Annotated in this window: 48 protein-coding genes (2 of these 48 only partly in view); 32 read left to right on the top strand and 16 right to left on the bottom strand. The window is 62.1% G+C overall.

Going from position 1 to position 57,671, the window contains the following annotated elements:
• The 3 genes from ssuD to VLA07_RS09130 all read left to right on the top strand — a co-directional run.
• Positions 1 to 71: the 3' end of an FMNH2-dependent alkanesulfonate monooxygenase gene (ssuD, locus tag VLA07_RS09140; RefSeq protein WP_333989065.1), read on the top strand. The gene continues 1,198 nt to the left of window position 1, outside the view; only the last 71 of its 1,269 coding nucleotides appear in the window; its start codon lies beyond the left edge, outside the window; the stop codon is at positions 69 to 71.
• Positions 72 to 201: 130 nt separating this feature from the next.
• Positions 202 to 1,389, top strand: a complete 1,188-nt coding sequence (locus VLA07_RS09135) for an acyl-CoA dehydrogenase family protein (RefSeq protein ID WP_333989064.1) — start codon at positions 202 to 204, stop codon at positions 1,387 to 1,389.
• 25 nt (positions 1,390 to 1,414) lie between these two features.
• Positions 1,415 to 2,518 carry a sigma-54 interaction domain-containing protein gene (locus VLA07_RS09130; protein WP_333989063.1) on the top strand — a complete coding sequence of 368 codons (1,104 nt, stop codon included), beginning with the start codon at positions 1,415 to 1,417 and terminating at the stop codon, positions 2,516 to 2,518.
• Here VLA07_RS09130 and VLA07_RS09125 read toward each other — a convergent pair.
• The gene (locus tag VLA07_RS09125) at positions 2,515 to 2,880 is read right to left on the bottom strand and encodes an antibiotic biosynthesis monooxygenase (protein WP_247840626.1); all 366 of its coding nucleotides are present in this window, start codon (positions 2,878 to 2,880) and stop codon (positions 2,515 to 2,517) included. The two genes, VLA07_RS09130 and VLA07_RS09125, sit on opposite strands and share 4 nt — an antisense overlap.
• Before the next feature lie 95 nt (positions 2,881 to 2,975).
• Here VLA07_RS09125 and soxR point away from each other — a divergent pair, with 95 nt between their 5' ends.
• The 4 genes from soxR (at position 2,976) to VLA07_RS09105 (ending at position 6,046) form a co-directional block, all read left to right on the top strand.
• Positions 2,976 to 3,425, top strand: a complete 450-nt coding sequence (gene soxR / locus VLA07_RS09120; protein WP_333989062.1) for a redox-sensitive transcriptional activator SoxR — start codon at positions 2,976 to 2,978, stop codon at positions 3,423 to 3,425.
• A gap of 103 nt (positions 3,426 to 3,528) precedes the next feature.
• Positions 3,529 to 3,987, top strand: a complete 459-nt coding sequence (locus VLA07_RS09115) for a VOC family protein (protein ID WP_225135776.1) — start codon at positions 3,529 to 3,531, stop codon at positions 3,985 to 3,987.
• 208 nt (positions 3,988 to 4,195) lie between these two features.
• Positions 4,196 to 5,071, top strand: a complete 876-nt coding sequence (locus tag VLA07_RS09110) for an alpha/beta fold hydrolase (RefSeq protein ID WP_333989061.1) — start codon at positions 4,196 to 4,198, stop codon at positions 5,069 to 5,071.
• Positions 5,072 to 5,095: 24 nt separating this feature from the next.
• Entirely contained in the window at positions 5,096 to 6,046 is a 951-nt protein-coding gene (locus tag VLA07_RS09105; RefSeq protein WP_333989060.1) for a LysR substrate-binding domain-containing protein, read from the top strand.
• A gap of 126 nt (positions 6,047 to 6,172) precedes the next feature.
• Here the strand turns inward: VLA07_RS09105 and leuD are convergent, their stop codons facing one another.
• Positions 6,173 to 6,787, bottom strand: a complete 615-nt coding sequence (gene leuD, locus VLA07_RS09100) for a 3-isopropylmalate dehydratase small subunit (protein ID WP_247268247.1) — start codon at positions 6,785 to 6,787, stop codon at positions 6,173 to 6,175.
• Positions 6,784 to 8,202 carry a 3-isopropylmalate dehydratase large subunit gene (gene leuC, locus VLA07_RS09095; RefSeq protein WP_333989059.1) on the bottom strand — a complete coding sequence of 473 codons (1,419 nt, stop codon included), beginning with the start codon at positions 8,200 to 8,202 and terminating at the stop codon, positions 6,784 to 6,786. The genes leuD and leuC overlap by 4 nt, the downstream gene beginning before the upstream one ends.
• A 391-nt stretch (positions 8,203 to 8,593) precedes the next feature.
• Here leuC and VLA07_RS09085 point away from each other — a divergent pair, with 391 nt between their 5' ends.
• Genes VLA07_RS09085 through VLA07_RS09050 form a run of 8 tightly spaced genes read left to right on the top strand, consistent with a single transcriptional unit; the run spans position 8,594 to position 14,848 of the window.
• The gene (locus VLA07_RS09085; protein WP_027613387.1) at positions 8,594 to 9,784 is read left to right on the top strand and encodes a PepSY-associated TM helix domain-containing protein; all 1,191 of its coding nucleotides are present in this window, start codon (positions 8,594 to 8,596) and stop codon (positions 9,782 to 9,784) included.
• Positions 9,781 to 10,323: a thiamine pyrophosphate-binding protein gene (locus VLA07_RS09080; RefSeq protein ID WP_095137357.1), complete on the top strand. Its 543-nt coding sequence runs from the start codon at positions 9,781 to 9,783 to the stop codon at positions 10,321 to 10,323. The genes VLA07_RS09085 and VLA07_RS09080 overlap by 4 nt, the downstream gene beginning before the upstream one ends.
• Positions 10,320 to 10,661, top strand: coding sequence for a hypothetical protein (locus VLA07_RS09075; protein WP_007965473.1), 342 nt, complete (start codon positions 10,320 to 10,322; stop codon positions 10,659 to 10,661). Before VLA07_RS09080 ends, VLA07_RS09075 begins: the two co-directional genes overlap by 4 nt.
• On the top strand, positions 10,658 to 11,233 hold the full coding sequence (locus VLA07_RS09070) for a DUF6162 family protein (protein ID WP_285373372.1): 576 nt from the start codon (positions 10,658 to 10,660) through the stop codon (positions 11,231 to 11,233). The genes VLA07_RS09075 and VLA07_RS09070 overlap by 4 nt, the downstream gene beginning before the upstream one ends.
• A 35-nt stretch (positions 11,234 to 11,268) precedes the next feature.
• Positions 11,269 to 12,198, top strand: a complete 930-nt coding sequence (locus VLA07_RS09065; protein ID WP_247268242.1) for a metal ABC transporter substrate-binding protein — start codon at positions 11,269 to 11,271, stop codon at positions 12,196 to 12,198.
• Positions 12,195 to 13,043, top strand: a complete 849-nt coding sequence (locus tag VLA07_RS09060) for a metal ABC transporter ATP-binding protein (RefSeq protein ID WP_098964851.1) — start codon at positions 12,195 to 12,197, stop codon at positions 13,041 to 13,043. Before VLA07_RS09065 ends, VLA07_RS09060 begins: the two co-directional genes overlap by 4 nt.
• Positions 13,043 to 13,942, top strand: a complete 900-nt coding sequence (locus tag VLA07_RS09055) for a metal ABC transporter permease (RefSeq protein WP_003226663.1) — start codon at positions 13,043 to 13,045, stop codon at positions 13,940 to 13,942. The genes VLA07_RS09060 and VLA07_RS09055 overlap by 1 nt, the downstream gene beginning before the upstream one ends.
• The gene (locus VLA07_RS09050; RefSeq protein ID WP_247268239.1) at positions 13,943 to 14,848 is read left to right on the top strand and encodes a metal ABC transporter substrate-binding protein; all 906 of its coding nucleotides are present in this window, start codon (positions 13,943 to 13,945) and stop codon (positions 14,846 to 14,848) included.
• Positions 14,849 to 15,033: 185 nt separating this feature from the next.
• On the opposite strand, the gene VLA07_RS09045 is transcribed toward VLA07_RS09050, so the two are convergent.
• The 5 genes from VLA07_RS09045 to VLA07_RS09025 form a co-directional block, all read right to left on the bottom strand.
• Positions 15,034 to 15,258, bottom strand: coding sequence for an MbtH family protein (locus VLA07_RS09045; protein WP_003226665.1), 225 nt, complete (start codon positions 15,256 to 15,258; stop codon positions 15,034 to 15,036).
• Between the two features lie 83 nt (positions 15,259 to 15,341).
• Positions 15,342 to 16,754 (bottom strand): aspartate aminotransferase family protein, encoded by a 1,413-nt coding sequence (locus VLA07_RS09040; protein ID WP_333989058.1) that lies wholly within the window; start codon positions 16,752 to 16,754, stop codon positions 15,342 to 15,344.
• A gap of 143 nt (positions 16,755 to 16,897) precedes the next feature.
• On the bottom strand, positions 16,898 to 17,383 hold the full coding sequence (locus VLA07_RS09035) for a GNAT family N-acetyltransferase (RefSeq protein WP_333989057.1): 486 nt from the start codon (positions 17,381 to 17,383) through the stop codon (positions 16,898 to 16,900).
• A gap of 217 nt (positions 17,384 to 17,600) precedes the next feature.
• Positions 17,601 to 18,923: an ATP-binding protein gene (locus tag VLA07_RS09030; protein ID WP_333989056.1), complete on the bottom strand. Its 1,323-nt coding sequence runs from the start codon at positions 18,921 to 18,923 to the stop codon at positions 17,601 to 17,603.
• The gene (locus tag VLA07_RS09025; RefSeq protein ID WP_096794987.1) at positions 18,923 to 19,603 is read right to left on the bottom strand and encodes a response regulator; all 681 of its coding nucleotides are present in this window, start codon (positions 19,601 to 19,603) and stop codon (positions 18,923 to 18,925) included. The genes VLA07_RS09030 and VLA07_RS09025 overlap by 1 nt, the downstream gene beginning before the upstream one ends.
• A 293-nt stretch (positions 19,604 to 19,896) precedes the next feature.
• Between VLA07_RS09025 and VLA07_RS09020 the strand changes: the two genes are divergently transcribed.
• From VLA07_RS09020 to dsbG, 4 genes are all read left to right on the top strand, one after another.
• On the top strand, positions 19,897 to 20,580 hold the full coding sequence (locus VLA07_RS09020; protein WP_333989055.1) for a hypothetical protein: 684 nt from the start codon (positions 19,897 to 19,899) through the stop codon (positions 20,578 to 20,580).
• A gap of 124 nt (positions 20,581 to 20,704) precedes the next feature.
• Complete coding sequence (dsbD, locus tag VLA07_RS09015) at positions 20,705 to 22,447, top strand: protein-disulfide reductase DsbD (RefSeq protein ID WP_333989054.1); 1,743 nt, start codon at positions 20,705 to 20,707, stop codon at positions 22,445 to 22,447.
• A complete protein-coding gene (locus VLA07_RS09010) occupies positions 22,448 to 23,317 on the top strand; it encodes a TlpA disulfide reductase family protein (protein ID WP_027613398.1) in 870 nt (289 codons plus the stop codon).
• Complete coding sequence (dsbG, locus tag VLA07_RS09005; RefSeq protein ID WP_253150010.1) at positions 23,293 to 24,063, top strand: thiol:disulfide interchange protein DsbG; 771 nt, start codon at positions 23,293 to 23,295, stop codon at positions 24,061 to 24,063. Before VLA07_RS09010 ends, dsbG begins: the two co-directional genes overlap by 25 nt.
• A 113-nt stretch (positions 24,064 to 24,176) precedes the next feature.
• Here dsbG and VLA07_RS09000 read toward each other — a convergent pair whose 3' ends face one another.
• Both VLA07_RS09000 and VLA07_RS08995 read right to left on the bottom strand, forming a co-directional pair.
• Entirely contained in the window at positions 24,177 to 24,992 is an 816-nt protein-coding gene (locus VLA07_RS09000) for an alpha/beta fold hydrolase (protein ID WP_333989053.1), read from the bottom strand.
• A 211-nt stretch (positions 24,993 to 25,203) separates the two neighbouring features.
• The gene (locus VLA07_RS08995; protein ID WP_333989052.1) at positions 25,204 to 38,202 is read right to left on the bottom strand and encodes a non-ribosomal peptide synthetase; all 12,999 of its coding nucleotides are present in this window, start codon (positions 38,200 to 38,202) and stop codon (positions 25,204 to 25,206) included.
• Between the two features lie 370 nt (positions 38,203 to 38,572).
• Here VLA07_RS08995 and VLA07_RS08990 point away from each other — a divergent pair, with 370 nt between their 5' ends.
• Positions 38,573 to 39,127, top strand: a complete 555-nt coding sequence (locus VLA07_RS08990; RefSeq protein ID WP_027613402.1) for an RNA polymerase factor sigma-70 — start codon at positions 38,573 to 38,575, stop codon at positions 39,125 to 39,127.
• 134 nt (positions 39,128 to 39,261) lie between these two features.
• Here the strand turns inward: VLA07_RS08990 and VLA07_RS08985 are convergent, their stop codons facing one another.
• The 3 genes from VLA07_RS08985 to VLA07_RS08975 form a co-directional block, all read right to left on the bottom strand.
• Positions 39,262 to 40,275, bottom strand: coding sequence for a GNAT family N-acetyltransferase (locus VLA07_RS08985; RefSeq protein ID WP_333989051.1), 1,014 nt, complete (start codon positions 40,273 to 40,275; stop codon positions 39,262 to 39,264).
• Between the two features lie 79 nt (positions 40,276 to 40,354).
• On the bottom strand, positions 40,355 to 41,152 hold the full coding sequence (locus VLA07_RS08980; RefSeq protein ID WP_027613404.1) for a substrate-binding periplasmic protein: 798 nt from the start codon (positions 41,150 to 41,152) through the stop codon (positions 40,355 to 40,357).
• A 92-nt stretch (positions 41,153 to 41,244) separates the two neighbouring features.
• The gene (locus VLA07_RS08975; RefSeq protein WP_027613405.1) at positions 41,245 to 41,868 is read right to left on the bottom strand and encodes a TetR/AcrR family transcriptional regulator; all 624 of its coding nucleotides are present in this window, start codon (positions 41,866 to 41,868) and stop codon (positions 41,245 to 41,247) included.
• 183 nt (positions 41,869 to 42,051) lie between these two features.
• Here VLA07_RS08975 and VLA07_RS08970 point away from each other — a divergent pair, with 183 nt between their 5' ends.
• The 8 genes from VLA07_RS08970 (at position 42,052) to ppnP (ending at position 51,409) form a co-directional block, all read left to right on the top strand.
• Positions 42,052 to 43,842 (top strand): acyclic terpene utilization AtuA family protein, encoded by a 1,791-nt coding sequence (locus tag VLA07_RS08970; RefSeq protein ID WP_333989050.1) that lies wholly within the window; start codon positions 42,052 to 42,054, stop codon positions 43,840 to 43,842.
• A 12-nt stretch (positions 43,843 to 43,854) separates the two neighbouring features.
• A complete protein-coding gene (locus tag VLA07_RS08965) occupies positions 43,855 to 44,724 on the top strand; it encodes an SDR family oxidoreductase (RefSeq protein WP_247268229.1) in 870 nt (289 codons plus the stop codon).
• A 3-nt stretch (positions 44,725 to 44,727) separates the two neighbouring features.
• Entirely contained in the window at positions 44,728 to 46,344 is a 1,617-nt protein-coding gene (gene atuC, locus VLA07_RS08960; protein ID WP_247268228.1) for an acyl-CoA carboxylase subunit beta, read from the top strand.
• A 30-nt stretch (positions 46,345 to 46,374) separates the two neighbouring features.
• Entirely contained in the window at positions 46,375 to 47,532 is a 1,158-nt protein-coding gene (atuD, locus tag VLA07_RS08955) for a citronellyl-CoA dehydrogenase (RefSeq protein ID WP_115983977.1), read from the top strand.
• A complete protein-coding gene (locus tag VLA07_RS08950) occupies positions 47,529 to 48,326 on the top strand; it encodes an enoyl-CoA hydratase/isomerase family protein (protein ID WP_333989049.1) in 798 nt (265 codons plus the stop codon). The genes atuD and VLA07_RS08950 overlap by 4 nt, the downstream gene beginning before the upstream one ends.
• A 109-nt stretch (positions 48,327 to 48,435) precedes the next feature.
• Complete coding sequence (locus VLA07_RS08945; protein ID WP_333989048.1) at positions 48,436 to 50,397, top strand: acetyl/propionyl/methylcrotonyl-CoA carboxylase subunit alpha; 1,962 nt, start codon at positions 48,436 to 48,438, stop codon at positions 50,395 to 50,397.
• Positions 50,398 to 50,467: 70 nt separating this feature from the next.
• The gene (locus tag VLA07_RS08940) at positions 50,468 to 51,010 is read left to right on the top strand and encodes an exonuclease domain-containing protein (protein WP_134786998.1); all 543 of its coding nucleotides are present in this window, start codon (positions 50,468 to 50,470) and stop codon (positions 51,008 to 51,010) included.
• 114 nt (positions 51,011 to 51,124) lie between these two features.
• On the top strand, positions 51,125 to 51,409 hold the full coding sequence (ppnP, locus tag VLA07_RS08935; protein ID WP_097088279.1) for a pyrimidine/purine nucleoside phosphorylase: 285 nt from the start codon (positions 51,125 to 51,127) through the stop codon (positions 51,407 to 51,409).
• Between the two features lie 70 nt (positions 51,410 to 51,479).
• On the opposite strand, the gene VLA07_RS08930 is transcribed toward ppnP, so the two are convergent.
• Together VLA07_RS08930 and VLA07_RS08925 are read right to left on the bottom strand one after the other, a co-directional pair.
• Positions 51,480 to 52,286 (bottom strand): MOSC domain-containing protein, encoded by an 807-nt coding sequence (locus VLA07_RS08930; protein WP_333989047.1) that lies wholly within the window; start codon positions 52,284 to 52,286, stop codon positions 51,480 to 51,482.
• Positions 52,287 to 52,475: 189 nt separating this feature from the next.
• On the bottom strand, positions 52,476 to 53,411 hold the full coding sequence (locus VLA07_RS08925) for a chemotaxis protein CheV (protein ID WP_003226705.1): 936 nt from the start codon (positions 53,409 to 53,411) through the stop codon (positions 52,476 to 52,478).
• A gap of 456 nt (positions 53,412 to 53,867) precedes the next feature.
• On the opposite strand from VLA07_RS08925, the gene VLA07_RS08920 reads away from it, so the two are divergent.
• The 3 genes from VLA07_RS08920 to VLA07_RS08910 all read left to right on the top strand — a co-directional run bounded on the left by VLA07_RS08920 (position 53,868) and on the right by VLA07_RS08910 (position 56,379).
• On the top strand, positions 53,868 to 54,338 hold the full coding sequence (locus VLA07_RS08920; RefSeq protein WP_330206473.1) for a hypothetical protein: 471 nt from the start codon (positions 53,868 to 53,870) through the stop codon (positions 54,336 to 54,338).
• Between the two features lie 491 nt (positions 54,339 to 54,829).
• Positions 54,830 to 55,723: a sensor histidine kinase gene (locus VLA07_RS08915; protein WP_333989079.1), complete on the top strand. Its 894-nt coding sequence runs from the start codon at positions 54,830 to 54,832 to the stop codon at positions 55,721 to 55,723.
• A complete protein-coding gene (locus VLA07_RS08910; RefSeq protein ID WP_007969079.1) occupies positions 55,720 to 56,379 on the top strand; it encodes a response regulator in 660 nt (219 codons plus the stop codon). The genes VLA07_RS08915 and VLA07_RS08910 overlap by 4 nt, the downstream gene beginning before the upstream one ends.
• Here the strand turns inward: VLA07_RS08910 and yegS are convergent.
• On the bottom strand, positions 56,363 to 57,280 hold the full coding sequence (gene yegS / locus VLA07_RS08905; RefSeq protein WP_097088281.1) for a lipid kinase YegS: 918 nt from the start codon (positions 57,278 to 57,280) through the stop codon (positions 56,363 to 56,365). The two genes, VLA07_RS08910 and yegS, sit on opposite strands and share 17 nt — an antisense overlap.
• 318 nt (positions 57,281 to 57,598) lie before the next feature.
• Between yegS and VLA07_RS08900 the strand changes: the two genes are divergently transcribed.
• Positions 57,599 to 57,671: the start of a hypothetical protein gene (locus tag VLA07_RS08900; RefSeq protein ID WP_171061883.1), read on the top strand. 236 nt of this gene lie beyond the right edge of the window; 73 of the gene's 309 nt are visible here — the first part of the coding sequence; the start codon lies at positions 57,599 to 57,601; its stop codon lies beyond the right edge, outside the window.

The raw sequence follows: 57,671 nt of genomic DNA, 5'->3' as shown, positions 1-57,671 counted from the left end.
TGACTAACCTGACCGGGCCGTTTGGCGAAATGATTGCCAACGATGTGTTGCCCACCCAAGCCAAGGCCTAAAACGCCCCCTGTAGGAGTGAGCCTGCTCGCGAAAGCGGTGTGTCTGCGACGGTGATGTCGACTGTGCTGACCACATCGCGAGCAGGCTCACTCCTACAGAGAATCGCGTCGATTTGATGAGGAACACCGCGTGACCGCCAAACCACAAAGCACCCTGCTCTCCCCGCTGCAGACCGCGCGCCAACTGGCCGCCGAATTCGCCGTCACCGCCGTCGAGCGTGACGAGCGCGGCGGTACGCCGAAGGCCGAACGCGATGCCCTGCGCGACAGCGGCCTCCTGGCCCTGAGCATTCCCACCCGCTACGGCGGCCTCGGCGCGACATGGAGCGAAACCCTGCAAGTCGTGCGCGAGTTCGCCAAGGTCGACAGTTCCATCGCCCACGTTTTCGGTTTTCATCACCTGATGCTCGCCACCGTGCGCCTGTTCTCGCGTCCCGAACAATGGGAGCCGTGGTTCGAACAGACCGCGCGGCAGAACTGGTTCTGGGGCAACGCACTCAACCCGCTCGACACCCGCACCGTGGTCAAGGACCTCGGCGGTTGGCGCGAGTTTTCCGGGAAGAAAAGCTTCTGCTCCGGCGCCAGCGATTCGCAGATGCTGATCGCCTCGGCCGTCGACGAAAGTGCCGGCGGCAAGTTGCTGATCGCGGCGATCCCCAGCGGTCGCAGCGGCATCACCCTGCACGACGACTGGGACAACATCGGCCAGCGCCAGACCGACAGTGGCAGCGCCACGTTCGAACGGGTGCGGGTCGAAGAATCCGAGCTACTGCTCGATCCCGGTCCGTTGAGCACACCGTTCGCCTGCCTGCGTCCGCTGATCGCGCAACTGACCTTCACCCACATGTTTCTCGGCATCGCCGAAGGTGCCTTTGAGGAAGCGCGGCAATACACCCTGAGCGAAACCCGGCTCTGGCACAAATCCGCCGCCCGCAATGTGCGTGAAGACCCGTACGTACTCGCGCATTACGGCGAGTTCTGGGTGGCGCTGGAAGGCATCCGCCTGCTGGTCGAACGGGCCGCCGCGCTGCTCGACGAGGCCTGGGCCCAAGGCCCGAACCTGACGGCAGAAGAGCGTGGACATCTGGCCACGGCGATTGCCACCGCCAAGGTCGCCGCCAGTCGTCAGGGGCTGGATATTTGCAGCCGTTTGTTCGAAGTCACTGGCGCGCGCTCGACCCACGCTTCGCTGCGTCTCGATCGACACTGGCGCAACCTGCGCACGCAGACCCTGCACGACCCCCTCGATTACAAACTCCACGAGCTGGGCGACTGGGCGCTGAACCAGGCGCTGCCGGTGCCGACGTTCTATTCCTGATCTTGCCTTTAATGGAGCGAGCCCCATGCAACTGCTGACCCTTCCGCCCTCACCCGCGCTGGCGACATCGATCCGCGCCACCGCGCAGGTCTTCGAAGACCCGACATCCCAGGCCCTGCTGGCGCATCTGCAACAGGTCGCGCCGAGCGAAGCCAGCGTACTGATCACCGGCGAGACCGGCACCGGCAAGGAGCTGGTGGCGCGGCACATCCACAACCTGAGCAATCGCCGGCATCGGCCGTTTGTCGCGGTCAACTGCGGCGCGTTTTCCGAATCGCTGGTGGAGGCCGAGCTGTTCGGCCATGAAAAAGGCGCCTTCACTGGCGCCCTCAGCGCCAAGGCCGGGTGGTTCGAAGAGGCGGATGGCGGCACCTTGTTCCTCGACGAAATCGGCGATTTGCCGATGGCGATTCAGGTCAAGTTGCTGCGGGTGTTGCAGGAGCGCGAAGTGGTGCGCCTCGGCTCGCGCAAGAGCATTCCGATCGATGTGCGCGTGCTGGCCGCGACCAACGTGCAACTGGAGAAAGCGATCAATGCCGGAAACTTCCGCGAAGACCTGTTCTACCGGTTGAACGTGGTCAATCTTGAGCTCAGCCCGCTGCGCGAACGACCCGGCGATATCCTGCCGCTGACCCGACATTTCATCGAGGCCTACAGCCAGCGCCTGGGTTACGGACGGGTCAGCATCAGCTCCGGTGCCGAACAGAAACTGCGCAGCTACAGTTGGCCGGGGAACATCCGCGAACTGGAAAACGTCATCCATCACACCCTGTTGATCTGCCGCAACGGCGTGATCGAACGCGACGATTTGCGCCTGTCTAACCTGCGCATCGAGCGCCCGGACGATCAGCAGTCGAACGCCGACGACTCACCGGAAGCGCTGCTGGAGCGAGCCTTTCAGAAGCTCTTCGAACAACAGGCCGGCGCCCTCCACGAAAAGGTCGAAGACGCCCTGCTGCGCGCCGCCTATCGCTTCTGCCATTACAACCAGGTGCACACCGCCGCGCTGCTCGGTCTGAGCCGCAATGTCACCCGCACGCGGCTGATCAAGATCGGCGAACTGGCGGTGAACAAGCGGCGACTCACGGAGAACCTGCACGGTGAACGCCTGATCCAGTTGTCGATCTAGCCGACCAGATTGCAGTGCAGCGCATCGTCATGACTGCGGGCGATGCTGCTCAACACCTGAAATGAATTGAAGGTCACGGTCTTCGCCTGATGGGCGCGGATCAGCTGCCAGAAATCCTGCTCGCCGCTTTCATAGCGACAGAACGCCGCCTCCCCGGCCTCGCGGCTCTGCCACTGCAGCAAGCTCAGCACCCGACGACCGTCGTCGCTGACCTGGACGCTGGCGCTGACAAAGCCTGCGTAGCGCTGCGCCAGATGTTCGCTCTGCTGCGCCAGCGCACTGACCAATGCCGGTTGCTGGCGCGGTTCGATCTCGAATTCGATCAATTGGGTAAAACTGCGATTTTTCGCTGAGGTTTGCATGAGAAGTCCCCACTCATCGTAAGCCGAGTCTTGCGACTCGAAGGCCTGCAGGGTAAAACCTCTAGTTAAGTCAAGGTCAAGAGTCCTTTTGCAAAATGATCACCCAGGAAAACCTGCATAAACAGCTCACCGTCGGCGAAGTCGCCGCGCGCAGCGGTGTGGCGGTGACTGCCCTGCACTTTTATGAAGCCAAAGGCCTGATCAGCAGCCAGCGCAATGCCGGCAATCAGCGCCGTTATCCACGGGCAGTCTTGCGCCGGGTGGCGTTGATCAAGGTCGCGCAGCGTCTGGGCATTCCGCTGGCGGAGATTGGCGAGGCGCTGAAGAGACTCCCCGACGACCGCGCACCAACCGCAGCGGACTGGAAAATCCTGTCCGAGCAGTGGCGCCGCGAACTGGACGAGCGGATCAATCAGCTGACCTTGTTGCGCGACCGACTCACCGGTTGCATCGGTTGCGGGTGTCTGTCGATGGAGGCCTGCCCGTTGCGCAATCAGGGCGATGTGCTCGGTGATCAGGGGCCGGGGGCGCATTTCCTCGGCTGACTGCTCGTCGGGGAAAAAATCTGGCCGCGCAGACAGTTCTATAGTGAATCTTCCACAAATCCAGTGGAGCCATACCTCGCAAAACAAAAACAGGGAGAACGTCATGAGCGTCAAACCCATTCCCGAGGGGTATCACAGCATTACCCCGTACCTCGGCATCCTCAAGGCTGCCGAAGCCATCGAGTTCTACAAGAAAGCCTTTGGCGCGACCCAGGTCATGCGCCTGGACATGCCCGACGGGCGCGTAGGCCACGCCGAACTGCGCATTGGCGACAGCGCGATCATGCTCGGTACACCGTGCGATCAAGGACCGTTGAGCGATCCGGACAATGCCGTGTCGGTCGGTTTGCATCTGTATGTCACCGATGTCGACAAGTCCTTTCAACGGGCGCTGGATGCCGGGGCGAAAGCGGTGTCGGAGGTCAAGGATCAGTTTTATGGTGATCGCAGCGGGACACTGAAGGATCCCTATGGTCACCTGTGGTTTCTGGCGACGCGCAAGGAGGATCTGACGGAAGAGCAGATCAAGCAGCGGGCGATGGAGATGTTCAGTCAGGGTTGAGATTTTCAGGGTTTTGGCTGGCCCTATCGCGAGCAGGCTCACTCCTACAATTGGAACGCATTTCAACTGTAGGAGTGAGCCTGCTCGCGATGAGGCCAATGCGGATAGATCACATTTCATGAACCACCACACCACGCTTCAACCCTTGCCCCGAATGCCGAACACTTTCAGGATGCATCCCACCCGCACCTGAACAAGGATCAGCCCGATGTTTGCCGGATTCGTCAAAGACCAGCGCCACGTCAACGGCGTCGACATCGCCTATCGCCTCGGTGGCAGCGGCCCGGGGCTGTTGCTGTTGCACGGACACCCGCAGACCCACGTGATCTGGCACAAGATTGCCGAGCAGTTGGCGGAGCATTTCACCGTGGTCGCCGCCGACCTGCGCGGCTACGGCGACAGCGCCCGACCGGTTGCCGATGAACAACACCGCCATTACTCAAAACGCGAAATGGCCAGGGACAACCTCGAGTTGATGCAGGCGCTGGGCTTCGAACAGTTTTCGATTCTGGCCCACGACCGTGGCGCGCGGGTCGGCCATCGCCTGGCCCTCGACCACCGCGCTGCGGTGCAACGGATGATGCTGCTGGACATCGCCCCGACCCTGGCCATGTACACGCAGACCAACGAAGCGTTCGCCCGCGCCTATTGGCACTGGTTCTTCCTGATCCGCCCGGCGCCGTTGCCGGAAACCCTGATCGAGGCCGATCCCGCAGCCTATCTGCGCAGCGTGATGGGCAGCCGCAGCGCCGGACTCGCGCCGTTCACCGAGCCAGCGTTCAGCGAATACCTGCGTTGCCTGCAACGTCCCGGCAGCGCCCGAGGCATTTGCGAGGACTACCGCGCCAGCGCCAGCATCGACCTGGAACATGACCGGGCCGACATCGCTGCCGGGCATCATCTTGACCTGCCGCTGCGGGTGCTGTGGGGTGCGCAAGGCACAGTCGGGCGCTGCTTTGACCCGCTCAAGGAATGGCAGCATGTGGCGAGCAACGTCAGTGGCAAGGCGCTGCCGGCCGGGCATTATCTGGCCGAAGAAGTACCGGAACTGTTGCTCGCCGAAGCGCTGGATTTCCTGCGCTGAATCGAGCCCTGTACCGCCGATGCTATGCTGGCGGCTTGTGCCGCCAATGCTCGTTCCCACATGTCCCAGAACCAAAACCCCGTGCCCCTGCCCGAAGACCTGCGCGTGCTGCTGACCGTTATCCGCAAGAACGGTTTTGCCGCCGCTGCGGATGAACTGGGCCTGTCCCCGGCCTACGTCAGCAAACGCATCCAGATTCTCGAATCGACCCTCGGCACTCGCCTGCTGCACCGCACCAGTCGCCGCGTGTCGCTGACCGAGGACGGCGAGCGGGTGCAGCGCTGGGCCTTGCGCATCCTCGATGATTTTCAACAACTGCATGACGATCTCACCGACGCCCACGACAGCCCACGCGGGCGTTTGCACATCTGCAGCAGCTTCGGTTTCGGCCGCAACCATGTGGCGCCTGCGGTTTCGCGGCTGGCCGAGCTTCACCCGCAGTTGCAGATTCGCCTGGACCTGTTCGACCGCGCGGTGGACATCGTCAACGAGGGTTTCGATCTGGAAATACGCGTCGGCGACGACCTGCCCGGCCAGCACATCGGCCGGCAACTGGTGAGCAACCGCCGTGTGCTGTGCGCCGCACCCGAATACCTTGAACGCCGCGGCACACCGCAGACTCTGGACGATCTGCAACAACATGACTGCCTGGTGATCAAGGAGCGCGACAACGCTTTCGGCGTCTGGCATCTGGATCGCGACGGCACGCAGGAAAGCGTGCGGGTCAGTGGGCCGCTGTCTTCCAACAACGGCGAGATCGTCCTGCAATGGGCGCTCGACGGACGCGGCGTGTTGCTGCGTTCATTGTGGGATGTGAAACCGTTGCTGGAACAGGGCCGACTGCTGCCGGTGCTGGCCGATTACAGCCAGAGCGCCAATGTCTGGGCGGTGTACCCGACGCGGCTGGCCAATTCCGGCAAGCTGCGGGCGTGTGTGGAGTTTTTGCAGGGGCATTTCAAGGATTTGTCGCTATAGCGGGTGCAACACCAAACCTTTGTAGGAGTGAGCCTGCTCGCGATGGCGGTCATTCAGCCAATGATTATTTCGACTGACACGACGCCATCGCGAGCAGGCTCACTCCTACAGAGGGCTAGTTGGGTGTCAGGTCAGCCATGGGTTGGCGGCCAGATGTTCGCGCTCGAACGCCTCGATCTGCTCACGCCGCTGCAAGGTACTGCCTATCGCATCCAGCCCCAGCAACAGTGCGGTCTTGCGCAAGCCATCAATCTGGAAATCGATGACTTCACCGTCCGCCAGACGTATCTGCTGCGCCTCAAGATCCACATGGATCAGTGCCGTTTCAGGCTGACTCACCAACCGGCCAATGCGCTGCACCTGTGCCTCGTCCAGGGTAATCAGCAACACCCCGTTGCGCTGGCAGTTGTCGTAGAAGATCCCGGCAAAACGGCTGCCGATCAGCGCGCGAATGCCCATTTGCTGCAACCCCCACACCGCGTGTTCGCGGCTGGAACCGCAGCCGAAATTCGGCCCGACCACCAGAAAACTCGCGCCCTGCCAGGCTGGCTGGTTCAACACGAATTCCGGGTTGGGCGTGCCGTCGGCGAGAAAGCGCAGATCGAAAAACAGCCCACGATCCAGCCCCTGACGGTCGATGCCCTTGAGAAACTGCTTGGGCATGATCACATCGGTGTCGACGTTGGCCGCAAGCAGCGGCGCGGCCTGGCCGCTGACTTGCGTGAAGGGTTGCAGGCTCATGGGCGTTCTCCAAAGTGGCGGATGTCGGTGAGGTGGCCGCTGATCGCGGCGGCGGCGACCATCGCCGGGCTCATCAGGTGGGTGCGCGCCCCGGCGCCCTGCCGGCCTTCGAAATTGCGGTTGGTGCTGGAGGCGCAACGGTCGCCGGGCGCGAGCACGTCATCGTTCATCGCCAGGCACATCGAGCAGCCGGACTGACGCCATTCAAACCCGGCGTCGATGAAGATCTGCGCCAGCCCTTCGGCTTCAGCCTGAGCGCGAACCTCACTGGAGCCGGGCACGATCATCGCCCGCACATGCCCGGCCACCCGCCGACCGCGCACCACGCTGGCGGCGTCACGCAGATCCTCGATCCGCGCGTTGGTGCAGGAGCCGATAAAAGCGTGGCTGATGACGATATCGCGCAGCGCCATCCCCGCCTCCAGGCCCATGTATTGAAGGGCGCGGCGCATGTCCTGTCGCAGAATCGGATCGTCGATAGCCTGCGGGTCAGGCACCTGCGCGCCAATCGCAGCCGCCTGATCGGGGCTGGTGCCCCAGGTGACCATCGGCTCCAGCAGACTGGCGTCGAGATGGATTTCGCGGTCGAACACGGCGCCGGGATCGCTGCGCAGTTCACGCCATTTTTCCACGCCGCGCGCCCACAGTACGCCTTGCGGCGCTCGGGGTTTCCCCTTGAGATAAGCAAAAACTTTTTCGTCCGGTGCCATGAAGGCGCCGCGTGCACCGGCTTCTACCGCCATGTTGCAAATGGTCATCCGCGCCTCGACGCTCAGCGCATCAATGGTCGAACCGCAGAACTCGATCGCATAGCCAGTGGCGCCCGATGCACCGATGCGGCCGATCAGCGCCATGATCACGTCCTTCGACGTCAGCCCCGGCGCCAACTCGCCATCCACCGTCACGCGCAGGCTTTTCAGGCGTTTGTAGACCAGCGTCTGCGAGGCCAGCAAGTGCTCGATTTCCGAGGTGCCAATGCCAAATCCGAACGCCCCCAGCGCACCGTACGTGGTGGTGTGGCTGTCACCGGCAGCGATGACCATGCCCGGCAGAATGAAGCCCTGCTCCGGGGCGATCACATGCTCGATGCCCTGACGTTTATCGAGAATGTCCAGCAGTTCGATGCCGAAGTCCCGGCAGTTCTCCGCCAGATACGACACCTGCCGCGCACCGCCGGCATCAGGCATTGCCGCCACCCGTTGCGGCGTGGTCGGGTTGACGTGATCGACCACCGCCAGCGCCGTGCCCGGCCGCCAGACCTTGCGCCCGGCAGCACGCAGACCGCTGAACGCCTGCGGGCTGGTGTATTCGTTGATCACCTGGCGATCGATATACAACAGCACATGGCCCTGATCGTCGAGGCGGCACACGGTGTGCGAATCGATGTGTTTGTCGTAGAGGGTTCTGGGGTTCATCAAGGGGCTCACTAGGGGAATCCAGTGATTTCCATCATAGGGAGCGCCTTGACCGCATCAATTGCCAGGCAGTGAGAGCGGCATTCATGAATCGTGTTTGATCGGCTGATCAGCGAACACCCCTGTGGGAGCGGGCTTGCTCGCGAAGGCGTCGTGTCAGTCGACCTCAATGTTGAATGATCTACCGCTTTCGCGAGCAAGCCCGCTCCCACAGGGGGGGAATTGCGAAACATTTGCTTTCATATCACCTTTCGGGATTTGTCCGGCTCATCCGTCCTATAGAGATGCAGGCCGTTCGCACAGGCAACAGCCACGACCGCGCCTTTTGCGGACACCCGCGCTGCGAAGCCCGTAGCCGCGTGCCCTTTCATCGAAATCAAGACGCGCAATCATGTCGAAGAAATCCCGTTCCAAACTGTGGTTCCTGGTGCATAGCTGGCTCGCGCTGCCGATCTGGTTTTTTGTCCTGATCGTCTGTGTCACCGGCACGCTGGCGGTGGTCAGCCAGGAAATCGTCTGGCTGGCCAACCCGCAGATGCGCGCCAGCCAGCCATCGGATGACGCACCACGGCTCAGTTACGATCAGGTGCTGGCCGCGATCAAACAAGCCGAACCGCAGACGCTGGTGGAAAGCATCAGCCGTCCCGACGAGTCGCACTTCGCCCTCGACGTCGAGGTCAGCTACCCCGACGGCCGCTCGCAGACGGTCTACGTCAACCCGTACACCGGGGTGATCCAGGGCCCGGCGCCGGACTTCAACTTCAAGGCGTTCACCCGCGCCCTGCACGGCTGGTGGCTGGTGCCGTTCACCAATGGTTTCAGCTGGGGCTGGTACCTGGTGTCGTTCCTCGGCCTGCCGATGCTCGCTTCGCTGGTCACCGGGCTGGTGGTGTACAAGCGTTTCTGGAAAGGTTTCTTCAAACCCACCCTGCGTTTTCGCCACGGTGCGCGGATCTTCTGGGGCGACTTCCACCGACTGAGCGGCATCTGGTCGATCTGGTTCATCGCGGTGATCTCGATCACCGGCACCTGGTTTTTGATCCAGGCCATTCTGGCCGACAACCAGGTGTCCATCAGCAGCGAGCCGATCATTCCCGCCATGTCCCGGGAAAGCGTACCGATGTCGAGCGACGCCAGTCCTCCCCCACGGATCAGCCTTGATCGCGCGGTGCAGATCGCCGAACAGCACATCCCCGGGCTGGAAGTCAGCTTCGTCAGCCTGCCGGGCAATGCCTACAGCCACCTGAGCCTTGGCGGTCGCGGCTGGTATCCGCTGATGTTCCAGACCGCCACGCTCAACCCGTACAACGGTGAGATGGCCGCCACGCGACTGCTGACCGACCGTTCCTCGCTGGAGTTCGTCACCGAGTCGATGCGCCCGCTGCACACCGGTGATTTCGGCGGTCTGTGGATCAAACTGATCTGGTTCTTCTTCGGCCTGCTGCTGAGCATGATGGTGCTCAGCGGCCTGTTGATCTGGACCAAGCGCACCGCGCTGGCCACCGCCAACGCCCTCAAGCGCGAGAATAAAAAGGCCCGCAGCCCCCGCGTCAGCCGGGAACCGGCGGAGGTCAGCCTGTGAGCCAGTCCAATCGCACTGCCCAACCGTCCGCCCTGCGCCGCTTCTGGCACAAATGGCGCTTTCATCTGAACGCCCTGTTGCTGCTGATTCCGTTGGGCTTCATGCCCAAGTACTTCGCCGACGCCGCGCTGTTTCGCGGTGACGTCGGCCTCGGTGAGCATGAGGTCGGCGAAATCCAGGTCGGCCCGTGGAGCCTGCGCCTGGCCGAACTGCGTAACGAAGCACCGCGCCTGAGCGGCCCCGCCGGCTACATGAAGGACTTCAATGCCGCCCTCTGCGATGCCTGTGTCGAACAGGTCAAGGCCACCTACCTGCGCATCGGCAAACCGCGCAGCCTGCGCGCCGCCGGGGTGATTTTCTTTGGCACGCCGTATCGCATGGGCGCGCAATTGCCGGTGGCGGAAAAAACCAAAGCCGATGCCGAACTGTGGATCACCATGGAAGGCTGGGACGGCAGCATGCATCAGGCCTCGATTCCCCTGAGCCAGGCCTCCCCCGCCACCCTCGCCTGGCTGAACCAACAAGGAGCCAAACCATGAACCGCGTTCAACGCCCTTCCCGCCTGCGGTTGCGTGCCGCGTTGCTGATGCTGTGCGCAGGTTTCAGCGCCGGCGCCCTGGCCCATAACCCGATGTGCGAATGCAAAGCCGTCGATGCCGAGCAGATCAAATGCACCGGCGGCTTCTCCGACGGCAGCGGCGCGCCGGGGGTGACCCTCGATGTGATCGGTTACGACGAAACCATTCTGCTGCCGGGCAAGCTCGGCGCCGACTCGACCGTGACGTTCAAGAAACCGGCGGCCGAGTTTTATGTGCTGTTCGACGCCGGCCCCGGCCACGTTGTGGAAATCGACCAAGCCGACATCGAGGCCCCATGAGCACGCCCACCACCCAAGTCGTCCGCCCGGCCGGCGCCGGGCATGAAACCCTCAATGTTCTGCTGTTGTGTTTACTGATCCTTGCCGTCGCCGGATCAGTGGTGGCATGGCGCGGGGTGTCCCATGAACCGGAACCGGTCGCCAGCCATCAGTTCGATGCGCGGCGCGATCTCAGCGCTGCCGAGCAAGGCATCTATGCCGATCTGCGGGTGACCCTCGATGAAATTCGCCTGCTGCGTGAAGAGCAGCAAAGCCTGCCGACGCCACAGACTCTGGCTGAAGAAGGCTTCGCCCCGTTCGCCCAGGACGCCAGTTCGGTCAGCCGTGGCGGGCATGCCTGGCAATTGCTGGCGGACACGGCCTATTTCGGCCACAGCCAGGCGCCCGCCGTCGCCGGTTCATTCGTGATGCTACTGAGCGCCGACGCCACTGCCGCGCCGGACATCTGGCTCAACCGCGCCGCCGAGCTGCAGACGCCCACCGAACTGACCGACGCAGCGCTTTCGGCCGCAGGCTGGAAACAGATCGTCGCGCAGTTCGATGCCGGCGTGACCCGCGAGCATCGCCACTGAACCTTCGCCTTCACCCGAGAGAAGACCGCTTGCCCATGCTTATTTCACTGACTCGCCGTCCCCTCCTGCGCACCTTGCTGTTTGGCCTGTGCGCGTGCCTGCTGAGCCCGCTGGCCAGCGCCGATCCGGGCAAACGCCTGCGCATCGGCATCACCCTGCACCCGTATTACAGCTATGTGGCGAATATCGTCGGCGACAAGGCCGAGGTGGTGCCGCTGATTCCCGCCGGCTTCAACCCGCACGCCTACGAGCCACGCGCCGAAGACATCAAGCGCATCAGCGGGCTGGATGTGATCGTGCTCAACGGGGTCGGTCATGACGACTTCGCCGACCGCATGATCGCCGCCAGCGAAACGCCGAACATCAAGACCATCGAAGCCAACGAAAACGTGCCGCTGCTGGCGGCCACCGGTACCGCTGCGCGCGGCGCCGGCAAAGTGGTCAACCCGCACACCTTCCTGTCGATCAGCGCTTCGATTGCCCAGGTCAACAACATCGCCCGCGAGCTGGGCAAACTCGACCCGGACAACGCCAAGACCTACACCCAGAACGCCCGCGCCTACGGCAAACGCCTGCGGCAGATGCGCGCCAACGCGCTGGCCAAACTGACCCAGGCACCGAACGCCGAACTGCGTGTGGCCACGGTGCATGCGGCCTACGACTATCTGCTGCGCGAATTCGGCCTGGAAGTGACGGCCGTGGTCGAACCGGCCCACGGCATCGAACCGAGCCCGAGCCAGTTGAAAAAGACCATCGACCAACTGCGCGAACTCGACGTGAAGGTGATCTTCTCGGAGATGGATTTTCCCTCGACCTACGTCGAGACCATCCAGCGTGAGTCCGGGGTGAAGCTGTACCCGCTGTCGCACATTTCCTATGGCGAATACAGCGCCGACAAGTACGAAAAGGAAATGACCGGCAACCTCGACACCGTGGTGCGGGCGATTCAGGAGTCCGGAGCATGACAGCAAAAGAAACCCTCTCTGACACCCCGCCATCCCCTGTGGGAGCGGGCTTGCTCGCGAAGGCGTCCGGTCAGTCAGCATCATTATTGAATGAACCACCGCATTCGCGAGCAAGCCCGCTCCCACAAGGGGTAAGTGGGCCGACTCTGGATTTTGCGGGAGTCTCTCTGACCCTCGGGCGCACTACGATCCTCGACAACGTCACCTTCCAGGTTCAGCCCGGTCACGTCCACGCCCTGGTCGGCCCCAACGGCGGTGGCAAGAGTTCGCTGATCAAGACCTTGCTCGGGCAAATGCCGCATCAGGGTCAACTGAGCCTGCACTGGCCCGGCCAACCCGGCACCATCGGCTACGTGCCGCAGGCGCTGGAGTTCGATCGTGGCCTGCCGATGACCGTCGACGATTTCATGGCAGCCATGTGCCAGCGCCGCCCGGCGTTTCTCGGCCTGAGCAAGCACTACGCCAAGGCCATCGGCGAGGCGCTGGAACGGGTCGGCATGCAGGACAAACGCAAGCGGCGCATGGGCGCGTTGTCCGGTGGCGAACGGCAGCGCGTGTTGCTCGCTCAAGGCTTGATCCCGGCTCCGCAATTGCTGGTGCTGGATGAGCCGATGTCGGCCCTCGACGAAGCCGGGATCCAGGTGTTCGAACGCCTGCTCGGCGACTGGCGCGCCGCTGGCATCACCGTGCTGTGGATCGAGCACGATCTGGAAGCGGTCAAGCGTCTGGCCGACCGGGTCACCGGTCTCAACCGCCGAGTGCTGTTCGACGCCACGCCGCAACAGGCACTGACCCCGGAACGGCTGCTGAGTCTGTTTTCCACCCATCCACGGAGCGCGGTCTGATGAGTTACGAAGCCTTTCGTTTGATGGTTCAGGGCTGGGCGTCGTCCGGGTACCTGCCGGAAGCGCTGGCCTACGGCTTTGTGGTCAACGCATTGCTCGCCGGCCTGTTGATCGGTCCGGTGCTCGGTGGCCTCGGCACGCTGGTGGTGGTCAAGCGCTTTGCGTTTTTCTCCGAAGCGGTCGGGCACGCGGCGCTGACCGGCGTGGCCATCGGCATTCTGCTCGGCGAACCCTACACCGGGCCGTACGGCAGCCTGTTCGGTTACTGCCTGTTGTTCGGCATCCTGCTCAACTACCTGCGCAACCGCACCGGCCTGGCGCCCGACACCCTGATCGGCGTGTTTCTCTCGGTGTCGCTGGCGCTTGGCGCGAGCCTGCTGTTGATTCTGGCGGGCAAGATCAACGTGCACATTCTGGAGAACGTGCTGTTCGGTTCGGTGCTCACCGTCAATGGCAACGACCTGCTGGTGCTGGCCATCGTCGGTTCGCTGGTCATGGCCCTGGCACTGCCTTTGTACAACCGGATCATGCTCGCCAGTTTCAACCCGCAACTGGCGGCGGTGCGCGGCGTCGCGGTGAAGACTCTGGATTACCTGTTCGTGATTCTGGTGACGCTGATCACCGTCGCGGCGGTGAAGGTCATCGGCGCGATTCTGGTCGGCGCGTTGCTGGTGATTCCGGCGGCGGCCGCGCGTTTGCTCAGCCAGTCGCTCAAGGGCTTCTTCTGGTGCTCGGTGCTGATTGCTACCGTCAGCACGCTGTGCGGGATTCTCGCGCCGATCGTCTTCGATCTGCCAATCCCGTCCGGCGCCGCGATCATCCTGGTCGCCGGCATCGCCTTCGCCCTCGCCGCCATTGCGCGCGGGGTTGTCCCGAGTCTGAAAGGGAACCTTGGATAAATGATCTTCTCACTGCGAAAACTGACCCTGGCCATGGCCCTGTGCGGCGTGGTCGGCAGCCCGTTGCTGGCGGCTGAAAACCCTCAACCGCTGCGCGTACTGGCCTCGTTGCCCATCACCTACGGCCTCGGCGAAGTGCTGCTCAAAGGCACCGACGTCAGCCTGGAACGCGCGGCCCCGGCGAATCTGCCGGGCAGCCGTCAGACCGCATACTTCACCGGTCGCGGCGCTCCGGCGCTGGGCAAACTGGCGAGCAATGCCGACGCGGTGATCGGCGTGCGCTCGCTGTGGGCCGATGATCCGCTGTACCCGATCGCGCGACGCAGCAACATTCGCATTGTCGAAGTCGACGCGGCGCGCCCGGTGGATGGCGCCCTGCCGGGGATCGCCGTGCAACCGGGGCTGAAGGTCGATGGCTTGAACAGTCAGCCATGGCTGGCGAGCAACAACATGGGACGGATGGCTGATGTGATCGCGGCAGACCTGGTGCGTCTGGCGCCGTCGGCCAAACCGAAGATCGAGGCCAATCTGGCGGCGCTGAAACAGCGCCTGCTCAAGCTCAGCGCCGACAGCGAAGCGCGCCTGGCCGAGGCCGACAACCTCAGTGTGCTGAGCCTCAGCGATCACTTCGGTTACCTGATCGGCAGCCTGAATCTGGAGCTGATCGGCCAGGACGCGCGAGCAGATGCCGAGTGGACAGCCGAAGATCTGAAGAAGCTCACGGCGACCCTGAAGGACAACGACGTGGCGCTGGTGCTGCATCATCGTCAGCCGTCGGAGGCAGTGAAAGCAGCAATTGCCGCCTCGGGGAGTCATCTGCTGGTGTTGAGTACCGATGCAGCGGACCCGGTGGCGGAGCTGGAGGGGAATGTGGATTTGTTGCTCAAGGGGTTGAGCGGGGCGTAGCTTCAGTTACACCGCGTTAGCGTTCTTCGCGGGCAAGCCCGCTCCCACAGGGGGGATGTGTGCAGCGCAGATCCAATGTGGGAGCGGGCTTACTCGCGAAGAGGCCCGCCAGAACAACACCATTGCGAGCAATGAAAAAACCCGCTGACTGTCACCAGTCCAGCGGGTTTGTTTTATCTGTCAGATTACTGAGCAGCCGCCTGCCCTTCCATCTTCTGCCGCAGGCTCAACGGACGCATGTCGGTCCAGACTTCTTCGATATAGGCCAGGCATTCCTTCTTCAGGCCGCTCTTGCCCACGGTGCGCCAGCCCTCCGGCACGGCTTTGTAATCCGGCCAGATCGAGTATTGCTCTTCGTGGTTGACCACGACCTGAAAGAGGATGTCCTCGCGGTCGAATACTGACGTCATGCTGGTTCTCCATCGTTGTAAGGGTGGGCTGCACCGGGGGTGCAGCCGGGTATGTAGTAAGAACGTTCGGCGCTGCGAAAAATTTACTCGGCGGCGGTGGCGGCGGCCAGGGCCCGGCCGAAGATCTCGGCGACGCGGTCGATTTCGGCGGCGGTGATCACCAGCGGCGGCAGGAAGCGCACCACCGCGCCATGCCGGCCGCCCAGCTCAAGAATCAGCCCACGCTTGAGGCATTCACGCTGCACCAGCGGTGCCAGACGCGCGAACGCGGGTGGGTGACCGAGCGCATCCGGCGCGCCGTTCGGGTCAACCAGTTCGACGCCGAGCATCAAGCCACGACCACGAATGTCGCCCAGTTGCGGGAAGTCGCGTTGCAGGATGTGCAGGTGTTCGCTCAGGCGTTCGCCCATGGCGGCGGCGTGTTCGCAGACCTTGTGCTCAAGCAGATAACGCATCACCGCGGAACCGGCGGCCATCGCCATCTGATTGCCACGGAACGTGCCGGCATGGGCGCCCGGTTGCCAGGTGTCGAGCCAGTCACGATAGACCACCACCGCCAGCGGCAGGCTGCCGCCGATGGCTTTGGACAACACCACCACGTCGGGGACGATGTCGGCGTGTTCGAAGGCAAACATCTTGCCGGTACGCGCGAAACCGCTCTGGATCTCGTCGACGATCAGCGCCACCCCGGCCTTCTCGGTGATCCGACGCAAGCCGCGCAGCCACTCGATGTCGGCCGGGATCACCCCGCCCTCGCCCTGCACCGCTTCGACGATCACCGCTGCCGGCAACTGCACGCCGGCCTCAGGATCATTAAGCAGGTTTTCCAGGTAACTCAGGTTGGCTTTGACCCCGGCCGCGCCGCCGAGACCGAACGGGCAACGATAGTCATAAGGGAACGGCATGAATTGCACACCGTTGCTGAGCAAGGCGCCCAGCGGCTTTTTTGGCCCCAGACTGCCCATCAGGCTCAATGCGCCCTGGCTCATGCCGTGATAACCGCCGGAGAACGACAACACCGTGCTGCGCCCGGTGGCGGTACGCACCAGTTTCAACGCGGCTTCCACCGCATCGGTACCGGTCGGGCCGCAGAACTGGATTTTCGCTTCGGGCGCCAGTGCTGGCGGCAGCAAACCGAACAGGTCCTGGACGAACTGATCCTTCACTGGCGTGGTCAGGTCGAGGGTGTGCAGCGGCAGCTCATCGGCCAGCACTTGCTGGATCGCCTCGATTACCACCGGGTGGTTGTGCCCCAAGGCCAGAGTCCCGGCACCGGCCAGGCAATCGATGAAGGTCCGGCCTTCGACATCTTCGACGTACAGGCCCTTGGCGCGCTTGAGTGCCAGCGGAATGCGTCGCGGATAGCTGCGGGCGTTGGATTCCTGCTGGCTCTGCCGGGCCAGCAGTGGTGATTCGTTGAACTGATACAGGGTTTCCGCCGTCGCGGAGCTGATCCGGGCCGACGACTCTTCGATAAGGCTGGTGGCGACTGACATCTCTCGACCCCTCAATACGCTATGGATAGTGACCAAAACAGCACACCGCACAGGTGCGCGTTCCGGTCGCGGGGCGCACATGCAGGTTTTCCTGTTCTGGAAACGCTTAAGCGGGGCGAGGATTTAGACCCTTGATCGAGATGTCAGCCAGGCAATGGCAGCAGCTTGTGCAGCGTAACGCGGTGCAAGCCCTGATCGCTGGCGCGTGGCACTGCATCGCAGTAGCCCAGATGCCGATAAAAAGCCGCGCCGCTACGTGTGCTGGCGATGCGCGCCTGCGGCACACCCCGAATCCGCAGCCAGCCTTCAAGGTCGGTCATCAGGGCGCGCCCTGCGCCACGGCGAAACCATTCCGGCTGCACATGGCAAAAGCCGATGTCGCCGCTACTGGTCACCATGCCAACACCCACCGGTTTGTCCTGCAACAAGGCGATATTCAGGTAGCAATGCGCGTCGGCAAGGTGCGCGCTGATGACGTCGGCAGATTGTCGGCCGATCCAGCGGCTGACCAGTTGCGGATCGTTGCGGTGTTCGAGCGCACAACCGACGCGAATCGATCGCTCGATGATGCGACTGATGATGCCGGCGTCGGCAGGTTTCGCCGGGCAGATGCAGATCGATGCTTCCATGGCGCGTTCCCTCAATCCATTGAGTCAGAGCAGCCCCGACCTTAACGCCGAGGCTGGCGAATCACCAACGCAGAGACGTTACATTTGATGTGCCACACCACGGATCCCCTAATGTGGGAGCGGGCTTGCTCGCGAAGGCGGCGTGCCAGTCAGTAACCTGTCGACTGACCGGTCGCCTTCGCGAGCAAGCCCGCTCCCACAGGGGATTTTTGCTGATTCAGACAGGTTGCAGCGGCATGGTCAGCTCGACGCGCAGCCCATCCGCGCGGCTGTCGAAATGCAGGGTGCAGGCGCAGCGCTGGACGATGGCCTGGACAATGGCCAGACCGAGACCGCAGCCGGTGCTCTGACCGTTGCGCCAGAAGCGTTGGGTCAGGTGCTGCAGATCTTCAGCCGCAATTCCGGGACCGTGGTCGCGCACCACAAAACGGGCGCGCTGGCCGACCGTTTCCAGGCTCAGCTCCACCTCAGCATCCGCCGGGGTATGGCGCAGGGCGTTGTCGAGCAGATTGCGCAACGCGGCAATCGACAGCACCGCCGGCATTTGCACCGGCGCACTGGAGAGCTGCCTGGGCAATTGCAGCTTGATGCGCTGACGCTCGCCACCAGCCGCATCCTGCATCGCCAGTTTCGCCACCTGTTCGGCGCTGCACTGCACGCCGTCATCGAACGACAGACTGCCCTCGACCCGCGCCAGCAACAGCAGTTGCTCAAGGGTGCGGTGCATGCGGTCGGCGCCCTCTTCGGCCCTTGCCAGCGACTGATCACGGGCACTGCCTTCGGTCATGCGTGCCACTTGCAGGTGGGTCTTGATCGCCGTCAGCGGGCTGCGCAGTTCGTGGGCGGCGTCACCGGTCAGGCGACGCTCGCGCTCGATAGTCTTGCCGATGCGCTGGAACAGCTGATTCTGGGTATCGAGCAACGGTTTCAGTTCGCTGGGAAACGACTGCAATTGCAAAGGTTCCAGCGAGTCGGCGTTACGCCGCATCAAGGCCTCGCGCAGTCGATTGAGCGGCGCCAGGCCCTGACCGATGCCCAGCCACAACAGGCACAGGCAACCGAGCAACGCCACGCCCACCGGCACCGAGGCCGCCAGCAGGATCGACATGTTCAGCGCTTCGCGTTCGATCTGCCGATCGGCCGTGGTGATCCGCACATCCCCCCGCGCGAGAGTGAAACTGCGCCACGGCGCGCCATCGATCATCTGATCGTGGAAGCCCATTTTTTCCGCTTCCAGGGTTTGCTCGGGACTGCTGTGGCTGCGGGCCAGAATTTCCCCGCGCAACGAACTGACCTGACAGGCCATGCCGCCGGGAATGTTCAATTGTTCGGCACTGAAATGGGTGCCCTCGCCCTTGCTCGGCAGCGCCGGCAGTTGCTCCAGCAGCCCGGCGACCATGCGCGCCGAGGCCACCAGCCGCTGGTCGAGGGAAAACATCATTTGATTGCGCAAGTCGCTGAGCATCCAGGCCGCAGCCAGCGCCCAGATCAGGGCGAACGCGGCGCCGAGGGTCAGACTCAGGCGCAGACGCAGACTCATCACTTCTGTTGTTCTCCACCATCGGCCGGCCCGAGGCGATAGCCCAGACCGCGCACGGTTTCGACGATACCCTTGCCGAGTTTGCTGCGCAGGTGATGGATGTGCACGTTGAGGGCGTTGCTCTCCAACTCGTCATTGAAACCGTACACGCTGTCCTTCAACTGCTCGGTGGACAGCACTCGGCCACGGTTGTGCAGCAGCGCCTGCAACAGCGATTGCTCGCGGCGCGACAAGTCCACCGGTTGCCCGGCCAACATGGTTTCGCGGCTGCTTGGATCGTAGGTCAGTGCGCCGTGTTCGATCAGGTTGACGCTGCGCCCGGCGACCCGGCGCAACAAGGTTTGCAGACGCGCGAACAATTCACGCAGATCGAAGGGTTTGAGCAGGTAATCGTCAGCCCCGGCCTGCAAGCCATCCACGCGGTCGGTGACCGAGTCGCGTGCGGTCAGGATCAGCACCGGAATTTCCAGGCCTTGCTGACGCAGCTGTTGCAGCAACTTGAGGCCATCTTCGTCGGGCAGGCCGAGATCGAGCACCATCACGTCGAATTCGGCGACCTTGAGCATCGCCCGCGCTTTCGAGGCGGTGTTGACGTGCTCGACCGTCAAGCCTTGGGCTGTCAGGCCGGCGACGATGCCACTGGCGATCAACTCATCGTCTTCGCAAACCAGTACGTGCATGGTGGTTCCCTGAGAAAAAAGGCAAGTCAAACAGAACAGGATTAAGCCGTAATTATGGCAGGGCGACAACCAACACCGCAGAGGCTCGCTCGTTCGTTCGGTCGGAACTCAAAACTGCCAATAGACAGCCTGCGCAAGAACAAGGCTTATTCAACACAAAAGATAGTAATCGACATGAATTTCTACACCTTCAAACTATACAAGAACAAAACAAAAAAACTAATCTCACTCTTGCAACTTACACGCAACCAATCAAGCCTTAAAACATAAAACAACCTGTTAAAGGATCATGAATGAGCATTACAAAAAACTTCATTGCAGTTGACTGGCGCACCGGACCCGATCGCATTTATTTCTTTTTTCCAGAGAAAAACAGCTATTCCCGTTTCGACTTCGAGGATAACAAAGTACTTTCCGGCTTCCCCAAGCCGGTGGATGGCAAATGGGAAGGCTTTGACAAGACGGCTGCAGACTTGCGCTTTGGCTTTACCACAACGAGCGCCAGCTGGAACGGTGGCGTAGACACGCTCTGGCTGTTCTACGACGAAGGAGCAACGCCATTTGTCTGTGAGTTCAGTCAACAAGTCGACAGGGCACTCTCCAACACTCCCATCGCAAAATCCAAGTGGGAGAAATTATTGCCTTACTACTACAAAATAGTTGGCGTAATGTGGAGTGAAAGCACTGCACAAGAAGAGAACTACTGGTTCTTGCTGAATGACGGAAACTATCTGATCTACGAAATACACTCAAAAAAACTTGAAGTGCTACCTCTAAAAGGTTCGTCTTGGGCGCCACTGGAAGAATATAAAAGCCAAATGATGACAGCCGCCACCAACGACTATCCGACACTTGACACTTACTTTTATGTGTTCCTGAACGACAACCGTTACCTGCGTTATGAACAGGGCGCGAAAAAAGTATTTGGCCCGTATACAATCTCTGACTCAACCTGGCCCGGGCTGCTGAAGGACTGAGCCACTCGCAGGCACTAGTGAATCGGCGTCGGGTCGCCCATCCGACAACGTGCGGGGCGGTTAATCATCGGTTAATCGCCACCCGCCACTGTGCACCACAATTGCACAGGGACAAGGCTCCTCCATGCGTCATTTTTTTCTTTTGTTTGCACTGCTGATCTCCGGCCTGGCCCAGGCGGGAAACAACCCATTCGAGACCAAACCGGAGTTTCTGCCGGTCGACAAAGCCTTCGTGCTCACCTCCGAACGCCTTGAGTCCGGGGAAACCCAGCTGTTCTGGCAAATCACCGACGGCTATTACCTGTACCAGAAACGCCTGAAATTCGACGGTTTGACGGCCGAGCAGCAGCCTGCGCTGCCCGAGGGCGAGTCGCACAGTGACGAGTTCTTCGGTGAACAACCGGTGTATCGCCAAGGGCTGGAGGTAAAAATTCCGGCCGCGGCCAGCGGTCAGATCAAGGTCAGTTACCAAGGCTGCGCCGATGCCGGCCTGTGTTACCCGCCGCAGACCCGGGTCATTGATCTGGGCGGCAAAGCCACGCCAACGACCAGCGCTGAAGCACCGGATCAGGCCCTGGCCAGCAGCCTGCAACAACGGGCGCTGGGCTGGAGCCTGCTGGTGTTTTTCGGCCTCGGCCTGTTGTTGGCGTTTACCCCGTGTTCGTTGCCGATGCTGCCGATTCTGGCGGGCATGATTGTCGGCAGCGGTGCCACCCCGCGCCGTGGGTTCGCCCTGGCCAGCAGCTACGTGATCTGCATGGCGCTGGTGTATGCAGCGATGGGGGTGATCGCTGCGCTGCTCGGCGCCAACCTGCAGGCGTGGCTGCAAAATCCATGGCTGCTCGGTGCATTTGCAGCAGTGTTCGTGGTGCTGGCGCTGCCGATGTTCGGCTTCTTTGAATTGCAATTGCCGGTGGCCCTGCGTGACCGCCTCGAACACGCTTCGCGCAGTCGCAGCGGCGGCAGCCTGATTGGCGCCGGGGTGCTCGGCGCGTTGTCCGGTCTGCTGGTCGGTCCGTGCATGACCGCACCACTGGCCGGGGCTTTGCTGTACATCGCGCAGAGCGGCAATGCGCTGCACGGTGGCTTGATTCTGTTCGCGTTGGGCATCGGTATCGGGGTGCCGCTGTTGCTGTTGGTGACCGTCGGCAATCGCTTCCTGCCAAAGCCTGGCGCGTGGATGAACCTGCTCAAGGGCATCTTCGGTTTCCTGTTCCTCGCGACCGCGCTGCTGATGTTGCGCCCGGTGCTGGACTCGTCGCTGTGGCTGGGCCTGTGCGGCGCGCTGCTGCTGATCGCCGCGTTCTGCGCCTGGAAGCAATCGGACGGCTTCGGCCGGGTCGCCCAAGTGTTCGGCGCCAGCTCGCTGTTGCTCGGTCTGTGGGGCAGCCTGCTGCTGATCGGTGCCGCCGGTGGCAGTGACGACCCGTATCAACCGCTGCAGGTGTACAGCGCCGGCCGAGTCGCCAGCACCACGCCGAGCGGGCATGACGCGTTCACCACGATCAAGGATCCGGCCGCCCTGCAGCGCGAACTGGATAGCGCCAAGGCTCAGGGCCAGTGGGTGCTGCTCGATTACTACGCCGACTGGTGCGTGTCGTGCAAAGTCATGGAAAAACAGGTGTTCGGCAAGGACAAGGTCATGCAGGCACTCAGCGATGTGCGCCTGCTGCGCCTGCTGCGCCTCGACGTCACTGCCGATAATGCCGCCAGCCGCGAGCTGCTCGGCCGCTACAAAGTCCCGGGGCCACCGAGTTTTGTCTGGATCGGCACCGACGGCGAAGAACGACGCAGCCAGCGCATCACCGGTGAGGTGGATGCCGAGACGTTCCTGCAACGCTGGACCACCACCCGAGACGCCAATTAAATGCTGACGTTCACCCTCGGCACCTTTGCCATCGCGCTTAACCATCTGCTGCTGATCAGTGCCCTGGCGCTGGCGACCTTTGTCGGCTGGCGGGTGGCCAAGCGTGGCGGCGATAACCCCGAGTCGGCGCTGTTCAGCCTGTTTCTGCTGGGCATGCTCGCGGCACGCGTGGCGTTTGTCGCCCTGTACTGGGGCCACTATCGCAACGATCCGTGGCAGATCATCGACCTGCGCGATGGTGGATTCCTCGCCTGGCCGGGGGTGATCGTGCTGCTGCTCACCGCTCTCTATCGCGGCTGGCGCCGCCCGGGCCTGCGTCGGCCATTGGGTTTTGGCGTGGCCAGCGGCGTGCTGTTCTGGTTGTTGGCGACCCTGTCACTGAACATCTACGAACAAGGCACGCGCTTGCCGGAAATCACCCTGCGCAACGCCGCAGGCGAGACCATCCAGCTCAGCGACTATCAGGGCGGACCATTGGTGATCAACCTGTGGGCAACCTGGTGCCCACCGTGCCGGCGCGAGATGCCGGTGCTGGAAAACGCTCAACAACAACGCCCGGACCTGACCTTTCTGTTCGTCAATCAGGCCGAAAGCATGCAAAGCGTTGCCACCTTCCTGGAAACCCAGGGCCTGAGCCTGAACAACGTGCTGTTCGACCGCAGCGGTCGACTGGGTCAGGCCGTGGGCTCCATGGCGTTGCCGACTACGCTGTTCTATAGCCCTGACGGTCGCTTGCTGAGCAGTCATCTGGGCGAACTGTCGAACGCCAGCCTGGCCCGCGCCCTGGAAAATTTCGACATCCCGAATCCAACCGCCGCACCGGCCACCTCTGCAAGGAAACTGCCATGCCCCGCCTCCGCCACCTGCTGACGCTGACTCTGGGCACTGCCCTGCTGCACCTGCCGTCGGTGCAGGCCGCCGAAGAATTGCCCGCCGCGATCAAGCAGATCGAAGCCAAGGGCGCAAAAATCGTCGGCCAGTTCGACGCCCCGGACGGCTTGCGTGGTTATGCGGCGCAGTACCAGAACCGTGGCATGGCGTTGTACCTGACGCCAGACGGGAAACACGTGTTGCTCGGCAATCTGTACGACGCCGACGGCAAGGATCTGAGCAGCGAGCCGTTGCAGAAACTGGTCTATGCGCCGATGGCCAAGGAAATCTGGGGCAAGTTCGAAGCCAGCAACTGGATTCAGGACGGCAACAAGGACGCGCCGCGCACCGTGTACCTGTTCAGCGATCCCAACTGTCCGTACTGCAACATGTTCTGGGAACAGGCGCGACCATGGGTCAAGGCCGGCAAGGTGCAGCTGCGGCACATCATGGTCGGGATCATCCGCGAAGACAGCCCGGCGAAATCCGCCGCGCTACTGGCGGCAAAAGATCCGGCCAAGGCCCTGGAAGATCACGAGAAGGCCGGCAAGGCCAGCACCCTCAAGCCATTAAAAGACATTCCAAAAGCGGTGCAGACCAAACTGGCCGCCAACATGCAGTTGATGGAAGACCTGGAACTGCAGGCGACGCCGGCGATTTTCTACATGGATGACAAGGGTGAGCTGCAACAGCAGCAAGGGGCGCCTTCGCCGGAGAAACTGACGAAGATTCTCGGGCCGAAGTAAGCCCGGATTCGTTGTTGCCTGATCTGGCCTCTTCGCGGGCAAGCCCGCTCCCACAGAGATCACCGCGGTCACTGTGGGAGCGGGCTTGCTCGCGAAAAGAACGATGACTCGGTTTAACGATTGCGCTCGTTCAGGAAGGTAAACAGTACCTCGTTTACAAACTGGGGATTCTCCAGACTGGAGATATGCCCCGCCTCCGGCACCAGCACCCACGGACACCCGATCAACTCAGCCATTTCCTGTGCCTCCGACGGCGGTCGCGGTTTGTCCTGATCGCCGCACAGCACCAGGGTGGTCGCGGCATTCAGTTCGCCCAGGCGCGGCAACAGATCATCACGGCTGAAGGTGATACGCCCCATCGGCACGATGCTTTCGCGCAGGCGATCCGCGGTGTAGGCCGCCAGTTTGGCGCGGAAGTCCTGATACAGCGCCGACTGCGGATCGATGCCCGGGCGGAAGAAGATCGGCACCACGATGTCGAGCAACTGAGGCGCAATCTCGCCGCTTTCCTCGATTTGCTTGAACAGCGAAAAATAGTACTGACGGGTCGGCTCAGGCTCGACGCCGACATAGGTGTCGAGCAACACCAGACCGTTGATCCGCTGCGGTGCCGACAACGCCAGACGCACGCCCCACATGCCGCCGACCGACAGCCCCGCCAGCGTTATCTGCTCGATCTGCAGGTGATCGAGCAAGGCCTCGACCTGCCGCGCGATGTCATCCAGCGAGGTCGTGCCTTGCGGCAAACGCCCGGATTCGCCATGGCCCCACAGGTCCAGCGCAATCACCCGATAGTGCGGCGACAGCGCAGCGATCTGCGGCGCCCACATGGCCGTGTCCCACAGATAACTGCCCGCCAGCAACACGGCCGGGCCGGTGCCTTGATCAATGTAGTGCAGCGCTTGTCCGTCAACCGTGAAGAAAGGCATCGACCACCCCCGAGACAAAAAAGAGAACCGGCAGACTGAGCTGCCGGTTGTTGATCGTCAACCCTGGACATGTACGTGAATATGCCGGTTTATTTGTGTTGAATTCACTGACGCATTCGCGAGCAAGCCCGCTCCCACATTGGGTCTGCGTACACAGAACTAAATGTGGGAGCGGGCTTGCTCGCGAAGGGGCCGGTACAGACGCCGAAGATTACAAGCCCTCCAGCTCCGCCATCAGATCATTCAAGCGATCCACTTTATCCTCGGTCATGTCACTCGCCGCCAGGCCTTCGATGTACTCGGCCAGTTCCTGCACCGTGCTGCACTCGAACATCGCCCGTAGCGGCACATCGCGTTGCAGGGTTTTCTGCACCCGCGAGGCGATCTGCGTGGCCAGCAATGAATGCCCGCCCAACTCGAAGAAGTTGTCGCGCACACCGACCTTGTCGACCTTGAGCACTTCGGCCCAGATGTCGGCCAGGGTCTGCTCCAGTTCGTTGCGCGGGGCCAGGTAGTCCTGGCTCTGCAACTGACCGATCTCCAGCGCCGGCAGGGCCTTGCGGTCGAGTTTGCCGTTGGTGTTGTGCGGCAGTTGATCCAGCCACAACCAGTGCAGCGGCACCATGTATTCCGGCAGTTCGCTGCGCAGGCGTTGCTTGATCCGCTCCAGACGTTCGCTCGGGTTGAGCGCCGAATCCGCCGCGACCAGATAGCCGACCAGATGTTTGCCATTCACGCCTTCCTGCACGCCGACCGCCGCATCGCGGACTTCCGGCTGTTCATGCAGACGCGCCTCGATTTCACCCAGTTCGATCCGGTAACCGCGAATCTTCACCTGATGGTCGACCCGGCCGACGTACTCCAGCACCCCGTCACTGCGCCGCCGCGCGAGGTCACCGGTGCGATACAGACGCTCGCCCGGCGCGCCGAACGGGTTCGGTACAAACACTGGCGCAGTGCGCAGCGGATCGCTGACGTAACCGCGACCGACACCGGTCCCGGCCACGCACAACTCACCCACCGCGCCCAACGGCACCAGTTCCAGCGCGCCATCGACCAGGTACAGCAAGTTGTTGTCGGTCGGCGTACCGATCGGCAGATAGCTGCCGCGAGTCGAAGCCATGTCCACACGGAAGAACGCCACGTCATCGGAGCATTCCGCCGGGCCGTAAGCGTTGACCAGACCGATCTGCGGATAACGCAGCAGCCATTGGTGCGCGAGTTCCGGCGGCATTGCTTCACCGGTCGGCAGCATCCAGCGCAGACCGTCGAGACTCAGGCGTTCCGAGGCGAGCATGCCCTGAATCAGCGAAGGAACGCTCTCCAGCACGGTGATGCCCTGCGCTTGCACATGCACCAGCAAGCCCTGCGGATCGTGAGCGATAGTGTTCGGCACAATGTCCACCCGCGCCCCGAACAGCGGCGCGGCGAGGAACTGCCAGACCGAAATATCGAAGCTTTGCGAAGCGGTCTGCGCGATCACGTCGGCGTCCGTCAGTTGCAGGTACGGCACCTTGCTCAACTGGTTGTTGAGCATGCCGCGCTGCTCGACCATCACGCCTTTCGGCAACCCGGTCGAACCCGAGGTGTAGATCACGTAGGCCAGGTTGTCTGGGCCACTGTAGATTCCCGGGTTGTGCAGCGATGTCGCCAGCGCCTGCACTTCTTCCCAGACCAACAGCCGTGGACGGTTGGCGCAGCTGAACTCATCGAGCAAAGTCTGCGCCTGTTGGCGGCAGGCTTCGCTGCACACCAGCACTGGCGTGCGGCTCAGCTCGATGATCCGCTGCAGACGCTGGCTCGGCAGGCCCGGATCCAGCGGCAGGTAACCGGCACCGGCCTTGAAGCTGCCGATGATCATCCCCAAAAGATCCAGATTACGTTCGGCCAGCAACGCTACCGGTTGATCCAACTGCACCCCGGCGGCGACCAGTGCTTGGCCGAGGCGGTTGGCGTTGAGGTTGAGCTCGGCATAGCTCAGTTGCTGATCAAGGCAAGTGGCGGCGATGCGCTGCGGATGCGCCGCGACCTGCGCTTCGAACAGCGCCACGTAGCTCTGCTCCAGCGGATAATCGTGCGCGCTCTGGTTGCAGCCGTGCAGCAGGAAGTCCTGCTCCTCGGCCCCCAGCAGCGGCAAATCAGCCATGTCACCGTGGAAGCCATCGACCAATGCCAGCAGCAGGCGCTTGAACTCACCGAGCATGCGCTCGATGGTCGATTCGTCGAAGTAGCGCTGGTCATAGGACAGATGCAGACCGAGGTCATCGCCCGGGTAGCACACCGCCGTCAGCGGGAAGTTGGTGTGGGTACGACCAGAGTCCGACGTAGCGTTGAGGCTCTGTGCACGGTCCAGCACCGAGACTTCCACCGGCGCGTTCTCGAACACGAACAGACTGTCGAACAGCGGTTGGCCTTTCGGCAATTCGCTCTGCTCCTGGATGTTCACCAGCGGCAGGTATTCGTACTCGCGCAGTTGCATGTTGCTGTCGAGCAAAGCGCTCAGCCACTGCCGCACACTGCTGCGCTGATCGTCCTCAGGCATTTTCACCCGCAGCGCAATGCTGTTGATGAACAGACCGACGGTGCGTTGCATCTCCGGCATTTCCACCGGGCGCCCGGCCACGGTGACGCCGAACAGCACGTCGCGATCACCGCTCAGACGGCGCAGCACCAGTGCCCACGCCGCTTGGGCGAAGGTGTTGATGGTCAGTTGATGGGCCTGGGCCAGCTCGCGCAGACGGGCGCCGTCCTCGACATTCAGTCGCGTGTAGCGGTCGCCAACGATCATGCCGCCGCTTTCGCCCGCGTGTTCGCGCAGGAACGGTCGGTCGCTCGGGATCGGTGTGGTGCGCTCGAAACCTTGCAGGTTCTGCTGCCACCACTGACGCGCCTCGGCCAGGCTCTGGCGTTGCAGCCAGCCGATGTAGTCGCGGTAGCGCGGCGGCAGCGGCAACTGTGCTTCGCGACCTTCACCGAGGGCGGTGTAGATCTCGAAGAAATCGTTCATCAGCAGCGAACGACACCAGGCATCGATCAGGATGTGGTGGTTGCTCATCATGAACCAGTAACGCGCCGCGCCGACCTTGATCAGGCGCAGGTGGAACGGTGCCTGATTGAGCAGATCGAACCCGGCCTCACGCTCGCTTTTCAGCAGCGCTTGCAGCTTCGGTTCTTGCTCGTCCTCGGCGATGGCGCTCCAGTCCAGGTACTCGATCGGCGTACGACCCGGGGTGTGGATCACTTGCAGCATGTCTTCGCCGACGTTCCAGCAGAACGACGCACGCAGCGCTTCATGACGGGCGACCACCGCTTGCCAGGCTTGGGCGAAACGCTCGGGATCGAGCTCGCTGTTGATCCGGTAGCGATCCTGCATGTAGTACAGACCGGTGCCCGGTTCGAGCAAGGTGTGCAGCAACATGCCTTCCTGCATCGGCGTCAGCGGATAGACGTCTTCGATCTGCGCCGCCGGCACCGGCAGTGCATCGAGTTGCGCCTGGGTCAATTTCGCCAGCGGGAAGTCCGAAGGCGTCAGGCCACCGGCCGTGTCTTGCAGGCAATGTTCGATCAGGCTTTGCAGCTCGCCGAGGTAGGCGTCGGCCAGATCGTTGATGGTTTGCGCCTCGTAGCGCTCGGCACTGAAAGTCCAGCGCAGCAGCAGTTCGCCGCCGTACACCTGACTGTCGATGCTCAACTCGTTTGGCAACGGCGCCTGCGGATCGTGGGCCGCACCGACCGGCTCATCCAGCGGACGGAACAGCGCATCGCTGGCGAAACTCTGGTCGAACTGGCCGAGGTAGTTGAAGGTCACCGGAGCATTCGGCAACGCCGCCATGCTGCGCTGGCTGAGGTCATCGGCCAGATAACGCAACACGCCATAACCGAGGCCTTTGTGCGGTACCGCGCGCAGTTGCTCCTTGATCGCCTTGATCGAAGCGCCCTGTCCGGCGGCCTCTTCGATGTTGTGCGGGGTCAGGCGTAATGGATAGGCGCTGGTGAACCAGCCGACGGTGCGGGTCAGGTCGATCTCGTCGAACAGCGTTTCGCGGCCGTGGCCCTCCAGTTGAATCAACGCCGACGGCTGCCCGCTCCAGCGGCACAGCACGCGGGCCAGCGCGGTCAGCAGCAGATCGTTGACCTGCGTGCGGTAGGCCCGCGGCGCCTGTTGCAGCAGTTGTTGGGTACGCTCGGCATCCAGGCGCACGCTGACGGTTTGCGCGTGACGATTCTGTTGTCCGCCCTGCGGGTTTTCGCACGGCAGATCGGCGTTCGATCCGGCCAGTTGGGTTTGCCACCAGTTCAGTTCTTCACGCAGTGATTCGCTGCCGGCGTAGGCCTGCAAACGTGCCGCCCAGTCCTTGAAGGCACTGGTTTTCGCCGGCAGTTTTACCGACTGTTCGGCGTCGAGCTGGCGATACACGGTTTGCAGATCGTCGAGCAAGACGCGCCACGACACACCGTCGACCACCAGGTGATGGATCGCAATAAACAGGCGTTGCTGCCCTTCGGGACCATCCACCAGCAAGGCGCGCAGCAGCGGGCCGTTCTGCAGATCGAGACTGCGCTGGGCATCGGCGAACAGCGCTGCGCACTTGTCCATCGCCGCCACCCGCACTTGCCACAACACCTCGGCGTCGGACACCGGTTGATGCGTTGCTTGCCATTGATCGTTGGCCTGAGTGAAGCGCAGACGCAGGGCGTCGTGCTGTTCGATCACTGCCAGCAGCGCTTGCTCCAGACGATGCGGTTCCAGCACCACGCTCGGCTCCAGCAGCAGCGCCTGGTTCCAGTGCTGACGCTCAGGGATTTCAGTGTCGAAGAACCAGTGCTGGATCGGCGTCATGGCCGACTCGCCGAGCACCAGTCCCTGCTCGGCAGTGACTTGCTCGCTACGGCTGGCGACAGCGGCCAGGGTCTGCACGGTCTGATGCTGGAACAGATCCCGCGGGCTGAAATGAATGCCCTGCTGCCGCGCACGGCTGACCACTTGAATCGACAGGATCGAGTCGCCGCCGAGTTCGAAGAAGTTGTCGTTGAGACCGACCTGCTCGACGTTGAGCACCTCGCACCAGATCTGCGCCAGGGTCTGCTCCAGCTCATTGCTCGGGGCGACATAGTGCTGACGGTTCAACTCCGGATCCGGTGCCGGCAACGCGCGGCGGTCGAGTTTGCCGTTGGCGGTCAGCGGCATGCTCGCCAGCAGGATCAGGTGCGTCGGCACCATGTAGTCCGGCAGTTGCGCCTTGAGGTGCGACTTCAGGGCTTCACGCAGTGAAGCTTGTTGCGCTTCGCCCTGCTCGGCAACTTCGCTGACCAGGTAGCCCACCAGTTGCTTGCCGCTCGGCGCATCCAGCGCCAGCACCACCGCTTCGCGGATCGAGTGGTGATCGAGCAGTCGGGTTTCGATCTCACCCAGCTCGATGCGGAAACCACGGATTTTCACCTGATGGTCGATCCGGCCCAGGTATTCCACCAGACCATCGGCGCGCTGGCGCACCAGATCGCCGGTGCGGTACATGCGCCCGCCATCGGCGGCAAACGGGTCTGCCACGAAACGCTCGGCGCTGATGCCCGGACGGTCGTGATAGCCCTGCGCCAGACCGGCGCCGCCGACGAACAATTCACCGGTCGCGCCTTGCGGCACCAACGCCAGATCGGCGTCGAGAATGTACGCCACGCGGTCACCGATCACGCTGCCGATCGGCACGCTGCCGGCGCCCTCTTCAAGCACTTCCGGGGCGAGACTGGCGAGCGGCATGACCACGGTTTCAGTCGGGCCATAGGCGTTGAAGAACAGGCTCGGTTTGAACGCGGCGCGAATCCGTTGCAGGTGCTCGCCAGTCAGCGCTTCGCCGCCGGTGATGATCATCCGCACCGGCAGAACCTGGTTTTGCGTGGCGAGGAACTGCGCCAACTGGCTGCCGTAGCTCGGGGTGAAGCCGAGCACATTGATCCGATGGGTGCGGATCAAGTTGCAGATCTCTTCCGCGTCCCACTGCCCTTGCGCTCGCAAAACCACCTGCGCGCCGCTGAGCAGCGGCACCAGCAGACGCTCGGTGGCGGCGTCGAAGTTGATCGAATAGAAGTGCAGTTCGCAGTCGTCGGGGCGCATGCCGAAACGTTCGATCACGGCCTGGCAATGCATGGCGATTTCGCCGTGGGACACCACCACGCCTTTCGGCTTGCCGGTCGAGCCCGAGGTGTAAATCAGATAGGCCTGATGCTGCGGCAGGCTGATAAAAGGCAACTCGCTGACCGGGTAATCCACCAGCGCCGCGCTGTCATCTTCCAGGCACCAGCGCGCCACGCTCGACGGCAAATCGCCGAGGGCGTTGAACATCGCCCGGTCGCTGAGCAGCAGACCGATGCGGCTGTCTTCGATCATGTAGTGCAGGCGATCGAGCGGGTATTCCGGGTCCAGCGGCACATAGGCGCCACCGGCCTTGAGAATCGCCAGCAGGCCGATGACCATTTCCAACGAGCGCTCCAGCGCCAGACCGACCCGCACCTGCGGGCCGACCCCACGCTCGCGCAGGGCCCAGGCCAAGCGATTGGCGCGGGCATCGAGTTCGGCGTAGCTCAGAGTCTGTCCGGCGAAAGTCAGGGCCGGCGCGTCTTTGCGCGCCAGCGCCTGCTCGGCGAACAGATGATGGATGCACTGATCGAGACGACGCTCGCCCGGTTCAACGCCGAGGCTGTCGAGCAATTGCTGTTGTTCAGTCGGGTCGAGCAGCGGCAACTGGCTCAAGCGCTGTTGCGGATCGGCGATCAATGCTTCCAGCAGGTTCCACCAATGCTGGGCCATGCGTGCAATGGTCGGTTCGTCGAACAGATCGGTGCTGTAGGTCAGGCAGCAACCGAGGCGATGGTCGAGGTCGGTGACTTCCAAGTTGAGGTCGAACTTGGTCGCTCGCGCATCGTTGGCCAGGTACTCGACGGTCATCCCGGCGAGCATGCGGCTCTGCTGGAATTCCCAGCGCTGCACGTTGCACATCACCTGGAACAACGGGTTGTACGCCGCACTGCGCGGCGGTTGCAGCGCTTCGACCAGATGATCGAACGGCAGGTCCTGATGCGACTGGCCTTCGATAACGGTGTGGCGCACTTGCTCGAACAGTTCGCCGACCGACATCTGCCCGTCGAGCTGGCAACGCAGCACCTGGGTATTGAGGAATGCGCCGATCAGCCCTTCGCTTTCCGGACGAATCCGGTTGGCCACCGGCGCGCCGATGCGCAGGTCGGTCTGGCCGCTGTAGCGGTAGAGCAAGGTGGCGAGCGCAGCGGTCATGGTCATGAACAGGGTCAGACCGTTTTGCGCATTGAACGCACGGACGCGGGCGGCGAGATCGTCACTCAGATCAAAACGGAACAATTCACCCTGATGGCTTTGCACCGGCGGACGCGGACGATCGCCGGGCAGTTCCAGCAACGGATGTTCGCGACCCAGTTGCGCGGTCCAGTAGTCGAGCTGGCGCTGACGCTCACCGGACTCCAGCCACTGCCGCTGCCAGACGCTGTAATCGAGGTACTGCACCGGTAGCGGTTCCAGCGGCGAATCGCGCTCATCGACGAACGCTTCGTACAGCGCGCTGAGTTCGCGGGCAAAAATATCCATCGCCCAGCCTTCAGTGACGATGTGGTGCAATGTCAGCACGAAGTAATGCTCGTGCTCGGCGGTCTTCACCAGACAGGCGCGCAGCAGCGGGCCGCTTTCCAGATCGAACGGCAGATGCGCTTCGTCATCGGCCAGTTGCTGGACCTGCTGTTCACGCTGGTCTGCCGGCAGTTTCGAGAAATCCTTCCAGCCCATGCGCACGCCGGTCTCGGCATGCACCTGCTGACGGGCCACGCCATCGACGCTCGGGAATGTGGTACGCAAGGTTTCGTGGCGCAGGATCAACGCCTGCAAGGCTGCCTCGAAATGCTCGACGTGCAACACGCCGCGCAGGCGCGCCATGCCGCCGACGTTGTACGCCGGGCTGTCCGGCTCCATCTGCCAGAGGAACCACATGCGCTGTTGCGAGTACGACAACGGCACCGCTTGGCGGCGATCGACTTTGGCAATCGGCGGCTGTTGGTTGGTCTGGCCGCTGGCCTGGATCAGGCGGATCTGTTCGGCAAAATCGCCGAGTTCACTGTGCTCGAACAAGGCGCGCAACGGTAGCTCGACGTCACAGGCCTGACGGCTGCGCGAGATGATTTGTGTGGCCAGCAACGAGTGCCCGCCGAGGGCGAAGAAGTCGTCGCGCAGACCGATCCGTGGCAGACCCAACACTTCGCGCCAGATCGCGGCGATCTGTTGTTCCAGCTCTGTGACCGGTTCGACGTGTTCACGCACTTGCCACTGCGGCTCAGGCAAGGCGCGACGGTCGAGTTTGCCGCTTGGGCTGAGGGGCATTGCGTCCAGGCGCATCAGTTGCGCCGGGACCATGTATTCCGGCAGCTCGGAGGCCAGCGCGTTTTTCAGGCGGGCGATCTGTGCGTCCTGATCTTCGCTGGCGTCGGCGGCAGTGAAATAGCCGATCAGTTGCGCACCGGCTGCGGTTTCCCTTACCAACACCACGGCCTGGGCGACGCCGTTTTGCGCCAGCAGCCGCGCTTCGATTTCTTCCGGTTCAACGCGGAAACCACGCAGTTTGACCTGCTGATCGAGGCGCCCGAGGTATTCGATCACGCCGTCCGAGGTCCAGCGTGCACGGTCACCGGTGCGGTACAAACGTGCGCCCTGCTCGCCCAACGGGTCGACCACAAAGCGCTCGGCCGTCAGCGCCGGGCGACCGAGGTAACCCCGGGCCAGACCGATGCCGCTGATGCACAGTTCACCCGGCACACCGGCCGGCACGGGATTGAGATCGGCGTCGAGCACGCGGCAGATCACGTTGCCCAGCGGCCGGCCAATTGGCGAACGCTCGCCGTCGGCCGTGGTGCAGTGCCAGTGGGTGACGTTGATCGCGGTTTCGGTCGGGCCGTAACGGTTGTGCAGTTGCACCGCCGGCAGCTGCGCCAGCACGCGGTTGCGCAGTTCCGCCGGCAGCGCTTCACCGCCGGAGAACACCCGGCGCAGGCTGGTGCATTCGGCGCTCAGCGGCTCGTCGATGAACAGCGAAAGCAGTGGCGGCACGAAGTGCAGCGTGGTCACACCGTATTTCTGCACCAGTTGCGCGATGCGATGCGGGTCGCGGTGTTCGCCGGGGCCGGCGATCAGCAGACGCGCGCCAGTGATCAGCGGCCAGAAGCATTCCCACACCGATACGTCGAAACTGATCGGCGCCTTTTGCATCAGCACGTCGCTGTCATTCAGGCGATAGCTGTTCTGCATCCACTGCAGCCGTTCGGCCAACGCGGCGTGGGTGTTGCCGACGCCTTTTGGTTGACCAGTGGAGCCGGAGGTGTAAATCACGTAGGCGAGATTGTCGCCGTGCAGGTGCAGACCCGGTGCCTGAATCGGCCAGTTTTCCAGGTGCAACGCGTCCATGGCGATCACGCTGACGCCGTCACTGGCCGGCAAGCGGTCGAGCAATGCGCTCTGGGTCAGTAGCAGTTCGACGCCGCTGTCGCTGAGCATGTAAGCCAAGCGCTCGGCCGGATAATCCGGATCCAGCGGCACATAGGCGCCACCGGCCTTGATGATCGCCAGCAGGCCGATCAGCAGTTGCGGCGAACGCTCGGCGGCAATCGCCACGCACACGTCCGGGCCGACACCTTTGTCGCGCAGATAGTGCGCGAGGCGGTTGGCCTGGGCGTGCAATTCGGCGAAGTCGAGGCTACCTCCGTCCCACACCAGCGCGGTGCGTTCCGGGGTCCGCCGCGCCTGTTCGTTGAGCAGCTCCGGCAGCCATTGCTGCGCCGGGGTGCACGGGGCGACGCTCCATGCCTGTTGCTGCTCGTGCTCACACGGAGTGAGCAATGGCAGGTCGCCGATCGCCTGTTGCGGCTGCTCGCAGACCGCGCGCAGCAGGTTGCTGAAATGTTCGGCCAGACGCTCGATGGTCGCTGCTTCGAACAGTTCATCAGCGTAGTCGAAGGACAGGGTCAGGCGCCCGTTGCGATCTTCTTCGCTGTGCAGTTGCAGATCGAACTTGGCTTCGCGGCTGTGCCACGGCAGCTCTTCGGCGAGCAGCCCCGGCAGGCGCTTGAGCGCACTCACGTCGCGTTGCTGGTGGTTGAACATGACCTGGAACAGACCTTGTTCGCGAGCCTGCGGGAACGCTTCGAGCAGTTGTTCGAACGGCAGATCCTGATGGGCCTGAGCCCCCAGCGCGGCCTCGCGGGTCTGCACCAGCAACTCGACAAACGACTGCCGCGAATCAACCTCGGCACGCAGCACCTGAGTGTTGATGAAGAAGCCGATCAAGCCCTGGGTTTCCAGGCGCGGACGGTTGGCGTTGGGGATGCCGATGCGGATATCGCGTTGACCGCTGTAGCGGTGCAGCAGGCTCTGGAACGCCGAGAGCAACAGCATGAACGGCGTCGATTGATGCGCCTGCGCGGTCTGCTTGATCGCGTCGCTGAGGCTGACACCGAGGCGCACGCTGTGGCGCGCGGCGCTGTGCAATTGTCTGGCCGAACGCGGATGATCGGTGGCCAGTTCCAGCACCGGATGCTCGTCGCCCAGTTGGGCTTTCCAGTACGCCAGTTGCCGCTCGCCCTCGCCTTGCGTCAGCCATTGGCGCTGCCAACTGCCGTAGTCGGCGTATTGGGTGGGCAGCGGCGCGAGTTCGGCGCGCTGGCCTTGGGATGCCGCAGCGTACAGGCGCGAGAATTCGTCGATCAGCACGTTCAGCGACCAGCCGTCGGCGATGATGTGATGCAGCGTCACCAGAAGCTGATGATCTTCATCGTCGAGGCGTACGAGTGTCACCCACAGCAGCGGGCCTTTTTCCAAGTCGAATTGAGTGCGCGCCTCGTCCTCGCGGATCTGTTGCGCGCGGGCTTCACGCTCGTGCGCCGGCAAGCCGCTGATGTCGATCAGTTGCAGATTGAATTCAGGGGCGGCATCGACTTGTTGCAGGGCTACACCGTCACGCTCGAAGAAGCGCGTGCGCAGCGATTCGTGACGCTCGATGAGTTGCTGGAAGCTGGCGCGCAACGCGTCTTCGTCCAGCTCGCCGCGCAGACGCAGGGCGCCGGGGATGTTGTAGGCGCTGCTGTGCGGGTCGAGTTGCCAGGTGATCCACAAACGGTTTTGTGCCAGCGATTGCGGCAGTGCTTCGCTGCGCGACAAGGCGTTGATTGCACCTTGGGCGTTGCCGCCATCCTGTTGCTGCTGCGCCACGGCAGCGGCGAATGCCGACAGGGTCGGTGCTTCGAACAGCAGGCGCAGGTTCAGCTCCAGCACCAGTTCTTCGCGGACCCGGGCGATCACTTGCGTGGCGGCAATCGAGTTGCCGCCGAGCAGGAAGAAGTGGTCGTCGGCGTTGACCTGTTTGAGATTGAGTTGCTCAGCCCAGATCTTGCCGATCAGGGCTTCCAGCTCGGAAGCCGGCAGGGTCGATTCGCTACTTTGCACCTCGGCGGACGGGAACACCGCGTAGCTGTCGAGGCTGCCATCGGCCAGACGATTGCGGCACGCCGAGCGTTGCAGCTTGCCGCTGGACGTCTTCGGCAGCGCGCCCGGGTTGAGCAGCACCACCACGCTTGGCGCTTCCTGATAGGCCTCGGCCACCGCCTGGCGAATGGCTTTGATCAGCGCTTCGGGCGGCAGGATCTTTTGCACGCTGCGGCTGATTTCCGCCGCGATGCCGATGCCTTCTTCGCCGTCCTGAGTGACCGCGAATGCCGCGACGCGACCTTTGCGCACCACTTCCACTTCACGCTCGACGGTTTGCTCGATGTCCTGCGGATAGAGGTTGTGACCGCGCACGATCAGCATGTCTTTCAGGCGACCGGTGATGAACAGTTCACCGTCGCGGATGAAGCCCAGGTCGCCAGTGCGCAGCCAGGTGCGACCGGCGTGCTGGACAAAGGTCTTGGCGCTGGCCTCGGGGTTGCGCCAGTAGCCGTGAGCGATGCTCGGCCCGGCGGCCCAGACTTCACCGACCGCATTGTCATTGAGTTCTTGCAGACTGCTCGGCTCGACGATCAGCACCGCATGGGCCGGCTGGCTGATGCCGCAACTCATGATCGGGCTGCCGTCGCCCGGCTCGGCGCGGTTTTGCGCCAGTGCCTGATCATCGACGCGCAGCGCAGGAATGCCGGTGCCCCGTGGTGTGCCGGCGACGAACAGGGTCGCCTCGGCCAGACCATAGGAGGCCATGAAGCTGTCTTCGCTGAAGCCGCACGGGGTGAACTTCTCGGCGAAGCGCTCAAGGGTATCGAGACGGATCGGTTCGGAGCCGGAATAGGCTACGCGCCAGCGGCTCAGGTCGAGGCGCTCCAGCGCCGATTCGCTGACCCGCTCGCTGCACAAACGATAGGCGAAATCCGGCCCGCCGCTGATGGTGCCGCCGTATTGGCTGATCGCTTCGAGCCAGCGCAACGGGCGACCGAGGAAGTAAGCCGGCGACATCAGGATGCACGGCACGCCGCTGAAAATCGGTTGCAGCAGGCCGCCGATCAGGCCCATGTCGTGGTACAGCGGCAGCCAGCTGACGATCACGTCGTCGGGGTTCACGTCGATGCCGAAACCGTCGCGAATCAGCAGCTCGTTGGCCACCAGATTACCGTGGCTGACCTGCACGCCTTTGGGCAGCGCGGTAGAACCGGAGGTGTATTGCAGAAAGGCGATGTGGTCCTGCGGCAGGGTCGGCTCAATCCAGGCCTCGGCCAGGGCGTTGTCGAGGGTATCGACGCACAACAACGGCGGCGCGCCGTCGATTTGTTGCAAGGCATCGCGCAGGTCGGCACTGGTCAGCAGCAGGCGCGGTTCGGCGTCGGCAATGATCGACAGCAGGCGTTCCTGATGATGACGACGGGCGGACTCCGGCGGATAGGCCGGCACGGCGATCACCCCGGCGTACAGGCAACCGAAAAACGCCGCGACGTAATCTGCGCCACTTGGAAACAGCAGCACCGCGCGATCGCCGAATTCAGTCTGACTCTGCAACGCGGCAGCAATAGTGCGCGCGCGTTGATCCAGTTCGCGGTAACTGAGCACCACGCCCTGCTCCTCGGTTTCGGCGAGAAAGCGCAGGGCCAGGCGATCCGGCGTCTGTGCCGCACGGCGCTGGAGGGCTTGGACCAGAGTGCTAGGGAGTTCGAACGCGTCGGTCATGAGGTTTCCTGCCTGAATTCGGCTTGCTAAGTGGAATCGGGTTGCTGCGTCACGCCGATCGAGGGCGTGCAGGGCGCGGTCTGTGCCGACCGCGCAAGGCATCGGAATGCTGTCTGGCCGGGGCTCGGTACCCGGAACCATTCACCAATGAGAACGGATGACGTCTTGAAATAATTAGTCGGCAGGCTGGATCGCCAACGGGGGCTGGGGTGTGGCGGTGTGTCGCAGTTCTCGATTCGCACCTTTACGGAGCATTAGTTCTCTTTCTCAATTGACAATCATTATCATTCAACATAATTTGTCGCTCGATGTGTAGGACGGCCCCGTCCCCCAGGCGTCCCACTAACCTATTGGCAGCAAGGTGATTTCCATGACGGAACAAGTATCCACAAGCAGGTGCGATTCACCGCTACTTCAGGCCTTCGTCGACAATCGACTGATTCTGGTGAAGATTGCAGCGCGCATTACCGGCTGCCGTTCACGCGCCGAAGATGTGGTGCAGGATGCGTTCTTCCGCTTGCAGTCGGCCCCGCCGATCACGTCGTCGATCAAGGCGCAATTGAGTTATCTGTTCCAGATCGTGCGCAACCTCGCCATCGATCACTACCGCAAACAGGCGCTGGAACAGAAGTACTCAGGCCCGGAAGAGGAAGGGTTGAATGTGGTCATTCAGGGCGCTTCGCCAGAAACCTCGCATATCAACTTCTCGACGCTGGAACACATCGCCGACGCGCTGACCGAACTGCCCAGCCGCACCCGCTACGCCTTCGAGATGTACCGTCTGCACGGCGTGCCGCAAAAGGACATCGCCAAGGAACTCGGCGTCTCGCCAACCCTGGTCAATTTCATGATTCGTGATGCGCTGGTGCACTGCCGCAAGGTGTCGGGCAGTCGCGGGGATGCGGCCTCGATGGGTCGCCGCTAAGCCCTGAATTCGGCGTCAAGCCATTCGCGAGCAAGCCCGCTCCCACATTTGACCGGCGTACACAGGTCGATGTGGGAGCGGGCTTGCTCGCGAAGGCAGACTTGAGACCGCAATAGATCCCAGGCCTTGTCACCTCAGGCCAGCTTGCACCGATCAAAAAACCGCTCACGCCCCAGAATCATCAACGCCGCGCGCTTGTGCGGAAAGTCGAATTCCTTCTCGCAGTGGAAGCACTGATTCTGCATGTGGCCGATCATCTTCGCGTTGTCGGCACGCGGTTCGGCGACCACGCGCTGGGTACGCGGATCATCCAGAAACAGATAGTGCACCAGCGCCGACAACCAGCTCGCGACCTTGTGCGGGCCACGGTGACTCTCTTCCCCCACCAGCATGTGAATGCCACGGTCGTAAGCGTCGGCGTCGTAGAACGGCGCGATACGGTCTTCCTTGGCCCAGTAGGCCTCGAAATAGGCAAACGGTTGATCGTCGAAGCAGCCGATCAACGTCAGCGTGTGCGGATCGGCGTCTAGCTTGCTCAGGTATTCGCGATGCTGCTCAAGACTGCCCTCCTCCTGCCAGAAACTGGCGACACGCGGACTGTTCTGCCAGCGATTGAACCGCGCCAGATCCTGCTCGATCTCCACCGTGCGCAGGGAAATCCACGCCCCGAGGCGTGCATCGAAACGTCGATAGACTTCGCCGCGCGGCTTGACCGGACGCAGCGGATGGCGCTTGCCCTGGCTGATCACCATTTGTTGTGGGTAGCTGCCGCTCAGCGATGTACCGAGCCATGGCTGCGGCAATTGCCAGAAAAGGGTGCGCTCGCAACGGTATTCGCCGGCCACTTCGGTGCTGACCAGCAAGCCGCTGAGCAAGGCTTCGGTGGGCGGCTGGTCCAGTTGCCAGAGCAATTGCTGACGCTCCGGCTCACGGGCGAACAACCAGTAACAGGCCGCCCACAACGCCAGGCCGGGGGGCAGGGCAAAACGCTCATCGAGCTGAATCGGGCCGGTGCCGTCACGATTCAGACGCAAGCGAACCAGCGGTTGCCCGTCCAGGCTCAGGCTCAGACGGCTTTCAGTAGCATCGGCTACCAGTTCACTGCCCGAAGGCAAGGCCAGGGCAGTCAGGTCATTCAGATTGGACATGGGTCGGGCTCACGATAATCGTCGACAGTTCAACGATGGGACGTGAGCCGCACGGGAAAATTTAGCCGGCGGGGTGAAATCAGTGTTGCGGTACCGGTACCAGAGCGATCTTGTATGGCTCGAAAATCTTCAGCATCTGCCCGTTGTCCCGCAGCTCCTGCAACAATTTGCCAAACGCCTCGCCGGTGATCGGCGCGGCCGGGCGCAGAATGGAGTAATGGTGATAAACCTGATCGATGCGCTGCGACACCAGCAACTTGTCAGCCACCTTTTCGTTGCGTTTCAAGTAGTCGAACAGGTAGGAGCGCGTGACCAAGGCGATGTCGGCGCGCCCGCGCAGCACCATCAACAGGTTGCTGTCATGGGAATAGGTCAACGTGGCCTTGAACGTATCCGCGAGAAATTTGGGGTCGGCGTTGAAATTGGCAAACTCGTAGTGATAACCGCTGTACAGCGCCAGCCGCTTGCCCTTGAGGTCCGAGAAGTAATCCTGCTGCCGACCCTCTTCGCGTTGCGCGACGAAAATCTCGGCATCTTCCAGACCCATATCGACCGTGGTGTGTGGAATGTCCTTCCAGCCCCACTCCGGGTTTTCGAAAATCGCCATGTCGGTGCGCCCTTCCTTCAAGTCACCGAAACGCCGGGGAATCGAGGTCGGTACCAGGACAAACTGATACTCCGTCTGCAACGCATTCAGCGCTTCGACCAATTCCGGCAGCAGACCGGTGTCGGCTCCGTTTTCCGGGCGGATGGTGTAAGGCGGAAAGTGCGCGGCGCCCACTCGAACCAGTTGCGCCGCCTGCGCAGGCAACCCTGAAAATGCCGTCAGCGCGACGAGTACCAGCCCCGTGGCCGTCCGAATTGGCGAAGACTTCAAAACACCCCACTCCCCGAAAAAATACCGATCAATGCATTCAAGCTAGGCGGTTTCGCCCAGTTAGCCAGTTTCCTGACCTGTTGGAACGTGGGTTAACGCTCTTCGAGCACCAGAATCAGCGCTTCATCGGCCAACTGATCGAGGCTCAGGCTGCCGCCGGCACGAAACCAGGTGGTGGTCCAGGACAGCGCGCCAGTGAGAAAACGTCGGGTAATGAATACATCGCCACGGATAAACCCCGCCTCCTTGGCTTCGCCCAGCACCTGCAACCAGAGGTCTTCATAGACATCGCGCAGGGCCAGCACCCGGGCCTGACCTTCTTCGGACAGCGAACGCCATTCATAGACCAGCACCGCCATGGCTTCGCCGCTGCCGCCCATGATCGACTGCAACTCGCAGCGGATCAGCGCCAGCACCCGCTCGCGCACGTTGCTGGCTTCGGCCAGCGCGGCGCGCATCAGCGCGGTGTTGTAGCGGATGGTTTCTTCCATCACCGCCCGGAGGATTTCATCCTTGCTCTTGAAGTGATGAAAAATGCTCCCGGACTGGATCCCCACCGCCCCCGCCAGGTCACGCACCGTGGTGCGCTCGTAGCCTTTGTTGCGGAACAGGTGAGCCGCCACTTGCAGCAGTTTGCCGCGGGCGCTGTCAGGGTCGGTCAACTGGCCTTGGTCGACCAGTTCGCGCATGACCCTCAGGGCTTTTTGCTCGTCCACCCGTTCTCTCCTACAGTCGATCAGTCTGTTGCCCCCTGAACACGCAGGGTTGCGCGCAATTTAAGCCGCGGGCCGCAACCAAGCAAGCGCTTGGGCAGAAGATATTTCAGTGGTTTACAAACCAAGCGCTTGCTTGGTAGCCTCCAGACACTTCTGTCGCAGGTTCCTGAGTCGGAGATAAAAATGCCCACCACCGTTCGGATCGGATGCGCCAGCGCATTCTGGGGTGACACCAGTACCGCCGCCGCACAACTTGTGGCCGGCGGGCAGCTGGATTATCTGGTGTTCGATTACCTGGCCGAAATCACCCTGTCGATCATGGCCGGCGCGCGCATGAAGGACCCGCAGGCAGGGTTCGCCGGGGACTTCGTTGAGGTGCTCGCGCCGCTGCTGCCGCAACTGGCCGAACAGAAGATCCGCGTGATCAGCAACGCCGGCGGGATCAATCCAAAAGCCTGTGCCGCCGCCCTGCAAGCCGCCTGCGACAAGGCCGGGGTCAAGCTGAAAATCGCCGTGCTGCTCGGCGATGACCTGCAACCGCAATTCAAGCAACTCGCCGCCCAAGGCATCCACGAAATGTTCAACGGCGCGCCGCTGCCGCCGATGTGCGTATCGACCAACGCCTACCTCGGCGCACCGGGCATCGTCGAAGCCCTGCGCCTGGGTGCCGACATCGTCATCACCGGGCGCGTGGTCGACAGCGCGGTGGTCAGTGCGGCGCTGGTGCATGAATTCGGCTGGGCGTGGCACGACTACGACAAACTGGCCCAGGCCGCGCTCGCCGGGCACATCATCGAATGCGGCGCGCAATGCACCGGGGGCAATTTCACCGACTGGCGCGACGTGCCGGACTACGAACACATCGGTTTTCCCATCGTTGAAGTCAGTGCCGATGGCCAGTTCATCGTGAGCAAACCCGAAGGCTCCGGCGGGTTGGTGACGCCGCTGACCGTTGGCGAGCAGATGCTCTATGAAATCGGTGATCCACAGGCCTATCTGTTGCCGGATGTAGTCTGCGATTTCACTCAAGTGAAACTGCAGCAACAGGGCAAAAACGCCGTGCACGTCCACGGAGCCAAAGGCCTGCCGCCCAGCGATAAATACAAGGTCAGCGCAACTTACCCGGACGGTTTCCGCTGCACCGCCAGTTGCCTGATCGCCGGCATCGATGCGGTGGACAAGGCGCGCCGCGTCAGTCAGGCAATCATCGACAAGACTGCAGAAATGTTCAGCCAGCGCGGCTGGCCACCCTACAGCGAAGTCAACATTGAACTGCTCGGCAGCGAAGCCACATACGGCCCTCACGGCCAGCGTCGGGACAGCCGCGAGGTGGTGATCAAACTTGCGGTGCGCCATCCACTGAAACCGGCGCTGATCCTGTTCTCCCGGGAAATCGCCCAGGCTGCCACCGGCATGGCACCGGGACTGACCGGCATCGTCGGCGGACGGCCGACGGTATACCCGCTGATCCGTCTGTTCTCGTTCCTGATCGATAAAACCGCCTGCACCCTGCACATCGACATGGCCGGTGAACAGCATCCCTGTGCCCTGCCCGCACAAACACCACTCGACAGCCACGATCTGCCAATCCCCGACCAGCCACCCAAACCCCAGGGCCGCGCCGACGCCAGTGTGCCGCTGATAAAACTGGCGGTGGCGCGCTCCGGTGACAAGGGCAACCACAGCAACATCGGTGTCCTGCCGCGTCGACCGGAATACCTGCCATGGATCGCCGAAGCGCTGACGCCAGCGGTGATCGTCGACTGGATGCGCCATGTGCTCGACCCGATTCACGGCCGGGTAGAACGCTGGTACCTGCCCGGCACCCACAGCCTGAATTTTCTGCTGGAGAACGCGCTTGGCGGCGGAGGCGTGGCGAGTCTGCGCATCGATCCCCAGGGCAAGGCCTTCGCTCAGCAACTGCTGGAAATCCAGATCCCGGTGCCGCAGAGCATCGCCGAACAACTCGACTAGAGGTTGGGCTTCATGGCTTACGCATCGATTTTCAAAGCCGATCTGTTCAGCGGCCAGACCATCATCGTCACCGGTGGCGGCAGTGGCATCGGCCGTTGCACCGCGCATGAACTGGCGGCGCTCGGCGCCACTGTGCTGCTGGTCGGGCGCAAACCGGAGAAGCTGCAAAAGGTCGCCGCCGAAATCAGCGAAGACGGCGGCCGCGCCCATTGGCAGGCCTGCGACATCCGTGACGAAGACGCGGTGAAGCAACTGATCGCCGGGCTGATCGCCGAACACGGGCCGATCCACGGTCTGGTCAACAATGCCGGCGGCCAGTACCCGTCGCCACTGGCCTCGATCAATCAGAAAGGTTTCGAAACCGTACTGCGCACCAATCTGGTCGGCGGCTTCCTGATGGCCCGGGAAGTGTTCAACCAATCGATGAGCAAGCACGGCGGCAATATCGTCAACATGCTTGCCGACATGTGGGGCGGCATGCCCGGCATGGGCCACTCGGGCGCGGCACGTTCGGGGATGGACAACTTCACCAAAACCGCCGCGTTCGAGTGGGGGTACGCCGGGGTGCGGGTCAATGCGGTGGCGCCGGGCTGGATCGCGTCCAGCGGCATGGACACTTATGAAGGCGCGTTCAAAGCGGTGATCCCTACCCTGCGCGAACACGTGCCACTCAAACGCATCGGTACCGAATCGGAGGTCAGTGCAGCGATCGTTTTCCTGCTCAGTCCGGCGGCGGCGTTCATCAGCGGCAGCACCTTGAAAATCGATGGCGCGGCCAGTCTCGGCAGCCGCGCATGGCCGTTGCACAAGGCAAGCCACAGCGAGTCGTTCAACGGTTTCCATCGGGCGTACCTGCCCGACGTGCTCAAGGACAAGGAGTAAGCCATGCCGCAGATCCAGTCCGAACTCGATCCGCACAGTGAAGCTTTCGCGCGCAACTGCGCGGCGATGCTCACGGCCATCGAGCACGTCAAGCAACTGGAACAGAACCTGCTGAACAAGGCTGCCGAAGCCAAGGGCAAATTCGACAAGCGCGGGCAACTGCTGCCCCGCGAACGCCTGAACCTGCTGCTCGACCCCGGTGCGCCGTTCCTCGAACTGGCGAGTCTGGCCGGCTACAAGCTGCACGACGACAAGGACGGCAGCGCTGCCGGTGGCGGCCTGATCGCCGGCATCGGTTACGTGTCCGGCATCCGGGCGATGGTGGTGGCCAACAACAGCGCGATCAAGGGTGGCACGATCTCCCCCACCGGCCTGAAAAAATCCCTGCGGCTGCAACAGATCGCCCTGGAAAACAAACTGCCGGTGATCACTCTGGCAGAGAGCGGCGGCGCCAACCTCAATTATGCGGCGGAGATATTCGTCGAAGGCGCACGCAGTTTTGCCAATCAGGCGCGGATGTCGGCCATGGGTTTGCCGCAAATTACCGTGGTGCACGGCTCGGCGACGGCCGGTGGCGCCTATCAACCGGGGCTGTCGGATTACGTGGTGGTGGTGCGCGGCAAGGCCAAGCTATTTCTTGCCGGGCCGCCACTGCTCAAAGCCGCGACGGGCGAGGTCGCCACCGATGAAGAGCTGGGCGGCGCCGAGATGCACGCGCAGGTCGCCGGCACCGCCGAGTATCTGGCCGAGAACGATGCCGATGGCGTGCGCCTGGTCCGCGAGATCTTGCGCATGCTGCCGTGGAACGAGCAACTGCCGTGGCTGCCGGAGCCGCAATACAAGGCGCCGCTGTACCCGATCGACGAGCTGCTCGGGCTGATTCCCGACGACCCGAAGAAGCCCTACGACGTGCGCGAAATCGTTGCGCGGATTGCCGATGAATCGGAGTTTCTCGAATTCAAGGGCGAGTTCGATCAGCAAACCATTTGCGGCCAATTGAAAATCCACGGTCGCGCCTGCGGCTTGATCGGCAACAACGGCCCGATAACGCCGGCCGGGGCGAGCAAGGCCGCGCAGTTCATTCAGCTGTGCGATCAGAGCCAGACGCCGCTGCTGTTCTTCCACAACACCACCGGTTTTATGGTCGGCACCGAGTCCGAGCAGCAAGGCGTGATCAAACACGGCTCTAAACTGATTCAAGCGGTGGCCAATGCGCGAGTGCCTAAACTGACGATTGTCGTCGGTGGCTCCTACGGTGCCGGCAACTATGCGATGTGCGGACGAGGTCTCGATCCACGTTTCATCTTCGCCTGGCCCAACAGCCGCACCGCGGTGATGGGCGGCGCGCAGGCCGGCAAGGTGCTGCGCATCGTCACCGAGGCCAAACAGCTCAAGGAAGGCCTGGTGCCGGATCCGAAAATGCTCGACATGCTCGAACAGGTCACCGCGCAGAAACTCGACAGCCAGTCCACCGCGCTCTACGGCAGCGCCAACCTGTGGGACGACGGCCTGATCGACCCACGCGATACACGCACCCTGCTCGGTTACCTGCTGGATATCTGCCACGAAGCCGACATTCGCACGTTGCAACCCAACAGCTTCGGCGTCAGCCGCTTCTGACTGCCTCGGAAAACAAGGAGAACAATAAAAATGATCTTCACCCCGGAACACGAAGCACTGCGCCGCACCGTCCGCCAATTCGTCGAGCACGAAATCAACCCGCACGTCGATGAATGGGAAAAGGCCGGGCGCTTTCCGATCCACGAGATTTTCCGCAAGGCCGGCGACCTTGGTCTGCTGGGGATTTCCAAACCGGAAAAATTCGGCGGCATGGGCCTCGACTACAGCTATTCGATTGTCGCCGCCGAAGAGTTCGGCACCATTCATTGCGGCGGTATTCCGATGTCGATCGGCGTGCAGACCGACATGTGCACCCCGGCGCTGGCCCGCTTCGGCTCCGATGAATTGCGCGACGAGTTCCTCCGCCCCGCGATTACCGGCGAGCAGGTCGGTTGCATCGGCGTCTCGGAAGTCGGTGCCGGCTCCGACGTCGCCGGGCTCAAGACCACCGCGCGCAAGGACGGCGACGACTACGTGATCAACGGCAGCAAGATGTGGATCACCAACTCGCCCAGCGCCGACTTCATCTGCCTGCTGGCCAATACCTCGGACGACAAGCCGCACATCAACAAGTCGCTGATCATGGTGCCGATGAACACCCCGGGGATCAGCCTCAGCTCGCACCTGGACAAGCTCGGCATGCGCAGCTCGGAAACCGCTCAGGTGTTTTTCGATAACGTGCGTGTGCCGCAGCGCAACCGCATCGGCCACGAAGGCGCCGGGTTCATGATGCAGATGCTGCAGTTCCAGGAAGAACGCCTGTTCGGCGCGGCGAACATGATCAAGGGTCTGGAATATTGCGTCGACAGTACCATCGAGTACTGCAAGGAGCGCAAGACCTTCGGCAACGCGCTGATCGACAATCAGGTGATCCACTTCCGCCTCGCCGAACTGCAGACCGAAATCGAATGCCTGCGAGCGCTGGTCTATCAGGCCACCGAGCAATATGTGAAAGGTCAGGACGTCACGCGTCTGGCATCGATGGCCAAGCTCAAGGCCGGCCGTCTCGGCCGTGAAGTCAGCGACAGCTGCCTGCAATATTGGGGCGGCATGGGCTTCATGTGGGACAACCCGGTGGCCCGCGCCTATCGCGACGTGCGGCTGGTTTCGATCGGCGGCGGCGCCGACGAAATCATGCTGGGGATCATCTGCAAACTGATGGGCATCCTGCCGGGGAAAAAGAAATGAGCCCCCTGCCCGATTGCCAGACTCTGTTGCTGGAACTGCACGGCGGCGTGCTGCACATCACCCTCAATCGCCCGGACAGCCGCAACGCGATGAGCCTGCAAATGGTCGCCGAACTGCGCGTGGTATTGGCGGCGGTGCGCGATGACCGCGGGGTTCGCGCTCTGGTCCTCAGCGGTGCCGGTGGGCATTTCTGTGCGGGGGGCGACATCAAGGACATGGCCAATGCCCGTGCTCAGGGGCCCGACGCTTACCGCGTGTTGAACCGCGCCTTTGGAGCTCTGCTGCAAGAAGCTCAGGACGCACCACAAGTGCTGATCACCGTTTTACAGGGCGCAGTGCTCGGTGGTGGTTTCGGGCTGGCATGTGTCAGCGATATCGCGATGGCCGACCATCAAGCGCAGTTCGGTCTGCCGGAAACCAGCCTCGGTTTGCTGCCAGCGCAGATCGCTCCGTTCGTGGTGCAGCGCATCGGCCTGACCGAGACCCGCCGACTGGCGCTGACTGCCGCGCGTTTCGACGGCCATCAGGCGCGGCGGCTGGGACTGGTGCATTTTGTCGAGCAGGATCCGCAGGCACTGGCAGAACGCCTCGACGAAGTGCTCGACCATGTTTTGTGCTGCGCGCCCGAAGCGAATGCGGCGACGAAAAAACTGCTGCTCGCCAGTGCCGGGCAGCCTTCGAGTGAATTGCTGGATGAAGCGGCGCGGTGGTTCAGCGAAGCGGTGACCGGGGCCGAAGGGATCGAGGGCACCATGGCTTTCGTGCAAAAGCGCAAACCGCGATGGGCCCCTTAAAAGCTTCGCGAGCAGGCTCGCTCCCACAGACGGAACGCATTCCAAATGTGGGAGCGGGCTTGCTCGCGAAGAGGCCAGCACCAACACCGCAAATTCCGAGGGAACAGCCATGCCCGTCATCCACAAAATCCTGATCGCCAACCGCGGTGAAATCGCCTGCCGCATCCAGCGCACCGCCCAGGCCCTCGGCTATCGCACCGTCGCCGTATTCAGCGATGCCGACGCCGATGCCCTGCACGTGCAGATGGCCGATCAAGCGGTGAACATCGGCGCCGCACCGGTGCAGCAGTCCTACCTGAACATCCCGGCGATCCTCGACGCCGCCCGCCGCAGCGGTGCCGACGCGATCCATCCCGGCTATGGCTTCCTCTCGGAAAATGCCGAATTCGCCCGTGCCTGCGCAGAGGCCGGCCTGACCTTCATCGGCCCCAGCGCCGAGGCCATCGAGCTGATGGGCAGCAAGCGCCTGTCGAAAATCGCCATGCTCGACGCTGGTGTTCCCTGTATCGCCGGCTATCAAGGCGCCGCGCAGGATGACGCCACGTTGCTGCGCGAAGCCGGGCGCATCGGCTATCCACTGATGATCAAGGCCAGCGCTGGCGGCGGTGGACGCGGCATGCGTCTGGTGCACAGCAGCGAGGAATTGCCGGCGCAATTGCGCACCGCCCGCTCCGAGGCGCTGAACGGTTTCGGCAGTGATGAACTGATCCTCGAACAGGCGCTGATCGAACCACGGCACGTCGAGGTGCAACTGTTCGGCGATCATCACGGCAACCTGATCTACCTCGGCGAGCGCGATTGCTCGGTGCAGCGCCGCCATCAGAAAGTCGTCGAGGAAGCACCCTGCCCGGTGATGACACGCGAGTTGCGCCAGGCCATGGGCGAAGCGGCATTGAAAGCTGGCCGAGCGGTGAATTACGTCGGTGCCGGCACCGTCGAGTTTCTGCTCGATGCCCGTGGGCAGTTCTACTTTCTGGAAATGAACACCCGTCTGCAGGTCGAGCATCCGGTGACCGAGTTGATCACCGGGCAGGATCTGGTCGCCTGGCAACTGGCCGTCGCCGAGGGGCAGCCGCTGCCGTTGACTCAGGATCAGGTCGCGCTGAACGGTCACGCCATGGAAGTGCGTCTGTATGCCGAAGATCCGACGCAGAATTTCCTGCCGCAGACCGGTCGTGTACAGGCCTGGGAACCGGCGTTGGGCCCGGGAGCGCGGATCGATCATGGCTTGCTCGAAGGTCAGTCGATCAGCCCGTTTTATGATCCGATGCTCGGCAAACTGATCGCCCACGGCGCCACCCGCGAAGAGGCACGGCGCAAGCTGCTGCGCGCGGTGCAGGACAGCGTGCTGCTCGGCGTTCAGAACAACCAGCGTTTGCTGGTCAGCCTGCTGCAGCATCCGCAGTTCATCAGCGGCGAGTTCAGTACCGCGTTCATTGCTCAGCATTTCACTGACCACCCATGCCTGCACACTTACGCCCCCACCGCCGAGGAGCTGGCCATCGCCGCCGTGCTGTTTTATCAGGCTGTCGCGCAGGCGCATCGTGCGCCGCTCAAGGGCTGGCGCAACAATGTCGGCGCGCCGCTCAATTACCGCCTCGGGCTTGAACAGCAGGACTGGACCGTGCAACTGCTTGCGCACGGCGATGACCGCTTCACCGTGAACGTGATGCAGCGCGCACTGGTACTGACCGTCATCAATTGCGACGAACGCGCGGTGACGCTGGAAGTCGACGGGCTGCGGCAACTTCACGCCTACCGGATCGATGGCGAAGAACTCTGGCTGTTCACCCACCCCGGCAACCTGCGCCTGGAGGATCGAACTCATGCGCTGATCAGCAGTCAGAGCAGCGTCAGCTCCGGCACACTGAAAGCGCCGATGGACGGTGCCATCGTCGACGTGCTGGTCAGCGAAGGCAGCCCGGTCAGCAAGGGTCAGTTGCTGGTGGTGCTGGAGGCAATGAAAATGGAGCATCCGCTCAAGGCCGGCATCGACGGCGTGCTCAAGCGGGTGCAGGTCAAGGTCGGCGATCAGGTAAAAAATCGTCAGGTTCTGTTGCAGGTCGAGTGAGTCGCCAGGCGCAAACGCAAGGTTTGACTACGCTCTGATCTATCAGGACGCGTAAATCAGGAAACCTGCGATGCCCCATTGGCTGGTCATTGATCTGGAAGCCACCACAGATGAAGGTGGCTGGCCGGTTACGGAAATGGAAATCATCGAAATCGGCGCGACGCTGGTCGACCGTGCCGGTCGCGAGCAGGATCACTTTCAGCGGTTCGTCAAACCGACCCGGCGGCCGTTGCTGACGCCGTTTTGCCGTGAGCTCACGCACATCACCCAGGCCAACATCGACACCGCACAGCCGCTGAGCGAGGTCTGGCCAGCATTCGAACGCTGGCTCGGGCAACACCAGACGCGCCTCGAAGGCTGGGCCAGTTGGGGCGATTACGACCGCAAACAGTTGCTCCAGGAATGGCAGCGCCTGCAACTCGACAGCCTGCTGAGCCGGGTGCCGCACATGAACCTCAAGCAGCGCTTTGCCAAAGCCCGGCGCCTGGAACGACCGTTGGGCCTGAACGGTGCGCTGCAACTGGCCGGCATGCAGTTCAGCGGTCAACAGCACCGTGCCCTGGAAGATGCGCGCAATACCGCGCGGTTGCTGCCGTTGGTCTTGCCACTCTGAAGTCAGGGCGAGAACTCGCCGGACACGCCCCGGGCAGGTGACGGCGCAGGGAGCCTTGTGCATACTGGCCAGCCCTTTTTAACCCTTTTTTGCCCTTTTCGAGAGGAATCGCCCATGTTCAAAGTCAACGAGTACTTCGACGGCACCGTCAAGTCGATCGCTTTTGGCACCGCTGAAGGTCCGGCGACCATCGGCGTCATGGCCCCGGGCGAATACGAATTCGGCACCGCTCAGCGCGAGATCATGCACGTGGTCTCCGGTGCGCTGACCGTCAAACTGCCGGACAGCAGCGACTGGGAAACCTTCGCCGCCGGCAGCCAGTTCAACGTTCCGGCCAACAGCAAGTTCCAGCTGAAAGTCGCCGTTGAGACTGCTTACCTGTGCGAATACCGCGGCTAAGCCCACGGTTTTTCCCGGTGCAAAAAAATGCCCGTGTCCATGGACACGGGCATTTCATTTCTGGCCTCGGTTACTCGAGGATTTCCACCGGCATTCCGACTTCCAGCTGACCATTGCTGTCGTTGACCAAATTTTGCCCGAACATCGCACCATCGGCCTGCGCACGATATTTCTGCAGGGTTGCCAGCGGTTCGCGATCAGCACTGCGTTCGCCGGTTTGCGGATCGATGGTGGTCAGAATGCAGCGCGAGCAAGGTTTCACCACGCGGAACTCGACGTCACCGATACGAATGCGCTTCCAGCCGTCCTCGGCGAACGCCGCGCTGCCTTCGATCACCAGATTCGGCCGAAAGCGCAGCATCTCGAGCGGTCGTCCGACCTTTTGCACCAGATCCTCAAGTGACGCTTCGCCAATCAGCAACAGCGGGAAACCGTCGGCGAACGCGACCTGATCGTCCTCGCGGCCATAACCGGCCTGCGTCATGCGCGCGCGATCAAGGGGCACCTGCACCAGACGCGTCGGCTTGCCGATGAAATCGCTGACCCAACGGGCGGCTTCATCACCGGCATCCGGAACCCGCAGTGTGTCACGCCAGATGGTCACACCGCGCAGGTGGGAATCGGCCTCGGGCAGTGGCACGTCCAGCGCGGCAAGCCCGGGCGCGCTGAGGGTCAGACCGCCCTGCGCGTTCCACAATGCCGACAGCTGACTCATTTTCGCTTCGGCCCGCTGGGTCAGAAAGCGCCCGCTGGCCTCGTCCACGAGCATCCAGCGTCGGTCCCCTGCAAGGCCCAGTTTGTCCAGGCCAATCGATTGCAGAATCTCGGGTTTGCCGGATTTCAACGGATAACGATAAAGCGCGCTCAGACGCAGCATGGCCAGCTCCCCGGTGGGCAAAAAAGCCACCCTATACGAGCTTTATCGGCGAATCAAAAGAGTTTGTGCAGTGCAAACCTTGTGGGAGCGAGCCTGCTCGCGAAAGCGGAAATTCATTCAACACATGTGTTGACATGGAATCCGCCTTCGCGAGCAGGCTCGCTCCCACAGGAGGCTGAAGCGTCAGGATCAGGCCGGCACTTCATCGAGCATCAGACGCTGACGCACCACATCGACCAGTTTGTCCGGCTGGAATTTGGAGAGGAAGTTGTCGCAACCGACCTTCTTCACCATCGAGTCGTTGAAGCTGCCGGACAGTGAAGTGTGCAACACCACGTACAGACCGCGCAGACGCGGATCGTTGCGGATCTCGGTGGTCAGGCGATAGCCGTCCATTTCCGGCATCTCCGCGTCGGTGAACACCATCAGCAGTTTGTCGGTCATGTTCACGCCGGTATCGGCCCAGGCCTTGAGCATGTTCAGCGCCTTCAGACCGTCGCTGGCGATGTGCATTTTCACCCCGAGCTGGCCGAGGGTGTCACGCAATTGCGAAAGCGCCACGTTGGAGTCGTCCACCAGAAGCACTTCGCGGCCACGGGCACGCTCCAGCACCGGATCATCGAGCTTGTCACGCGAGACCTTGGCGTTGTACGGGACGATTTCGGCGAGGACTTTCTCGACGTCGATGATTTCCACCAGTTGATCGTCAACCTTGCTGATCGCGGTCAGGTAGTGCTGGCGGCCAGCACTGGTCGGCGGCGGCAGAATGGCTTCCCAGTTCATGTTGACGATGCGATCCACGCCACCGACGAGGAAAGCCTGCACCGAACGGTTGTACTCGGTAACGATGATGGTGCTGTTCGGGCCCGGCACCAGCGGGCGCATGCCGATCGCCTGAGACAGATCGATCACCGGCAGCGTCTGCCCACGCAGGTTGACCACGCCGCAGACAAACGGGTGACGCTGTGGCATCAAGGTCAGCTTTGGCAGTTGCAGAACTTCCTGAACCTTGAACACGTTGATCGCGAACAATTGGCGTCCGGCCAGTCGAAACATGAGAATTTCCAGGCGATTCTCACCCACCAGTTGCGTGCGTTGGTCTACCGTGTCGAGAATGCCGGCCATCAATGACTCCTGGGCTTGTTCTGATGAATTCACTACTAAGTGGGGTTATCGGCTGTTTATGGCGATTCTTGATCCCCACAAAATTCACCATCAAAATGCCACACATGGGCATTGATGTCACATTAACATCATGGTTTACTGACCCGGTGTTTTCATCTGCTACATCCTCTTCTGGCGCGACCACAGTTTGCGCCACAGGTTCCCGCGCGTAAGGGAATCCCCTAGGAACAATCAGGCCCAACCTGATGTTCGCAATATCCAATAGCCATTAATGTGACGCCATTCTCATTGCATGAACGGAGTCAGGCTATTGTGTGCGATCGCAGGTCAGTGGAACCCCACCCTCTGGAAAACCTCAGCCAGTGCAATTGCACGGTGGGGCGCGATCTCCCGACGATCCACGAACGTCGACACACACGGCATTCCCTCATCAGACATGACGCTGTGGAGATAAGCATGCCAATCGACCGTAAAGACTGGGCGCAACGCTTTCCCGAATTCCTCGTCGAAGCTGAAACACTCCTGGCCAAGTCCGAAGAGTGCCTGAGCCACCTGCAATTGATCAGCAACGACAAAGATGCCATCGACTGCATGCGCAACACCCTGCTCAAGCTGGCGAGTCGGGCTGAAGCGTTGGCACTGGAGGCGATCTCCGAGTTTTCCCTGCATATTCACAGCCTGCTCGACCACGCGCCGGATCATATCGATCTGCACGCACAGGCGCTGAATGCGCTGCAGGACTGTTTCACCCTGATGGCCTGGCAGATTGAACTGGTCGATCACAATACCGGCCAATTGAGCCTGGATGGCAGCGAACAAACCTCACTGATCGAAGCGTTCGCGTTTCAGGTCGGTCAAAGCCAGTTCAAGCCGCCGCTCCGGCCCCAGCCGGTTTCGCTGTTGTCTTTTTCCGAGCGTCAGGCGTGATCCGCCGCATTCAAAGCGTAAATCCAGGCTGAAGATGGGAATCGCTGAATGTCGCAATTGAATAGTTCATACCTGCCAGCGACAATTCGAATTAAATAATCACACCTGACACCAGCGGATATTCTGCCGCGGCCTCAGGGTTTGCCTGTGTCTGTGTAACGATCAACTTCGAACCGCACGGATCTCTACCAAGCACAATAAAACGACATTTTCCATAATGGAACTCACGTCCAACATGGCGTATTTCCTGACTCATTGGACATATATGGCAAACGCGACCAACGGTATCTTAAGTGGTATTATGCCGACCGTTAGTTGCTTTCAACTAATGGCACAGTGATTCAGCGACTGTCATCCAACGAACTTGATGGTCGAATATCGTTCACTGTACTTCGTTAAAATCAATAACATAATTGACAGCATTTTCAGACAGAGATCCGCCAGCCACCGGCCGGTCTGCCCGTAGCGAACATCCATTGGCTCCATCCGTTATGTACGCCAGCCTCAAGTCAATCATCAAATGGCCACCGTCCCGGGAAAATGCACGCCGGTTCACTCTCATATTGAGTGTCATCGCCGCCGCTGGCAGCCTGCTGACCTACGGATTGTCTGCTCCGCTCTCACTGGGTCTGCTGCTGTTGAATATTGCCGCCACTGCTTGTGTCTGGGTGCAATATCAACTGTCGCGCAAATCGATCAAGTTTCAGCCTCAGGAACTCGCCGATCGTTTGCTGGAAGTCCAGGAAAACGAACGCCACCGTCTCAGCCGTGAACTGCACGACGATATCGGCCAGTTACTGACAGCGGCCAAGCTGCAAAGTGAATGGCTGAAAAAACGCCTGCCAGCCGACTTGCAAGCGCAATGCTCGACACTCTGCGACACCCTTGATGAAACCCTCAACAAGGTGCGCGACGTTTCCGCCATTCTCAATCCGCGCCAACTGACCAGCCTCGGGCTGGAGGCCAGTCTGCGCGCGCACCTGCTCAAGACCCTGGCGAACACCTCGGTGCACTGGAGCCTCGATTGCCAGCAACGGCTCAATGGCATTCCGGAAGAAATGGCGGTCGCTGCCTTTCGCATTGCCCAGGAAGCGGTCACCAACATTCTGCGTCACGCGCAGGCCAGCAATCTGCTGATCCGCGTGCAACGCTTGCCAAAAGGCCTGACGCTGTTGATCAGCGACGACGGCCAAGGCTTTGCGCCTGCCGCGGACCCGGGCCGGGAAGGACAGCGCGGAATGGCCGGGATGGCCGAAAGGATCGAACAGTTGGGCGGCACGCTGAACGTCATCAGCGAGCCGGGCAAAGGCACTCAAATCGAAGCACTATTCCCCTGGGCGCCCCGTGCACTCGAGCGGGCCAGTACGAATAAGGTTATGCGTTGACTTGTAACTTACTTCTGGTGGATGACCACTCGCTGATCAGGGCCGGCGTGCGCGCTCTGGTGCTCGATATTCCCGGTTACGCGGTCGTTGGCGAAGCCAGCGACGGCTCGCAGTTGCTCGAAATGGTCGAGCAACTGGCGCCCGACATCGTGTTGCTGGATATCTCGATGAAGGAAACCGGTGGCCTGGAAGCCTTGCAACGGCTCAAGCGGGTGCGCCCGCAAAGCAAGGTGCTGATTCTCTCGATGCACACCGATCCGGCGCTGATCATGCAGGCGCTGGAGTCCGGCGCGCACGGTTACCTGCTCAAGGACACCACGGCCACCGAGCTTGAACACGCCCTCGAAGCCTTGCGTAACAACGAGCGCTACCTGAGCCCGGCCATCGCCCACACCGTGATCAACCAGGCGCTGACCCGTACGCAGAAAAACCAGCCGGAAGTGGCCGACTCGCACAATCTGACGGCACGCCAGCTGGAAATCCTGCGGTTGATCGTACGCGGCAAATCCACTCGGGAGATCGCCAACGGCCTAGGGCTGAGCATCAAGACCGTCGAAACCCACCGCTCGCAGATCATGAAACGCCTGCAGATCTACGACGTGGCGGGTCTGGTGTTGTTCGCGGTGCGTGAACAGATCATCAGTCTGGACGACTGATCGAACCCGCGCCGCCCAACAGCGGCGAATGCTCCGGCAAATGCACCTGCAAGGCGGCGGGGCGCGCCTCGAAACGCAGGCTGTCGCCCTCCAGCGGCTCGCCGTCAAGGTTGATGCTCAGCCCCTCGGCGACCTTGATTTCGACCCAGGGCAAACGGGCCCGGACAAACATATTGTCGAGGCCGAAGCCGTCGCTGAGCAGGTTCTTCAGCGTGCCCACCAACTCCTGTGGTGCCGGCAGAATACTGATGTCCAATAGACCATCGTCCGCCAGTGCCTGCGGGCACAAGACGTGTCCGCCGCCTGCCTGACGACCGTTGCCGATGCCCAATGCGAGCAGCTCGCCGCTCCAGTGAAAGTCCGGCCCTTGCAGTTCACCGTAAGCCGCGTGCAGCTCACTGAAGCGCGACAAACCGGTGAACAGATAAGCGGCCCCGCCGAGCACTTTTTTCAGATCTTCAGAGGTATTGGCCGTGACCTGGCTGCCGAAACCACCCGTCGCCATGTTCAGGAAAATCTGCCCACCGACTTCGCCCAGGTCAATCTTGCGCGGTGGCACGTCCAGCATTTCCAGTGCTTCGGCCGGCTCCAGCGGGATCCCCGCCGCGCGGGAAAAATCGTTAGCCGTTCCTAGCGGCAACAGCACCAGACTGGCCTCGTCCGGATGCGCGGCAAGCGCTTCAGCGATATCGCGCAACGTGCCATCTCCGCCTCCGGCGATGATCTTCCGAAAGCCACTCGCCAGTGCTTCTTCCACCAGACGCTGAGCGTCACCGGCCTCCCAGGTCAGCCGTACGGCCAATTCCCAGCCCTGCTTGCGTTTGCCTTCGACGGCGGCGCGAACCGCCTCATTGAGTGCCTGCTTGCCATGCAGAATCAACAGCGCCCTGCGTTCACTCATTACGGTCACTCCCCAAGATTGAATCGGTATGAAACATCTTGACCACTGGTGCAGGCAAAAAAGCCATGGGAACACCATTTAATTCAAGCGACTGACCCGTTGCGTCCTACGCGACGGTATTTTTTCTTACAACATGTGAGGAATCGGCTCAATTGACCGGACACGATCCTTGATTCACCTTGTGCAGGTGGTATCAATTTTCGATTCAACAACACAAGGATGTGCAGGTAATGATTGGATACACCCTCGGAGCTGTTGGCAGTCTGGATGACGGGAAGGCCGGTGCGCTTACACTTGAAACAGCCGATGGACATTTCCATGCCAAGCCATGAAGCCAGAATTGCAAATAGTCCGGTTGCCCCTCTCGACGAAAGTCGCGCCAGCCACAAAT

The sequence above is a fragment of the Pseudomonas sp. S3(2024) genome (genome assembly GCF_036861315.1).
GTDB classification, from domain to species: domain Bacteria; phylum Pseudomonadota; class Gammaproteobacteria; order Pseudomonadales; family Pseudomonadaceae; genus Aquipseudomonas; species Aquipseudomonas putida_A.
This window is presented reverse-complemented; position numbering and strand designations above follow the sequence as displayed.

What these genes read in the sequence shown, in the direction of transcription:
- VLA07_RS09130 (WP_333989063.1), top strand. Translation starts at nt 1,415, where the DNA reads ATGCAACTGCTGACCCTTCCGCCCTCACCCGCGCTGGCGACATCGATC.
- VLA07_RS09125 (WP_247840626.1), bottom strand. Translation starts at nt 2,880, where the DNA reads ATGCAAACCTCAGCGAAAAATCGCAGTTTTACCCAATTGATCGAATTC.
- soxR (WP_333989062.1), top strand. Translation starts at nt 2,976, where the DNA reads ATGATCACCCAGGAAAACCTGCATAAACAGCTCACCGTCGGCGAAGTC.
- VLA07_RS09115 (WP_225135776.1), top strand. Translation starts at nt 3,529, where the DNA reads ATGAGCGTCAAACCCATTCCCGAGGGGTATCACAGCATTACCCCGTAC.
- VLA07_RS09110 (WP_333989061.1), top strand. Translation starts at nt 4,196, where the DNA reads ATGTTTGCCGGATTCGTCAAAGACCAGCGCCACGTCAACGGCGTCGAC.
- VLA07_RS09105 (WP_333989060.1), top strand. Translation starts at nt 5,096, where the DNA reads ATGCTGGCGGCTTGTGCCGCCAATGCTCGTTCCCACATGTCCCAGAAC.
- leuD (WP_247268247.1), bottom strand. Translation starts at nt 6,787, where the DNA reads ATGAGCCTGCAACCCTTCACGCAAGTCAGCGGCCAGGCCGCGCCGCTG.
- leuC (WP_333989059.1), bottom strand. Translation starts at nt 8,202, where the DNA reads ATGAACCCCAGAACCCTCTACGACAAACACATCGATTCGCACACCGTG.
- VLA07_RS09085 (WP_027613387.1), top strand. Translation starts at nt 8,594, where the DNA reads ATGTCGAAGAAATCCCGTTCCAAACTGTGGTTCCTGGTGCATAGCTGG.
- VLA07_RS09075 (WP_007965473.1), top strand. Translation starts at nt 10,320, where the DNA reads ATGAACCGCGTTCAACGCCCTTCCCGCCTGCGGTTGCGTGCCGCGTTG.
- VLA07_RS09070 (WP_285373372.1), top strand. Translation starts at nt 10,658, where the DNA reads ATGAGCACGCCCACCACCCAAGTCGTCCGCCCGGCCGGCGCCGGGCAT.
- VLA07_RS09065 (WP_247268242.1), top strand. Translation starts at nt 11,269, where the DNA reads ATGCTTATTTCACTGACTCGCCGTCCCCTCCTGCGCACCTTGCTGTTT.
- VLA07_RS09060 (WP_098964851.1), top strand. Translation starts at nt 12,195, where the DNA reads ATGACAGCAAAAGAAACCCTCTCTGACACCCCGCCATCCCCTGTGGGA.
- VLA07_RS09055 (WP_003226663.1), top strand. Translation starts at nt 13,043, where the DNA reads ATGAGTTACGAAGCCTTTCGTTTGATGGTTCAGGGCTGGGCGTCGTCC.
- VLA07_RS09050 (WP_247268239.1), top strand. Translation starts at nt 13,943, where the DNA reads ATGATCTTCTCACTGCGAAAACTGACCCTGGCCATGGCCCTGTGCGGC.
- VLA07_RS09045 (WP_003226665.1), bottom strand. Translation starts at nt 15,258, where the DNA reads ATGACGTCAGTATTCGACCGCGAGGACATCCTCTTTCAGGTCGTGGTC.
- VLA07_RS09040 (WP_333989058.1), bottom strand. Translation starts at nt 16,754, where the DNA reads ATGTCAGTCGCCACCAGCCTTATCGAAGAGTCGTCGGCCCGGATCAGC.
- VLA07_RS09035 (WP_333989057.1), bottom strand. Translation starts at nt 17,383, where the DNA reads ATGGAAGCATCGATCTGCATCTGCCCGGCGAAACCTGCCGACGCCGGC.
- VLA07_RS09030 (WP_333989056.1), bottom strand. Translation starts at nt 18,923, where the DNA reads ATGAGTCTGCGTCTGCGCCTGAGTCTGACCCTCGGCGCCGCGTTCGCC.
- VLA07_RS09025 (WP_096794987.1), bottom strand. Translation starts at nt 19,603, where the DNA reads ATGCACGTACTGGTTTGCGAAGACGATGAGTTGATCGCCAGTGGCATC.
- VLA07_RS09020 (WP_333989055.1), top strand. Translation starts at nt 19,897, where the DNA reads ATGAGCATTACAAAAAACTTCATTGCAGTTGACTGGCGCACCGGACCC.
- dsbD (WP_333989054.1), top strand. Translation starts at nt 20,705, where the DNA reads ATGCGTCATTTTTTTCTTTTGTTTGCACTGCTGATCTCCGGCCTGGCC.
- VLA07_RS09010 (WP_027613398.1), top strand. Translation starts at nt 22,448, where the DNA reads ATGCTGACGTTCACCCTCGGCACCTTTGCCATCGCGCTTAACCATCTG.
- dsbG (WP_253150010.1), top strand. Translation starts at nt 23,293, where the DNA reads ATGCCCCGCCTCCGCCACCTGCTGACGCTGACTCTGGGCACTGCCCTG.
- VLA07_RS09000 (WP_333989053.1), bottom strand. Translation starts at nt 24,992, where the DNA reads ATGCCTTTCTTCACGGTTGACGGACAAGCGCTGCACTACATTGATCAA.
- VLA07_RS08995 (WP_333989052.1), bottom strand. Translation starts at nt 38,202, where the DNA reads ATGACCGACGCGTTCGAACTCCCTAGCACTCTGGTCCAAGCCCTCCAG.
- VLA07_RS08990 (WP_027613402.1), top strand. Translation starts at nt 38,573, where the DNA reads ATGACGGAACAAGTATCCACAAGCAGGTGCGATTCACCGCTACTTCAG.
- VLA07_RS08985 (WP_333989051.1), bottom strand. Translation starts at nt 40,275, where the DNA reads ATGTCCAATCTGAATGACCTGACTGCCCTGGCCTTGCCTTCGGGCAGT.
- VLA07_RS08970 (WP_333989050.1), top strand. Translation starts at nt 42,052, where the DNA reads ATGCCCACCACCGTTCGGATCGGATGCGCCAGCGCATTCTGGGGTGAC.
- VLA07_RS08965 (WP_247268229.1), top strand. Translation starts at nt 43,855, where the DNA reads ATGGCTTACGCATCGATTTTCAAAGCCGATCTGTTCAGCGGCCAGACC.
- atuC (WP_247268228.1), top strand. Translation starts at nt 44,728, where the DNA reads ATGCCGCAGATCCAGTCCGAACTCGATCCGCACAGTGAAGCTTTCGCG.
- atuD (WP_115983977.1), top strand. Translation starts at nt 46,375, where the DNA reads ATGATCTTCACCCCGGAACACGAAGCACTGCGCCGCACCGTCCGCCAA.
- VLA07_RS08950 (WP_333989049.1), top strand. Translation starts at nt 47,529, where the DNA reads ATGAGCCCCCTGCCCGATTGCCAGACTCTGTTGCTGGAACTGCACGGC.
- VLA07_RS08945 (WP_333989048.1), top strand. Translation starts at nt 48,436, where the DNA reads ATGCCCGTCATCCACAAAATCCTGATCGCCAACCGCGGTGAAATCGCC.
- VLA07_RS08940 (WP_134786998.1), top strand. Translation starts at nt 50,468, where the DNA reads ATGCCCCATTGGCTGGTCATTGATCTGGAAGCCACCACAGATGAAGGT.
- ppnP (WP_097088279.1), top strand. Translation starts at nt 51,125, where the DNA reads ATGTTCAAAGTCAACGAGTACTTCGACGGCACCGTCAAGTCGATCGCT.
- VLA07_RS08930 (WP_333989047.1), bottom strand. Translation starts at nt 52,286, where the DNA reads ATGCTGCGTCTGAGCGCGCTTTATCGTTATCCGTTGAAATCCGGCAAA.
- VLA07_RS08925 (WP_003226705.1), bottom strand. Translation starts at nt 53,411, where the DNA reads ATGGCCGGCATTCTCGACACGGTAGACCAACGCACGCAACTGGTGGGT.
- VLA07_RS08920 (WP_330206473.1), top strand. Translation starts at nt 53,868, where the DNA reads ATGCCAATCGACCGTAAAGACTGGGCGCAACGCTTTCCCGAATTCCTC.
- VLA07_RS08915 (WP_333989079.1), top strand. Translation starts at nt 54,830, where the DNA reads ATGTACGCCAGCCTCAAGTCAATCATCAAATGGCCACCGTCCCGGGAA.
- yegS (WP_097088281.1), bottom strand. Translation starts at nt 57,280, where the DNA reads ATGAGTGAACGCAGGGCGCTGTTGATTCTGCATGGCAAGCAGGCACTC.